Source organism: Herbidospora sp. RD11066 (genome assembly GCF_054661255.1).
This window is the reverse complement of sequence record NZ_BAAGDO010000008.1, coordinates 284,962-340,944: the sequence shown is the minus strand read 5'-3', so window position 1 is coordinate 340,944 and position 55,983 is coordinate 284,962. Positions and strand designations below refer to the sequence as shown.

Annotated in this window: 55 protein-coding genes (2 of these 55 cut by a window edge); 24 read left to right on the top strand and 31 right to left on the bottom strand. The window is 68.8% G+C overall.

The annotated features are described in order from the left end of the window. Window positions 1-876 carry the 3' end of an FAD-dependent oxidoreductase gene (locus ACYQ78_RS28920; RefSeq protein WP_459804098.1) on the top strand. 1,305 nt of this gene lie to the left of the window's left edge, so 876 of the gene's 2,181 nt are visible here — the last part of the coding sequence; its start codon lies off the left edge, out of view; its stop codon occupies window positions 874-876. A gap of 22 nt (window positions 877-898) precedes the next feature. Here the strand turns inward: ACYQ78_RS28920 and ligD are convergent, their stop codons facing one another. Next, window positions 899-2,095 (bottom strand): non-homologous end-joining DNA ligase, encoded by a 1,197-nt coding sequence (gene ligD / locus ACYQ78_RS28915; protein ID WP_459804097.1) that lies wholly within the window; start codon window positions 2,093-2,095, stop codon window positions 899-901. A gap of 4 nt (window positions 2,096-2,099) precedes the next feature. Beyond that, on the bottom strand, window positions 2,100-2,963 hold the full coding sequence (locus ACYQ78_RS28910) for a ribokinase (RefSeq protein ID WP_459804096.1): 864 nt from the start codon (window positions 2,961-2,963) through the stop codon (window positions 2,100-2,102). A gap of 79 nt (window positions 2,964-3,042) precedes the next feature. On the opposite strand from ACYQ78_RS28910, the gene ACYQ78_RS28905 reads away from it, so the two are divergent. After that, window positions 3,043-3,912 (top strand): sirohydrochlorin chelatase, encoded by an 870-nt coding sequence (locus tag ACYQ78_RS28905; RefSeq protein ID WP_459804095.1) that lies wholly within the window; start codon window positions 3,043-3,045, stop codon window positions 3,910-3,912. 42 nt (window positions 3,913-3,954) lie between these two features. Continuing rightward, entirely contained in the window at window positions 3,955-4,362 is a 408-nt protein-coding gene (locus ACYQ78_RS28900; RefSeq protein WP_459804094.1) for a hypothetical protein, read from the top strand. Here the strand turns inward: ACYQ78_RS28900 and ACYQ78_RS28895 are convergent. Both ACYQ78_RS28895 and ACYQ78_RS28890 read right to left on the bottom strand, forming a co-directional pair. Next, window positions 4,359-4,721 carry a DUF2203 family protein gene (locus ACYQ78_RS28895; protein WP_459804093.1) on the bottom strand — a complete coding sequence of 121 codons (363 nt, stop codon included), beginning with the start codon at window positions 4,719-4,721 and terminating at the stop codon, window positions 4,359-4,361. The two genes, ACYQ78_RS28900 and ACYQ78_RS28895, sit on opposite strands and share 4 nt — an antisense overlap. A gap of 1 nt (window position 4,722) precedes the next feature. After that, complete coding sequence (locus ACYQ78_RS28890) at window positions 4,723-5,511, bottom strand: phosphotransferase (protein ID WP_459804092.1); 789 nt, start codon at window positions 5,509-5,511, stop codon at window positions 4,723-4,725. Between the two features lie 107 nt (window positions 5,512-5,618). On the opposite strand from ACYQ78_RS28890, the gene ACYQ78_RS28885 reads away from it, so the two are divergent. Next, entirely contained in the window at window positions 5,619-7,718 is a 2,100-nt protein-coding gene (locus ACYQ78_RS28885; RefSeq protein WP_459804091.1) for a M6 family metalloprotease domain-containing protein, read from the top strand. A 194-nt stretch (window positions 7,719-7,912) separates the two neighbouring features. Next, the gene (locus ACYQ78_RS28880; RefSeq protein ID WP_459804090.1) at window positions 7,913-8,941 is read left to right on the top strand and encodes a hypothetical protein; all 1,029 of its coding nucleotides are present in this window, start codon (window positions 7,913-7,915) and stop codon (window positions 8,939-8,941) included. Here ACYQ78_RS28880 and ACYQ78_RS28875 read toward each other — a convergent pair. Then, complete coding sequence (locus ACYQ78_RS28875; protein ID WP_459804089.1) at window positions 8,925-9,935, bottom strand: hypothetical protein; 1,011 nt, start codon at window positions 9,933-9,935, stop codon at window positions 8,925-8,927. The two genes, ACYQ78_RS28880 and ACYQ78_RS28875, sit on opposite strands and share 17 nt — an antisense overlap. A 116-nt stretch (window positions 9,936-10,051) precedes the next feature. Beyond that, window positions 10,052-10,891, bottom strand: a complete 840-nt coding sequence (locus tag ACYQ78_RS28870; protein ID WP_459804088.1) for a helix-turn-helix transcriptional regulator — start codon at window positions 10,889-10,891, stop codon at window positions 10,052-10,054. A 71-nt stretch (window positions 10,892-10,962) separates the two neighbouring features. On the opposite strand from ACYQ78_RS28870, the gene ACYQ78_RS28865 reads away from it, so the two are divergent. Continuing rightward, window positions 10,963-12,285 carry an MFS transporter gene (locus tag ACYQ78_RS28865; protein WP_459804087.1) on the top strand — a complete coding sequence of 441 codons (1,323 nt, stop codon included), beginning with the start codon at window positions 10,963-10,965 and terminating at the stop codon, window positions 12,283-12,285. Here ACYQ78_RS28865 and ACYQ78_RS28860 read toward each other — a convergent pair. Together ACYQ78_RS28860 and ACYQ78_RS28855 are read right to left on the bottom strand one after the other, a co-directional pair. Beyond that, entirely contained in the window at window positions 12,279-12,845 is a 567-nt protein-coding gene (locus ACYQ78_RS28860; RefSeq protein ID WP_459804086.1) for a hypothetical protein, read from the bottom strand. The two genes, ACYQ78_RS28865 and ACYQ78_RS28860, sit on opposite strands and share 7 nt — an antisense overlap. A gap of 65 nt (window positions 12,846-12,910) precedes the next feature. Beyond that, window positions 12,911-13,804 carry a GNAT family N-acetyltransferase gene (locus ACYQ78_RS28855; RefSeq protein ID WP_459804085.1) on the bottom strand — a complete coding sequence of 298 codons (894 nt, stop codon included), beginning with the start codon at window positions 13,802-13,804 and terminating at the stop codon, window positions 12,911-12,913. A 56-nt stretch (window positions 13,805-13,860) separates the two neighbouring features. Here ACYQ78_RS28855 and ACYQ78_RS28850 point away from each other — a divergent pair, with 56 nt between their 5' ends. Next, window positions 13,861-14,901 carry a LacI family DNA-binding transcriptional regulator gene (locus ACYQ78_RS28850; RefSeq protein WP_459804084.1) on the top strand — a complete coding sequence of 347 codons (1,041 nt, stop codon included), beginning with the start codon at window positions 13,861-13,863 and terminating at the stop codon, window positions 14,899-14,901. Between the two features lie 114 nt (window positions 14,902-15,015). Then, on the top strand, window positions 15,016-16,890 hold the full coding sequence (locus ACYQ78_RS28845) for a ricin-type beta-trefoil lectin domain protein (protein WP_459804083.1): 1,875 nt from the start codon (window positions 15,016-15,018) through the stop codon (window positions 16,888-16,890). Between the two features lie 198 nt (window positions 16,891-17,088). Here ACYQ78_RS28845 and ACYQ78_RS28840 read toward each other — a convergent pair whose 3' ends face one another. Beyond that, a complete protein-coding gene (locus tag ACYQ78_RS28840) occupies window positions 17,089-18,045 on the bottom strand; it encodes a hypothetical protein (RefSeq protein WP_459804082.1) in 957 nt (318 codons plus the stop codon). Between the two features lie 124 nt (window positions 18,046-18,169). Further along, a complete protein-coding gene (locus ACYQ78_RS28835) occupies window positions 18,170-18,682 on the bottom strand; it encodes an RICIN domain-containing protein (protein WP_459804081.1) in 513 nt (170 codons plus the stop codon). A 264-nt stretch (window positions 18,683-18,946) separates the two neighbouring features. Between ACYQ78_RS28835 and ACYQ78_RS28830 the strand changes: the two genes are divergently transcribed. The 3 genes from ACYQ78_RS28830 to ACYQ78_RS28820 all read left to right on the top strand — a co-directional run bounded on the left by ACYQ78_RS28830 (window position 18,947) and on the right by ACYQ78_RS28820 (window position 20,374). Continuing rightward, window positions 18,947-19,354 (top strand): hypothetical protein, encoded by a 408-nt coding sequence (locus ACYQ78_RS28830; RefSeq protein WP_066363907.1) that lies wholly within the window; start codon window positions 18,947-18,949, stop codon window positions 19,352-19,354. A gap of 70 nt (window positions 19,355-19,424) precedes the next feature. After that, window positions 19,425-19,664, top strand: a complete 240-nt coding sequence (locus ACYQ78_RS28825) for a hypothetical protein (RefSeq protein ID WP_459804080.1) — start codon at window positions 19,425-19,427, stop codon at window positions 19,662-19,664. Between the two features lie 239 nt (window positions 19,665-19,903). Continuing rightward, window positions 19,904-20,374 (top strand): hypothetical protein, encoded by a 471-nt coding sequence (locus tag ACYQ78_RS28820; RefSeq protein ID WP_459804079.1) that lies wholly within the window; start codon window positions 19,904-19,906, stop codon window positions 20,372-20,374. A 128-nt stretch (window positions 20,375-20,502) separates the two neighbouring features. Here ACYQ78_RS28820 and ACYQ78_RS28815 read toward each other — a convergent pair whose 3' ends face one another. Next, window positions 20,503-22,377 (bottom strand): hypothetical protein, encoded by a 1,875-nt coding sequence (locus ACYQ78_RS28815; protein WP_459804078.1) that lies wholly within the window; start codon window positions 22,375-22,377, stop codon window positions 20,503-20,505. 532 nt (window positions 22,378-22,909) lie between these two features. Here ACYQ78_RS28815 and ACYQ78_RS28810 point away from each other — a divergent pair. Further along, window positions 22,910-23,884, top strand: coding sequence for an aldo/keto reductase (locus ACYQ78_RS28810; RefSeq protein WP_459804077.1), 975 nt, complete (start codon window positions 22,910-22,912; stop codon window positions 23,882-23,884). On the opposite strand, the gene ACYQ78_RS28805 is transcribed toward ACYQ78_RS28810, so the two are convergent. Further along, complete coding sequence (locus ACYQ78_RS28805) at window positions 23,875-24,078, bottom strand: S1 domain-containing protein (RefSeq protein WP_459804076.1); 204 nt, start codon at window positions 24,076-24,078, stop codon at window positions 23,875-23,877. The two genes, ACYQ78_RS28810 and ACYQ78_RS28805, sit on opposite strands and share 10 nt — an antisense overlap. Window positions 24,079-24,117: 39 nt before the next feature. Between ACYQ78_RS28805 and ACYQ78_RS28800 the strand changes: the two genes are divergently transcribed. From ACYQ78_RS28800 to ACYQ78_RS28785, 4 genes are all read left to right on the top strand, one after another. After that, window positions 24,118-25,452: a phenylacetate--CoA ligase family protein gene (locus ACYQ78_RS28800; RefSeq protein WP_459804075.1), complete on the top strand. Its 1,335-nt coding sequence runs from the start codon at window positions 24,118-24,120 to the stop codon at window positions 25,450-25,452. A 5-nt stretch (window positions 25,453-25,457) separates the two neighbouring features. After that, entirely contained in the window at window positions 25,458-27,137 is a 1,680-nt protein-coding gene (gene polX / locus ACYQ78_RS28795) for a DNA polymerase/3'-5' exonuclease PolX (protein WP_459804074.1), read from the top strand. Window positions 27,138-27,194: 57 nt separating this feature from the next. Further along, window positions 27,195-28,214, top strand: a complete 1,020-nt coding sequence (locus ACYQ78_RS28790) for a molybdopterin-dependent oxidoreductase (protein ID WP_459804073.1) — start codon at window positions 27,195-27,197, stop codon at window positions 28,212-28,214. Between the two features lie 206 nt (window positions 28,215-28,420). Next, window positions 28,421-29,851: a WS/DGAT/MGAT family O-acyltransferase gene (locus ACYQ78_RS28785; protein WP_459804072.1), complete on the top strand. Its 1,431-nt coding sequence runs from the start codon at window positions 28,421-28,423 to the stop codon at window positions 29,849-29,851. 5 nt (window positions 29,852-29,856) lie between these two features. Here ACYQ78_RS28785 and ACYQ78_RS28780 read toward each other — a convergent pair whose 3' ends face one another. The 4 genes from ACYQ78_RS28780 to ACYQ78_RS28765 form a co-directional block, all read right to left on the bottom strand. Next, window positions 29,857-30,855: a LacI family DNA-binding transcriptional regulator gene (locus tag ACYQ78_RS28780; RefSeq protein WP_459804071.1), complete on the bottom strand. Its 999-nt coding sequence runs from the start codon at window positions 30,853-30,855 to the stop codon at window positions 29,857-29,859. A 14-nt stretch (window positions 30,856-30,869) separates the two neighbouring features. Further along, window positions 30,870-31,694, bottom strand: coding sequence for a carbohydrate ABC transporter permease (locus ACYQ78_RS28775; protein WP_459804070.1), 825 nt, complete (start codon window positions 31,692-31,694; stop codon window positions 30,870-30,872). Continuing rightward, window positions 31,694-32,491 (bottom strand): carbohydrate ABC transporter permease, encoded by a 798-nt coding sequence (locus ACYQ78_RS28770; protein WP_459804069.1) that lies wholly within the window; start codon window positions 32,489-32,491, stop codon window positions 31,694-31,696. Before ACYQ78_RS28770 ends, ACYQ78_RS28775 begins: the two co-directional genes overlap by 1 nt. Window positions 32,492-32,728: 237 nt before the next feature. Beyond that, window positions 32,729-34,024 (bottom strand): ABC transporter substrate-binding protein, encoded by a 1,296-nt coding sequence (locus ACYQ78_RS28765; protein WP_459804068.1) that lies wholly within the window; start codon window positions 34,022-34,024, stop codon window positions 32,729-32,731. A 147-nt stretch (window positions 34,025-34,171) separates the two neighbouring features. Here ACYQ78_RS28765 and ACYQ78_RS28760 point away from each other — a divergent pair, with 147 nt between their 5' ends. Further along, a complete protein-coding gene (locus ACYQ78_RS28760; protein WP_459804067.1) occupies window positions 34,172-36,115 on the top strand; it encodes a beta-galactosidase in 1,944 nt (647 codons plus the stop codon). A 21-nt stretch (window positions 36,116-36,136) separates the two neighbouring features. Further along, window positions 36,137-37,240 carry a glycoside hydrolase family 53 protein gene (locus tag ACYQ78_RS28755; RefSeq protein WP_459804066.1) on the top strand — a complete coding sequence of 368 codons (1,104 nt, stop codon included), beginning with the start codon at window positions 36,137-36,139 and terminating at the stop codon, window positions 37,238-37,240. Here ACYQ78_RS28755 and ACYQ78_RS28750 read toward each other — a convergent pair. The 11 genes from ACYQ78_RS28750 to ACYQ78_RS28700 form a co-directional block, all read right to left on the bottom strand. Further along, complete coding sequence (locus ACYQ78_RS28750) at window positions 37,205-37,795, bottom strand: DUF998 domain-containing protein (RefSeq protein ID WP_459804065.1); 591 nt, start codon at window positions 37,793-37,795, stop codon at window positions 37,205-37,207. The genes ACYQ78_RS28755 and ACYQ78_RS28750 overlap by 36 nt on opposite strands. Before the next feature lie 52 nt (window positions 37,796-37,847). Next, window positions 37,848-38,363 (bottom strand): hypothetical protein, encoded by a 516-nt coding sequence (locus tag ACYQ78_RS28745; protein ID WP_459804064.1) that lies wholly within the window; start codon window positions 38,361-38,363, stop codon window positions 37,848-37,850. 43 nt (window positions 38,364-38,406) lie between these two features. After that, window positions 38,407-38,799, bottom strand: a complete 393-nt coding sequence (locus ACYQ78_RS28740) for a hypothetical protein (protein ID WP_459804063.1) — start codon at window positions 38,797-38,799, stop codon at window positions 38,407-38,409. Between the two features lie 62 nt (window positions 38,800-38,861). Further along, entirely contained in the window at window positions 38,862-39,404 is a 543-nt protein-coding gene (locus ACYQ78_RS28735) for a TetR/AcrR family transcriptional regulator (RefSeq protein ID WP_459804062.1), read from the bottom strand. Between the two features lie 120 nt (window positions 39,405-39,524). Further along, the gene (locus ACYQ78_RS28730; RefSeq protein WP_459804061.1) at window positions 39,525-41,135 is read right to left on the bottom strand and encodes a solute symporter family protein; all 1,611 of its coding nucleotides are present in this window, start codon (window positions 41,133-41,135) and stop codon (window positions 39,525-39,527) included. After that, a complete protein-coding gene (locus ACYQ78_RS28725) occupies window positions 41,136-41,465 on the bottom strand; it encodes a DUF485 domain-containing protein (RefSeq protein ID WP_459804060.1) in 330 nt (109 codons plus the stop codon). A gap of 184 nt (window positions 41,466-41,649) precedes the next feature. Then, on the bottom strand, window positions 41,650-43,137 hold the full coding sequence (locus ACYQ78_RS28720) for a sodium/solute symporter (RefSeq protein WP_459804059.1): 1,488 nt from the start codon (window positions 43,135-43,137) through the stop codon (window positions 41,650-41,652). Beyond that, a complete protein-coding gene (locus tag ACYQ78_RS28715; RefSeq protein ID WP_459804058.1) occupies window positions 43,134-43,502 on the bottom strand; it encodes a hypothetical protein in 369 nt (122 codons plus the stop codon). Before ACYQ78_RS28715 ends, ACYQ78_RS28720 begins: the two co-directional genes overlap by 4 nt. Further along, window positions 43,499-44,251 carry a LytR/AlgR family response regulator transcription factor gene (locus tag ACYQ78_RS28710; RefSeq protein WP_459804057.1) on the bottom strand — a complete coding sequence of 251 codons (753 nt, stop codon included), beginning with the start codon at window positions 44,249-44,251 and terminating at the stop codon, window positions 43,499-43,501. Before ACYQ78_RS28710 ends, ACYQ78_RS28715 begins: the two co-directional genes overlap by 4 nt. A 214-nt stretch (window positions 44,252-44,465) precedes the next feature. Further along, window positions 44,466-45,641, bottom strand: a complete 1,176-nt coding sequence (locus tag ACYQ78_RS28705) for a sensor histidine kinase (RefSeq protein ID WP_459804056.1) — start codon at window positions 45,639-45,641, stop codon at window positions 44,466-44,468. Between the two features lie 10 nt (window positions 45,642-45,651). Next, a complete protein-coding gene (locus ACYQ78_RS28700; RefSeq protein ID WP_459804055.1) occupies window positions 45,652-47,016 on the bottom strand; it encodes a cation:dicarboxylate symporter family transporter in 1,365 nt (454 codons plus the stop codon). A 113-nt stretch (window positions 47,017-47,129) separates the two neighbouring features. On the opposite strand from ACYQ78_RS28700, the gene ACYQ78_RS28695 reads away from it, so the two are divergent. Beyond that, window positions 47,130-48,689, top strand: coding sequence for a sensor histidine kinase (locus ACYQ78_RS28695; protein ID WP_459804054.1), 1,560 nt, complete (start codon window positions 47,130-47,132; stop codon window positions 48,687-48,689). Next, entirely contained in the window at window positions 48,686-49,357 is a 672-nt protein-coding gene (locus tag ACYQ78_RS28690) for a response regulator (protein WP_459804053.1), read from the top strand. The genes ACYQ78_RS28695 and ACYQ78_RS28690 overlap by 4 nt, the downstream gene beginning before the upstream one ends. On the opposite strand, the gene ACYQ78_RS28685 is transcribed toward ACYQ78_RS28690, so the two are convergent. Genes ACYQ78_RS28685 through ACYQ78_RS28675 form a run of 3 tightly spaced genes read right to left on the bottom strand, consistent with a single transcriptional unit; the run spans window position 49,345 to window position 51,310 of the window. Beyond that, window positions 49,345-49,770 carry an HIT family protein gene (locus ACYQ78_RS28685; RefSeq protein ID WP_459804052.1) on the bottom strand — a complete coding sequence of 142 codons (426 nt, stop codon included), beginning with the start codon at window positions 49,768-49,770 and terminating at the stop codon, window positions 49,345-49,347. The genes ACYQ78_RS28690 and ACYQ78_RS28685 overlap by 13 nt on opposite strands. After that, on the bottom strand, window positions 49,767-50,921 hold the full coding sequence (locus tag ACYQ78_RS28680) for an acyl-CoA dehydrogenase family protein (protein WP_459804051.1): 1,155 nt from the start codon (window positions 50,919-50,921) through the stop codon (window positions 49,767-49,769). Before ACYQ78_RS28680 ends, ACYQ78_RS28685 begins: the two co-directional genes overlap by 4 nt. Beyond that, window positions 50,918-51,310, bottom strand: coding sequence for a MaoC family dehydratase (locus tag ACYQ78_RS28675; RefSeq protein WP_459804050.1), 393 nt, complete (start codon window positions 51,308-51,310; stop codon window positions 50,918-50,920). Before ACYQ78_RS28675 ends, ACYQ78_RS28680 begins: the two co-directional genes overlap by 4 nt. A 218-nt stretch (window positions 51,311-51,528) precedes the next feature. Between ACYQ78_RS28675 and ACYQ78_RS28670 the strand changes: the two genes are divergently transcribed. From ACYQ78_RS28670 to ACYQ78_RS28660, 3 genes are read left to right on the top strand one after another with little or no spacing between them, the layout of a single operon-like run. Then, on the top strand, window positions 51,529-52,464 hold the full coding sequence (locus ACYQ78_RS28670) for an inorganic phosphate transporter (RefSeq protein WP_459804049.1): 936 nt from the start codon (window positions 51,529-51,531) through the stop codon (window positions 52,462-52,464). After that, window positions 52,461-53,093 (top strand): DUF47 domain-containing protein, encoded by a 633-nt coding sequence (locus tag ACYQ78_RS28665; RefSeq protein WP_459804048.1) that lies wholly within the window; start codon window positions 52,461-52,463, stop codon window positions 53,091-53,093. The genes ACYQ78_RS28670 and ACYQ78_RS28665 overlap by 4 nt, the downstream gene beginning before the upstream one ends. A gap of 14 nt (window positions 53,094-53,107) precedes the next feature. Then, window positions 53,108-54,820: a hypothetical protein gene (locus tag ACYQ78_RS28660; protein ID WP_459804047.1), complete on the top strand. Its 1,713-nt coding sequence runs from the start codon at window positions 53,108-53,110 to the stop codon at window positions 54,818-54,820. Window positions 54,821-54,890: 70 nt separating this feature from the next. Here the strand turns inward: ACYQ78_RS28660 and ACYQ78_RS28655 are convergent, their stop codons facing one another. Continuing rightward, window positions 54,891-55,256, bottom strand: a complete 366-nt coding sequence (locus ACYQ78_RS28655; protein ID WP_459804046.1) for a hypothetical protein — start codon at window positions 55,254-55,256, stop codon at window positions 54,891-54,893. Window positions 55,257-55,435: 179 nt separating this feature from the next. On the opposite strand from ACYQ78_RS28655, the gene ACYQ78_RS28650 reads away from it, so the two are divergent. Then, window positions 55,436-55,983, top strand: the 5' end (the start) of a protein-coding gene (locus ACYQ78_RS28650; protein ID WP_459804045.1) for a glycoside hydrolase family 48 protein. The gene runs 2,224 nt beyond the window's last position; the window shows 548 of its 2,772 coding nt (coding positions 1-548); the start codon lies at window positions 55,436-55,438; its stop codon lies off the right edge, out of view.

Below are 55,983 nucleotides of genomic sequence, written 5' to 3'. Positions count from 1 at the left end.
GCATATTTCGACCAGGTGCGCGGCGCGATCCGCCGGATAGGCGACGTGCTGGGCGCCGACTACTCCGACGCGCCGCTGAAGCGGGTGGTCACGGTCCACCCGCTCGGCGGCGCCCCGATGGGCCGCCACATCGGCGAGGGCGTCATCGACGCCGACGGCCAGGTCTTCGGCCACGAGGGCCTGTACGTCGCGGACGGCGCCGCCATGCCCGGCCCGGTGGGGGCCAACCCGGCCCTGACCATCGCGGCCATGGCCGACCGGCTGGCGACCAGACTGGCAGACCGAATGATCACGACGAAGAAGGCACGTCTGATGGGAATCCGCACGGTCACCTCGCTCTCCTTCACCGAGGAGATGCGCGGGTCGCTCGACGGCAGCGACCCGATCAGCTTCCGGATCACCATCACGGCCGACGATGTCGACCGCTTCCTCACCGAACCGGACCACACGGCCACGGTCGAGGGATGGATAGACGCCGTTGTCTGCGGGGGCCGGCGTCCCATCGAGCGGGGCTGGTTCAACCTCTTCGCACCCGGAGAGGCCACCGATCGCCGGGAGATGCGCTATCTGCTGCACTTCCACGACGGAGAGGGCCAGCCCCGCACACTGGCGGGCGTCAAGAACGTCGAGCACGGGCCGCCGACCCGGCTGTGGCTCGACACGTCGACCCTCCACACGCGGCTCCTCGAGGGCCACGTCCAGGAGGACGACCCGGCCAAGCCACTCGGCTCGGGCACCATGCACATCTCGCCGTCCGACCTGGCGAGGATGCTGACCACCTTCAAGACCACGGGGCCGAACGGCCTGGCCGCGCTGGCCAGGTTCGGGAGTTTCTTCCTCGGTGAGCTCTGGGACATCTACGGCCCCGGGCGCTGATCCGCGGTCCGGGGCGCGGGCGCTAAAGGGGACCGCGCCCCGGCCCGCCTCGGAACGACGCCCACGGGTCGAAGTCGACTTCGAGCGGCTCCTGCGGGGGCCGCTGCTCCTCCGGCACGTGCTGGAGATTGACCCTGATCCGGGTCCACGTGGACGAGCGGCCGCGCATGGAGTCGACGAGGACGTCGGCCGGCTGGAGCAGCGCGGCCGCTTCCGGATGCCTGGCCTTCCAGTTCTCCAGGGCCTGGAGCGCCGGCTCCTTCTTCTCCGACCGCGCGATCTCGATGACCGGGAACTTCCGCGGGTTCTTGGGGCGCGGTCCCTGCGCCTTCGCCAGCGCCAGGAGCGAGTCGAGCGAACCGGTGGCGCGGTCCATTTCGGCCCACGGGTCGCCGCGCTCCTCGAAGCGGGCCGTGACCGTGTCGATCGTGAACTCCGTCGGATCGCATGACGGCACTTCGTCCCAGGTCAGTGGGGTCGACACCCAGCCGGTCGGGCGGACGGAGTAGGCGCTGACCGTGGTGCGGTCGCGGGCGTTCTGGTTGAAGTCGACGAAGACGCCCTGGCGCTCCTCCTTCCACCAGTGGGAGGTGGCGATCTCCGGCGCCCGGCTCTCGACCTCGCGGGCCACCGCCTCGGCGGCCTTGCGCACCTGCGGGTAGGTCCAGCCGGGCTCGATCGGCGCGTAGACGTGGAACCCGCGCGAACCCGAGGTCTTCGGGAAGGGCGTCAGGCCGTGTTCGGTCAGCACGTCGCGGGCCTTCAGGGCGACCTCGATGATCTCCTCCCACGGCACGCCCGGGACCGGGTCGAGATCCACGCGGAGCTCGTCGGGGTGGTCGATGTCGGGGAAACGTACCGAATGCGGGTTGAGGTCGACGCAGCCCAGGTTGACGCACCAGGCGATGGTCGCCAGGTCGCGCCCGATCACCTCTTCGGCGCTGCGCCCGCTGGGATAGCGGAACTCGGCCACCTCGACCCATTCGGGCCGTTTCGAGGGCGCCCGCTTCTGGAAGAAGGGCTCCTCGTCGACGCCGTGCACGAACCGCTTCAGCACGGTCGGGCGGTCGGCGACCCCGCGAAGGGCTCCCCCGCCGACCGCGAGGTAGTAGCGGACCAGGTCGAGCTTGGTGTGGCCGGTGCGCGGGAAGACCACCCGATCGGGATTGGTGATCGTCACCTCGCGCCCGCCGGCCTCCACGATCTCCGCGCCGGGCATGGTCTCACCCTACTTCGGCATCGATCTCGGCCCGCGTCGGCATCGAGGTCGACGCGCCGGGCCGCCGCACCGACAGCGCGGCGGCCGCGGTGGCGAACTCCAGACACTCCCGGGGTGTACGGCCCTCCGTCCGCGCGACCACGAACGCCCCCGCGAAGGTGTCCCCCGCCGCGGTCGTGTCGATCGCCTCGACCGGCCGGCCCGGCACGCGGAGGCGTGAGCCGTCCCGTGAGCCGTAGATCGCCCCGTCGGCACCAATTGTGACCACAACCTCCAAAACCAGCTCCAGGAGGGCTTCCAGCGCCTCCTCGGGCGTTGTGAGACCGGTGATGGCGGCCGCTTCGTGCTCATTGGGCAGAAGAAGCCCCACGGCGTCCAGAAGCTCCGGCGGCAGCGGGACCGCCGGGGCGGGCGTCAGCACCACGAGGCCGGGGAAGCTCCGGGCCGCCGCGACGACGGCGGGCATGGGCAGTTCGAGCTGAAGCAGGAGCGCGTCACCCGACAGCCCGACCGCGTCCCGTTCGGTCACCGTGCCGTTGGCGCCCGGGACGACGATGATCGAGTTGGCGCCGCCGTCCTCGACGACGATGTGGGCGATTCCCGAGGGGCCGTCGGCGGTCCGGAGTCCGCCGGTGTCCACACCTGACCGGTCGAGCGCCTCGCGGAGTTCGCGGCCGAAGCCGTCGTCGCCCACCGCGCCGACGAATCGGACCTCACCCCCGGCACGTGCGGCGGCAATCGCCTGGTTGGCTCCCTTACCCCCGCAGATCGTGCGGAATTCCCGGCCTGATACCGTCTCTCCCAGCTCAGGGGCCTTTTTCACGTACGCAACAAGATCCATATTGGCGCTGCCGAAGACAGTGATCATGGGATCAATGGTCCTCTCTGTGAACGACTCGGCCCGTCGACTCCACGAAATCGCCCGCTTGGTCCTAGAATCCGCCGGTGTGAACGAAGGTCATGACGTTCCGGCGAAGCTCCCCACACGGGAGCGCTCGTCCCGCCCGGGTGGAGGCGGCCGCCATCGGCGCCCGCTGCCCGTCTCGCTGCCTCCCGACGCGCCCGTATTGGTGCTCGCGGTCCCGGGCGCGATCGACGACGTCGTGACCGAACTGGCGAGCACGATTCGCGTGGACAACCCGACACTGGACCTGCGCCTCATCTCGCTCAGCGACGGCGGCGCCGACGCGGCCAAGGAGTTCGCCGCCATCGGCAACGCCCGCACCGCCGAGGGCCACGCGGCCATCGTGGTGCCGCTGGTCACCGGTCCGCACCCCCGCGTGGTCCGCGCCGTGCGCGAGGCCGCCCGCGAGAGTGAGGCCAACGTCGTGGTCACCGACCCGCTCGGCCCCCACCCGCTGCTCGCCGAGGCCCTGCACGTGCGCCTCGCGGAGCGCGGCCTGGCCCGCGCCGACCGCATCCGCCTGTTCAACGTCACCTCTCCCGTCGACGGCATCATCGTCGCCACCGTGGGCGGCGACGAGTCGGCCCGGGGCGCCGACGCGACCGCGGTCCTCCTGGCCGCGCGGCTGGCCCTCCCGGTCGTTCCCGCGGCCTTCGACGGCCGCCCCACGGTCGCCGACGCCGCAGAGCGCCTGCGCAACATCGGCGCCTCCCGCATCGCCCTGGCCCCGTTCATCATCGGTCCGGAGGCCGACGCCGACCGGGTGAGCGCCCTCACCGAGAACTACAACTGCTCGGCCCCGCTGGGCGCCCACGAGGCCGTCGGCCGCCTGGTCACCCTGCGCTACGGCACCGTCTGGGGCAGCCTCGACCCCGACTACGACGAGGAATACACCGGCGACGACCCCCACTAGCCCACAAGCCGGTCACAAGTCGGCCGGGCTATCCATGACGGTGTGAAACTTCGCATCCTCACGGCCGTCGCGGCCGCCGCGCTGACCCTGACCGCCGCCACCCCCGCCCACGCCGCACCCGGCGTCTGGAAATGGGGCGGCATCCACTCGACCGACGGGTGGGCGACCGCCTGGGGCAGGATCACCGCCGGCCAGTCGGGCTACTTCGTCTCCGGCAACCTCGACGACTCGCGCGGCAAAGGCTGTTCGTGGGTCCTCATCAAGGCCATGAGCCCGGTCAACGGCAAGTGGAAGACGCACGGGATCTACAACTGCGTCGCCGGAACCGGGACCTTCAGGAAGAACGTCGGTGGAGCGCTCCAGATCCGCGCGCAGGTCTGCCGGGGCACGTCGAAGAAGCCCGTGAACAAGTGCTCCAAGTGGAAGACGATCTGGACGCAGGGAGGCTAGGGCAGGCGGCGGCGTCCGGGGAAGCCCAGCGTCGTCAGGTGATACCAGGCCAGCGACGACTCGCCCTCCAGCCAGCACAACCGGACCGACTCCCCTTCGAGCACCGAGGGGAAGTCGATGAGGAACGGCGCGATGCCCTTCACCTCGATGCCGGTCTCGGTGAACCAGCCGAACGACTCGGACAGCCGCGCCTCCAGCCCCTTCGCCTCGGCCACCCCGCCCAGCCGGGAGTGGCCGCCGGTGCGCAGGTCGTGGGTGAGCTCGGCCAGGTCGGCGCGCAGGTCGACGAGGACGGCGGCGCGGGCCAGCACCTCGGGCATCAGGGCGTCGGCCTCGTCGAGGTCGAAGGTTCGGTCCATCTCAGAGATCATCCAGGTTGTCGCGGAGGATCGTCCAGCCGAAAGAGTCGTCTTCACCGTCCCCGTGCGGCTTCGTGAACCTGGTCGCCTCGATCGCGACGTCGTTGAGCCGCCAGCGCAGCCGGTAGAGGTCGAGCAGCCACGGCAGCGCACCCTCGGTCTCATCGAGCAGCCACAGGTCGCGCTCGGGGTGGCTGATCAGCGCGGTGTCCCAGTCGATGAGCCGCCATCCGTCGGCGGTGCGCATCGTGTTCCCCGGATGGGGCTCGCCGTGCGTGAGCACCATCCGGTCACGCAGGTTCAGAGCGTCGTGGACGAGGTGGTCGTACCGGCCCCAGAGGCTTGCGATCTTGTCTTTGTGCTTCGCGAGCAGATCACCCGCACGGACTCCGAACGGCCCGGGCCCCGGGGCGAAGGCCAGTGTCGCGTCGCGGCCGGGTACTTGGAACGTGTCAAACCGGGCCTGACAGAACGGCGATCGGTGCACCTCACGGACCATGCGCAGGGTCTCCGCGCGATGCTCGGGCGAGCTGAACTCACCCCACGAGAAGGACTCTCCGGTGATGTACGGATAGAGCTGGAGCGTCCACCTCCCCACCGCCACCAGAGGCCCGATCGGAGCGACCCCGACCGAGGGGGGAACGGCACTCAGCGCCGACGCCAGCGCCTCATACGGCTTCTCGTCGGCCGTCAGGAACCACGCCTCGCCGATCTTCCAGTGGTGGCTGCCGAAGCCCAGAGGGACGTAGTCAAGGCCCGCCGGGTCCAGATTCCATGACTCCGCGATCACGGTACGGAGAAGATCGTCTGGTAGTTCCCTGGGAGGACTGAACATGACACCAGTCATAACAGAGTGACTGTTGATCCCCCAAACAAGCATGTATAACGTGACATTTTATGAAACGCCCTTTCAGGCTGCTGGTCGCGGCAGCACTGCTTGCACCCCTCGCCTTAACGAACGCCACCCAAGCGTTCGCCGCAGAACCCCTCCCCGACCCGGAGACCCCGTGGCGGTACAACCACTGGCCCCAGACGCAGCCCTGGCAGCAGGACGAGCCGGCCGCCATGATGCGGACGCTCGGGGGTCACTCGGACATGCCGAAGCCGATCGACCCGCAGAACTGGGAAAACCCCGACAACATGACGTGGTCGGACTACAAGAAGCCCCCGGGCACCAAGTGGAACGACCCCACTGTCAAGGGCAGCGACCGCACCTTCAAGGGCGCCCTGGTCCTGTTGGACTACCCGAACCAGCCGTTCGTGGTGACGCAGCCGCAGGGCTCGACGGTGTTCAAGAACCCGTCGGCGCAGGCCCACGACGTCCCGCGTGAGCAGGTCGCGAAGTTCTACCAGGACTTCCTGAACACCCCGAACGACCTGAACAAGGGCCACACCATCCACGAGTACTGGATGGAGGACTCGGGCGGCCGCATCGGCGTCGAGCTCACCGGCTTCGGCCCGTACCAGATGCCGGGCAAGGACCACGAGTACGCGATGGAGTATCAGCGCAACTCGTGCCCGGCCGGCGACACGTGCAACAAGAACCTGCGCAACGACGGCAACTCCGCGTGGCTGACCGCCGTGGGCCCGGAGGTCGTCGACGACTACGACTTCGTCTTCTACCTGAGCGCGGGCCAGGACGAGTCGGCCACCTGGCAGGAATTCGGGATGATGAAGTTCCCGACCAAGGAGGACGTGACCGACGAGTTCGGTCCCGACGACCCCGCCCTGCCCAACTGGTCGCCCACCCGCTACGTCGACTGGACCTCGTGGCAGGCCGGCTCCACCTTCTGGCCGAACGCCCGCTTCGGCGTCGACTCGGTCCAGGCCGAGAGCTCGGGCATGGGCGTGTACGCCCATGAGCTGTCGCACATCTTCGGCATCGCCGACAACTACAACAACCCCTACGGGGTTCCGGTACGCCGGGCGTACACCGGCATCTGGGAAATGCTCAGCCGGGGCAGCTTCAACGGTCCGGGCGGCCCGCACAGCCGCTGGCTGATCCCGCCGACCGGCGGCGGCTCGATGGGCGCCCAGCACATGCTGCGCAACAAGATCAAGCTGAACATGGTCGACGAGCAGAACGTGCTGCGCCTCAACCGTGACCAGCTCGACGAGTCGGGCCTCGTGGTCGCCGACGTGACCGCACGCGCGATCCAGGCGGGCGAGAAGGGCCTGTCGGGCGTCAACGTCGCCTTCCAGACCGGCGACAAGTCGCCCGCCTGCCAGTGGCAGACCGACCCGCTGTGCGACGGCGGCAACTACAACAACTACACCGTCGAGGTCGTCGACCGCGTCGGCGCCGACTCGTTCACGCCGGACTCGGGCGTCCTGCTGGCCAAGACCAAGGACCAGGACTCCGCCCCGTTCGAGTGGGTCGTCGACGCCAACCCGCAGGACATCGGCATGACCGACTACGTCCTCCCCGACGGGACGGCCGTTCCCATCACGATCGGCGACTACCGGCAGCTGTCGGACGCCCTGTTCAAGGCCGGCGCCGATTCCGGGTCTGAATACGAGTTCGAGGACACTGCCAACCGGCTGCACTTCTACGTGCTCGACCTTCGTCGCGCGAAGGACGGGACCCTTTCCTACAAGGTGGCCATCCGCTCCCTTGACGGGTCCGGGCCGCAGAAGCGTGGCGTTCGCGTTCTTCCTGCCGCTGGGATCACGCTGGGCGATGGGATGGCGACCTGCAAGTTCCCGCTGACCAACACGGGCAAGACCGCTACCTCTACTGCCGCGCATCCTGAGGATGTGTCGGCGTACACGAAGAGCGACGTGTACCGGCTGTCGACGACGGTGAACGGGAAGGGCTGGTCGGTCAACGTGCCGAACTTCCTGACGAGCGCCGAGTTCGGCAAGACGGTGACGGTGCCCGTGCACGCGATCAGGGCCAAGGGCGGCAGCCTGCTGGCCACGATCAAGCTGACGGCGACGTCGGAGAGCGACCCGACCAAGAAGGCCACGGCGACGTGCCTGGCCATCGGCCGGTAGTCGTCCACTGAAGAACCAGGGCGGCCCCTCTCCCCAGGGGCCGCCCTTTTTCGCGAGATTAAATGGAGCTCCAGGCGCGATTGGCGGCCAACTTCACCCCAGCCCCACGCGTCATTCCCTTCGTTCGAAGCGAAAGGGAAAACCGGATGCCCCCCAGAAGGACCCGACCTCCAAAGAAACCGAACACCAGAAGAATGATCGGTGCCGGTTTTCTGGTATTTGCCGGAATAGCCGGATTCGTCTGTTCTGGCATTCTGGATTGGTCGCCGGTCATACGCATGATCTTCGCCGTGGTCGCCTTGACGGGGATTCTGGTGGGCATCTACGCCCAGCAGGACCGACGTCGGATCGAGTCCCGAATCGCGATCGCTGTATCGGTCATCGCGGCGGCGGCGAGCCTCGCGGCCGTCTCGTTCGACTCCGACGAGAAGCCCGCTCCGGACTCGGGCGGCAAACCCACGCCTCCCCCCGCGCCCCCCTCAAGCGGCAGCGAGCAACCGATCACGGTTGACCTCGTTCGCATCGAGCCCAGTGACGACTCGAGCATCTGGGCCACCAGAGAGCCACTCGGGCTCACGCCGACGCAGTTGAAGGAACTGGACGAGACCGACGACCAGCACGCCTGGATACTGGCGAAAGGCGGCGTCTACGTCGGCCAGATCGAGACCCGGATCGTGATCAAAGGCAATCACGCCACACCCGTGACGTTGGTGGGCATGAGGGCGATGTCCTCGTGCGAGGATCCACTCGACGGCTCGATTCTGAGCAACCCCAACCAGGGTCTCTCAGAGATCGCCAAGGTCGGATTCGACCTCGATCAGCCCAACCCTGAAGCGGCTTCCGTGCTGGTGGACGAAGCCGGCAGTCCGGTTAAAGACGAAAACGGCCGGATCCAGATGCGGGGCGTCTATCTCAAGGACGCCAAAGACGTTCGGTTGGAGAAGGACGAGCCCATCACCTTCCGGGTATACGCGCAGGTCACCCGGTACTACTGCGAATATGTCATCCGGATCGAGACCCTGTCGAACGGGAAGATCATTCCGACGACCATCGACGACAACGGCAAGCCGTTCCGGCTGACCGCCTACGCCGACGGCAACGATTTCTCGGGGTACCGCGACGTCTACTACGGCGGGATCTGGAACAAGCCCGTCGGATGGGCGCGAGGGAAACGGATCGCATCGGGCGGCTGGCAACCCACGAACCCTAGTTGGGTGCCGTAGGCGACCAGGCGACCGCGGTGACCCCACCGACGCCACCGGGTTCGAGGGTGAACGGCCCCACGTCAGTGATGCCCACCGTGTCCACTCTGACCAGGCCGGAAAGGGTGAGGTGACGCCCATCGGGCCCGTAGTCCCGCCAGATCGCCCGGTCGCCCGTGGGGATCCACTGATCGCCGTGGAGCCGGTAGATCTCCGGCTCGACGACATGCGCACGCGTGTCGGCGCAGTCGGGCCCCGGGATCAGTGACGCGTACACATCTCCCGGCAGATCGAACCAGATGGCCCGGGTGTGCCATCTACGGATCCCCTTCAGAGGAGGGGGTTCCGGCATGACCTGCCGGCCTGAAGCCAGGTCGAGGATCACTGGAGTGCCGTTGTTGTTGCAAATGCCACCATGGCCGTGCGCCACATAGGCCATTCGTCCACCTTCGCGGTCGAAGGTCACGTCGATCGGCGGCCGGGAGCCCCGGCTGATCGCGAGCGGGAAGAACCGCCCGTCGGCCCCTAAGCGGTACATCCGCTGAGGGCCGCCCGACACCTTCTCGTCTTCGCGGAGCACGATTCCGTCGGTCTGCCCTGTAGCACCGACGATCGACAGGGGCGGCCAATTTCCCTCGGTGAGGCTCAGCCGTCCTACATCGCCGGTTTCCGGATAGGTGAGCAATTCGGCTTTCTCCGCGGCTTGGTCGTCGGACACCAGAGCACCGCCCCGGAATGCGATCCGCTCGCACACGCACGCCCAGGTCTGAGTGGCACCGTCGTCGCGTGTGGAGGCGAGCACGATCTGGCCGGCGTTACTGGTGCCGCTACTCATCAGCCAGGCGAGCCGATTTCCATCGGGCGACCATTCCAGCTGCCGGACCGACCATTCCGGCGGGATCGTCGCGAGAATACGGCCGGGCGTGATGATCACATTCTTCGACGTCGCATAGGCGTATCGCGCGACCCGTTCCGGACCGCTTCCCGGCACAGCCGAAATAATCGTTGCAGCCATGGTAAGAATGGCGACCGGCCGCCTCCAGATGCACATCTCGACCCTCCCGAAAATGCCGCATGTGATTTCCGGGATCACGGTATCGGCAAGGCATCCAGAGAATGGGGAGATTCGTATCAGTGCTCGTGGTCGAGGCCGGGCTTGTGTTCGTACAGCCATTCCATGTTCGCCCGGCTCGCCTCGTCCGCCGCCGTGTACACCACGATCCGCGATTCCGCCGGCGCTCCCAGCGTCAGGCTCGTGCTGATCAGGTTCAGCAGTCCCACCGCCGGATGCTTCATGATCTTGTTCCGCGTCCACGACCGCGCCACGTCATGCGCCGCCCACATCCGCGCGAACTCGGCACTCTCGACAGTGAGCCGGTCGATGAACGTCGTCCACGCCGGCTCCCCCAGATGTCTCCCATACGCAGCCCGGAACGTAGCCACCATCTGCGGCAACTCCTCCTCCCGGTTCACCATCACCGCGCAACACCGGGGCCCGGTCAGCGTCTGCCACAGCGCGTTCCGCTCACACCGAGGCACAGAAACCAACCGGCAGAACAGAGCCGCATAAGCCTCGTTCCACGCCAGCAGGTCATACCGCGCGTTGTAAACAGCAGCGGGAAGCGGAGACAGCCCGTCGAGGATGTCCCGCACCGCCGGATCCAGTTGCTCCCCGTCCGGATCCCCCGCCACCCCACCAGGCACGTCGGCCAACCGGTAAAGATGCTCCCGCTCGGTAGCGTCGAGCTTCAAAGTGCGGGCCACAGCGTCGAGCACCTGCGAAGACACGTTGATCGGCCGCCCCTGCTCCAGCCACGTGTACCAGGTCACCCCCACCCCGGCCAGTTGCGCGAGCTCCTCGCGCCGCAATCCGGGCGTCCGCCGCCGCGTCCCCGGCGGCAGGCCCACGTCCTCGGGCGAGATCCGTGAACGCCGGTTCTTCAGGAAGGCCGCAAGTTCGGCACGCACCATGAGTGGTAGCCCCAATACCAGGATAAGCAGGCTCTTAGTAACTGGATAAGCGTAACGTCACCCTACAAGGCATGACCATCGTCGAAACCCGGTCGCGCCCCCTCCTGGGCCTCATCCTGACCGGTCAGTTCATGGCGATCCTCGACGTGTCGATCGTCAACGTCGCCGCCCCCACCATCCAGGCCGATCTCGCGACATCGGGAGCGGAGCTTCAACTCGTCGTCGCCGGGTACACGATCGCCTACGCCATGCTGCTCATCACCGGCGCGCGGCTCGGCGGGCGGTCGGGATATCGCCGGTGGTTCCTCGCCGGGCTCGCGGTGTTCACGGCCGCGTCGCTGCTCTGCGGGATCGCCCCCACCGCCGCCACGCTGATCGTCTTCCGGCTGCTTCAGGGCGCGGGAGCCGCTCTGATGGTGCCGCAGGTGCTCAGTCTCATCCAGGTCAGCGTCCCTCAGGCCGGTCGGGCCAGGGCGCTCGGCATCTACGCCGCCGTCATCTCCCTCGCGGCGGTCGGGGGGCAGATCCTCGGTGGGCTGCTCGTCACGCTCGACCTGTTCGGCTCCTCGTGGCGGCCGATCTTCCTCGTCAACGTTCCCATCGGGCTCGTGCTGCTCTGGCTCGGGGCCAGGAATCTTCCCGCCGACGAGCCGAAACCCGGGCGGGGGCTCGATCTGCCGGGACTCATCACGTTGTCGCTGGCCACGAGCCTCGTCGTGGTTCCGCTCGTGCTGGAGCGCGGGTGGCTCTTCATGGTCGCGGGGGCGCTGGTCTTCGCCGGGTTCGTGGTGATTCAGCGCAGGGTCGCGCATCCGCTCATCCCCGGGCATCTGCTCAGGGTTCCCGGGCTCGTGGCCGCCGGGGTCGCGATCTTCGGGGTCATGGCCGTGTACGGCGGATTCCTGTTCTCCAACGCACTGCACCTCCAGAACGACCTGCACGACTCCCCTCTCCGAGCGGGCCTGACCTTCGTGCCGATGGCCGCCGCGTTCGCGCTGGTGAGTCTCAACTGGAAGCGGGTGCCCGCCCGGCTGCACCGGCGGCTGATCGTCTCAGCCTCCGTCGTGGTGGCCGCGGGGCTGGTGGCGCTGGCGGCGGTGTTCGAAGGCGGCGGCCACGGGATGCCCTACCTGCTCATCGTGCTGGCCGTGACCGGGGCGGGGATGGCGGGGGCGTTCAGTCCGCTCATGACGGTCGCGCTCGCCAAGGTGGCGCCGGCCGACGCTCCCGACGCCAGTGGTCTGCTGGCGATGATGTTGCAGCTCGGGCAGGTCGTGGGGGTCGCCGCGTTCGGGACGCTGTTCCTGTCGAGCGGATCGATCGCCGTCACCATGGTCTGCCTGGCCGCGGCCGCGCTGGCGTCGGCCGTGGCGGCCGGGTGGCTTCGTCAGTAGAAGCACTGCACCAGGACGTCGTCGAGCTCGGTCCGCGCCATTACCCCGGGCCCCGCACCGCCCACGTGCACGGTGGCGAATCTCAGCACGACGTCGGCCTGCCACGCGTTCCAGGTGACCGTCACCTGCCGATAGCCCGACGTGCCGTCGGAGGTGACCGTGGCCAGCGCGAGATACGTCCACGTGGCCGGATCGATCACTTCCACGTTCAGCTGGGTGGCGGGGTTGTTGGACACCCTGGCCCAGACTCCCATGCCGCACCGCGACCCCGGGTGGGCGGCCACCGGTGAGAGCCGGATCGTCCGCCCGATCGCGCACCATCCGGCGGAGGGGCCGGAATAGACGACGGCGGACCTGGTTCCCGTGCGTGGCTGCCCTCCGATGTTGCCGTAGAGGGGCACGCCACACTCGCCCTGATCGGTGAAGGACCACCTCAGGTTCGGGTTGTCCCCCTCGAAACCGTCGGTGAACTGCCAGAGCCCGGCCGACGCCGGGCCCGCCGGGAGCAGCACCCCCGCCATCACGACGATCACTGCGATGAGCGCACGCAACGAGTTCATGCTCGCATTGTCAGCGCCGCACCCGGCCTTGTTGACCCTGGACTTTCGCGCATGCGTCCCTAGGGTCAGAGGCGGGTCTTCCAGATGTCCAGCGTCAGGTAGGGGCGCATCCCCATCGACGTGTACAGGCCCAGGGCCGGGGTGACGTTGTTCGAGTCGACGTCCAGGATCGTGCCGACGCGGCCGCGCCGGAAGTCGGCGGCGAAGGCGCGGCTGAGCAGGAGTCTGCCCAGGCCACGGCCGCGCTGTTCGGGGAGGACCGCCAGGCGGAGCACGTAGCCGCAGTTCTCGTCGGGGACGAAGTTGTCGGTGCCGATCAGGGCGGCGGCGGGCTTGCCGTGGACGCGGGCCAGCAGCATCTGGCCCCAGTCGTTGGAGCTGGAGGCCTCGCGCGACTCGTACCACTCGTCGTAGGTGCGCTCATAGGCGCCGAAGTGCTCGGCGAAGCCGATTTCCAGGACGCGGTGGACCTCTCGGAGCATCGGCTCCTTCTCGGCGGCGCCCGCTTCGACGGTCACGCCGGGGAGGAACTCCACCTCGGGCTGTTCGGCGTGGTCGATGCGCATGCGGTGGAAGCTGGTCGCGTGGGTGAAGCCGCGGGATTCGACGGCCTCCCGTTGCGCCGTGTCCTGGGCGTACACCCCGATTTCCGCCGTGACGCCGGTGAAGCGGGCGAGAACCTGTTCCCACAGGGCGTCGGCGGCGGTGGTCGTGCGGGCTCGGACATCGACCATGATCTCGTCTGTGCGACCTTTGCGCAGCGCCTGGCCGAAGCCCGTCAGGCGGCCGTCCTCGAAGGCGAGCCAGCCGTCGGTGGCGGGGTCGAAGTCGGGGTCGGCCAGCAGGTCGGTGATGTCGTCGCGGGTGCAGTCGGGGTGACCGACCACGCTCGTGTCGAGGTCGGCGATCAGGTCGTAGATCGCCTGGGCGTCCGCCGGTTTGGGGCGCGTCAGTTCCATGCCCCTTTTGTATGATGACCGGCTTGGTGGCCGCTTGAGGATTTGTTGGAGGTGCGTTGGCCAGGGACAGGTCGAACAGCAGGGCGACGGTCCGCGACGTCGCGGCGGCGACCGGGCTGTCGATCGCGACCGTCTCCCGGGTGCTCAACGGGCAGGCCAACGTCGCGCCCCACACGCGCGAGCTGGTGCTCGCCGCCGTCGGCCGCCTCGGCGACCAGGCGCCCCGGCCGCGCGCCGAGCAGGCGGCGGGGGCCGTCTACGTCCGCTGTCCCTATCTGCTGACCGACTATTTCGGGCTGATCGTGTCCTCGGTGGCCGAGACCATCGACCTGCACGGGCGCCAGATGATCCTCAACGCGGGCGAGGCGGCCCAGTCGGCCGAGATCCTGAAGACCCTGCCGGGCCGCTCGGGGATCGCGGGCGCGATCCTGATCCTGCCTCCGGAAGAGCCCACTGATCTTGTACGCCTCCGCGACCAGGGCTTCCCCTTCGTCGTCGTCGACCCCCGCACTCCCCCGGCCAGAGACATGGCGGCGGTGTCGGCCGCCCACTTCGCCGGGGGGCGGGCCGTGATGGCCCACCTGGTCGGGCTGGGGCACCGCCGGGTCGGGATCATCGGCGGGCCGGTCGACTGGCTGGCCGCCGAGGCGCGGCTGGCCGGCTACACCTCGGCGCTGGCGGGGGCCGGGGTGCTGCCCGCGCCCGAGCTGACCAGAGCGGTCGACGAACCCAACACCGGCAACGGCTACCGCGCCGCCGCCGAACTGCTCGACCTGCCCGAGCGGCCGACGGCGCTGGTGGCGTTCAACGACAAGATGGCTGTCGGGGCCATGTGGGCCGCCGCCGAGCGGGGGCTGTCGATCCCGCGCGACCTGTCGATCGCCGGTTTCGACGACATCGACGTGAGCCGCGCGACCAGCCCGGCCCTGACCACGGTGCGTCAACCGCTGCAGGAGATGGGGCGCACGGCGGTCACCCTGCTGATGCGGATCCTGGGCAAGGAGGCCGTCGAGGCGCTGCACGTCTCCCTGGGCAGTCAGCTCGTCGTGCGGGAATCCACTGGACCGGTCCCGACTGTTCCACTTGTTTCACACTGACCTTGACAGGTTTTGTCGGGCGTGTTGTGCTGTGGCGCACAGCAAGGTTTCTTTCCTGTTTCATTTGTTTCAGGTCCGCCAGCCGGCGTCCCGCGGACCGCGAAAGGAAGCACGGTGTTACGTCACCATCGCCGCCGGGCCGTCGCGTTCGGCGCCGCCCTGATCACGACCGCGGCACTGCTGAGCGCCCCCGCGTACGCCGCCAACGAGACCGTCAACGTCTGGCTCACCACGACCTCCGACGGCGGCGGCCGCAACGTCACGCGCGGCCTCCAGCAGCAGTCTCCCGTCACCTTCAGCACGACCGCCGGTGGGGCCACCCACAACATCACCGTCAATGAGAACACGACGTACCAGACCTTCGAGGGCGGCGGCGCATCGATCACCGACACCACCGCCTACCTGTTCCGGGGTGGCGCCATCAGCGCCGCGACGCGCGACGCGGTCATGCGCCGCCTGTTCCACCCGGTCGACGGCATCGGCCTGTCGTTCGTGCGCAACCCGATCGGGGCCTCTGACCTGTCCCGGCCGGGCAACGTCTCGCTCGACGACACCTGCTGCAACCTCAACGACTTCGGCGCCAACGGCTACGACACCAACGTGCGGCTGCTCACCCAGCAGGCCAAGCAGCTCAACCCGCAGCTGCGGGTGAAGGGTGTGCCGTGGAGCGCCCCCGGCTGGATGAAGGACAACGGCCGGATGGACCAGATGGGCTGGCTCCAGTCGCAGTACTACCCGATGTACGCCCAGTACCTGGTCAAATACATCCAGAGCTACCAGGCGATCGGCGTGCCGGTCGACTACATCTCGGTGCAGAACGAGCCCAACTGCTGCCAGGCGGGCAACCCGACCGCGATGAACTACCCCGGCATGAGCTGGAACGCCTCCGGCCTGACCGAGCTCACCAAGAACCACCTCTATCCGGCGCTGCGGGCGGCGGGCCTGTCGACCAAGGTCCTCGTCCACGACTGGAACTACGGCGACTACGGCCAGATCGGGTCGGGCATCCTCGCCGACGCGGCGGTCCGCAACGACCCGCTGTTCGGCGGCATCGCCTGGCACGGCTACTTCGGCGACCCGGCCGTCGGCACCCAGGTGCGCAACCAGTATCCGAACGTGCCACAGTTCTCCACGGAGCACTCGGGCGGCACGTGGGTCGGCAACCAGCACAACGAAGACATGTCGGACATCGTGAACTACACCCGTAACTGGTCGAAGAGCGTCGTCAAGTGGTCGCTCGCGCTCAACCAGTTCATGGGCCCGCACAACGGCGGCTGCGACGTCTGCACCGGGCTCGTGACCGTCCAGGAGGGCGGCGCGCGGGCGGGTCAAGTGGACAACACCATCGAGTACTACACGACGGGTCATTTGACCAAGTTCGTCAAGCCGGGTGCGGCCCGCATCGAGTCAACCGCCAACGGTACCGTCCAGAACGTCGCCTGGAAGAACACCGACGGTACCAAGGCCCTGATCGCCCACAACGGCACCGCGTCGTCCCAGTCGGTGCGGGTGAACTGGGGCAACCAGGCCTTCACCTACACTCTGCCCGCGCGCACGACCGCGACCTTCACGTGGACGGGCACGCAGAGTGGCGGCGGCACCGGCAACCCCGGCGCCGGGGCGATCACCGGCCTGGGCGGCAAGTGCATCGACGTCGCCGGGGCCTCCACCGCCAACGGCGCCGCCGTGCAGCTCTACACCTGCAACGGGACCGCCGCGCAGCAGTGGACCCGGCCGGGTGACGGCACCATCCGCGCCTTCGGAAAGTGCCTCGACGTCACCGGTCAGAGCACCGCCAACGGAGCGCAGCTCCAGCTGTGGGACTGCGGCGGCACCGCCAACCAGCAGTGGACGTACACGGCGGGCCGTGACCTGGTCAATCCCGCCGCCAACAAGTGTCTCGACGTGACCGGCAACTCCAGCGCCGACGGAACCAGGCTCCAGATCTGGACCTGCACCGGCGCGGCCAACCAGAAGTGGAACGCCTAGCCACCTGAATGGGGAGTGAAGGGGTGGCCGGGCCCTCCGGGGCCCGGCCATCTTCGCGTGCCGGGCGCTTTTTCGCGGCCAGAGATGTCTCGTCGCGGGCCCGCACCGGCGCGGCCGAGGAGCGTCAGGATACGGCGCGGACCCCGGTCGGCGGGCGGTGCCGGGGTGGGCGGAGCCGTAACGGAAGAAGAAGAGCTTCTAGCCTGTGATCTGGGGTTTGCCCTTGCCCTTGAAGAAGATGCCGGGGAAGCCGGCGGTCTCGAAGCCGAGGCTCGGGTTGTTGCGGAGCTTCGAGCGGGTGATGCGCAGGGTGCCCGAGTTGTCGTTGCTGACGAAGAAGATGGCGCCGCCGCCCTCGTTGGCGCGGTTGTTCTGGATCGTCGAGCCGGTGATCGCGACGGTGAAGTAGTTGCCGTCGAGGTAGATGGCGCCGCCGCTGCCGCCGCCGGGCTTGCCGCTGCGGGCCGGGTTCGCGCCCGAGCCGGTCGCGCGGTTGCCGGTGAAGACGCTGTTCTGGATCACCCACGAGACGCCGATGCTGCTCAGCGCGCCGCCGTTGGCGCAGGTCCCGTTGGTGAAGCGGCTCTTCACGACGGTGACGGGCAGGTCTCTGTACTGGTCGAGCACGCGGATGGCCGCGCCACCCAGGTCGGGCCCGCTCGCCTCGCACCGGTTGCGGGTGAAGGTGGCGTTGGCGACGCTGAGCCGCCCGCCCCGGACGAAGATCGCGCCACCCCCGCCGCCCTCGGCGACCTGGCCGATCGAGTTGCCGTCGGCGAAGCCGATGTTCTTCACGGTGAGGCGGGGCGTGGCCTGGTCCTGGCAGTGCGAGGTGGTCCACACCTGGGCGCGGTCGCAGGTGTTCATGTAGAGGATGCGGCGCTTGCCCATGCCGCTCAGGGTGACCTTGCCGCCGCCGTCGATGACGACGTCACGGCTGGTGTTGCGGACCTTCGCGGTGGCGGTCATCTTGATCGTGACCGGCTTCGGCCCGCAGTTGAACCGGATGGTCCCGCCCCTGGCGACCGCGCGCACGACGGCCTGCGAGGTGCAGCTAGCGGGCGTTCCTTTTCCGACGGTCTGTACGGCCGCCGCCTGGGCCGGAGCCGCCGGGAGCACGGAGACGAGCAGGAAGGCGGGGAGCAGGAGACGCATCTGGCGGATGTTACCCCTGGGACGGGACAGGGCGAAACAGCACGTTCCATGTCACGGAACCAGGGCCGTCCCGCCTCAGGGGGTAACCGGCCGCGGCCTGCCCCCGCACCGCGGCCGGTTCCCGCTACCACCAGGTGTTGGTCCCCCTGGCCAGGCGCCAGAGGCGGTCGGTCGAGTTCTGGTCGGCGTCGAGGTGGAGCGAACCGCGCTCCCCGACGGCGATCGCCAGCCCCGGGTCGAGCCGGGGCCGGAACGTCCCCCACCCGGTGGGCGAGTCGGCGAGGGTCTCCTCGGCCCGCCGCGACCAATCTTGCAGCGGGGAACCGTCGCAGGCGCGGATGACCAGGGGATCGCCCGGGGCGGGGGCGGCGGTGCCCGGCTGAAGGCACTTGTCCGCCTGTTCGTTCCTGAAGACGGTGTGGCCGTCGGCCCGCTCGTCGACCGACCAGCGCGCGGTGGAGTCGTGCAAGGTCGGCGACCTCAGGCCGAAGGCGGTGCCGTTCTCCAGAACCGCCAGACGGCTGCCGTCCATGCGGTTGTAGACGCGGATGCCGGGCGTGACGTCGGCGGACGCGGGCCCCGCGATCATGGGCAGACCGACCGCGACGATCAATGTGACCCGCACGATGCTACGCACAGTGAGCTTCCCCTTCTCCAGGCGGACGCCCTTCCGGATCCACTTATACACACCCCCCGCCGGATGCCGTCGGACCTGCGATTTTCCGCCTTCCCGGACGTCGCCGGATGCCTTCGGACGGACGCGGATTCCCTCGGAATTTTCTCGCCATATCCGCACATCGGCCGCCTGATTGAAAATCAACAATCAATGGTGCATGCCATCACGTCAGGCATTACTCTCACAATTGTCACGGTTATCACCGCGTCCAGAAACGGAACCCCCATGCGTGATGAGCTCGCCGGAAAGGCCTCCAGAGACCTGCTCCGCGACACGGCCGTCGGCCTGCGCGTCGACGCCGGCAACCCGTCACTCAAAGAGGTCGAGAAGGCTGCGGCCGCCCTGTGCGTCGAGGAAGAGAACGCCGGATGGGTCCGGTTACCCGACTCGACCCTGTCCGACTACCTGTCGGGACGCCGGGACGTGCTGCCCGACTGGCGCTTCATCCACACGTTCGTGGTGGTCTGTCACCGTCTGGCGATCGCCAACGGCCTGGAGCCCGAGCCGCTGAGAGACCTGAAGGCGACGTTCGGGGCGTTATGGAAAGCCGCGAAGCACAAGGAGAAGGGATCCCTCACCGTGATCACACCCTTGCCCTACCGTCAGTACGACATCCTTGAGCCGACGATCTGAGGCCTACGCGGCCGTCTCCCACCTCTGGGGAGAACACCTGGCCGCGCCTCTACCCATTGGGCTGCGCTTCATGGAAACCGCGGCCGGCGAGCCGGTACCGCACCTCGACGCGGTCATCGCCGGATGCGTGTCGACGTACGTCCAGAACGACGGGGACCTTGATGGGGGAAGGGTCGCGATCCTGGGCGGATCTGCCGATGATCTCCGGACGCTGCTGCCGGGGCTGCGCGGGGAGAACGCCGACTATGTGCAACGGCTGATCCAGACGGCCGACGTGATCCTGGGGACCTTGGACACCGCCGGAGCCTAGGCGCCTGAACCTTTCAACGCGGCCCACGCCGACGACCCGGGGGCTCGAACCGAGCCGGATCCCGCCTACTCACTGGTCGCGCGGGCCGCTCCCCTCACCACGGGTGAATCCGGCCCCCGCTTCGGTTCCCCCCGCCGGGGCGGTAACGGACTTGTCGAAAATGTCCGGTTGTTGACCGTGGTGAACGAGTGATGCTGAATCGCGGTGCCCGCTGTCAGCAACACTCGGGAAGGACGGCGATGTTCGCCGTAACACAGATCCGCCGGTCACTGGCGCTCGCGTTCGCACTCGTCACCACCGGCGCGCTCGGCGTCGTGGGCATGGCGCAACCCGCCTCCGCGACCGTCGCCGTGCTGAACGCCACGGTCGACTGTCTCAATGTCAACTACTCCGGCGACACCCGCGACTGGTACCCCTCCAGCGTCGGGGTCACCACCTCGCCCGCCTCGTCGCCCCCCAGCTATGTCGCCGTTCCCGCCAACCACGCGTTCTCGTTCTCCAAGACGCTGCCCGACAACGCCACGTCCGTGGGGTTCTCGGCCCTGTGCAGCGGCGGCCACTATCCGCCCGGTGACTTCAGCGGATCGACCGGCTTCTCCATCCCCGCCGGGACGACCGCCATCACCGCCAGCGTGACCTGCACCACCGGACCGGTCTATCCCGGCCCGTGGCTCACCGTGTGCGGCGTCGCATCGGTGTCGTTCAGCTAGACCCGCCTCACCCGGACATCCGCGTTCAGCCCGCCACCCCTGAACAGGATGTCCGCCAACGTGAAAAGGCCGCGCCCCCGGGCTCGGTCTGAGGTCCCGGGGGCGCGGCCGCGGCGGTACTTCCGTGCCTAGTCCTTCGGCACGTACAGGCGGATGTTGTCGATGCGGGCCTGGCCCTCGCCCACGTTCGTGTACGGCTCACCGATCACGAAGTAGTCGGGGTAGGCCGAGCCGGCCGGCCACTGGTTGTCCCACGTCTTGGAGCCGAAGGCGCCCGACGCGCGGTGCGAGGTGTTGAACTGGCCGTTGTACTCCGAGGCGTCCGTGTTGTAGTGGAAGATCGGGACGTTGGCCCCGATCACGCCGGCGTCGTCGTCGATGAAGCCACGGCTGAAGCGGTAGGTCTGCTTGCCGACGTTCTTGAAGACGCCGCTGACCTCCATCGTGTAACCCTCGGGGGTGCGCTCGATGGCGAACGCGTAGTCCTTGTGGGGCATCAGCTCGGGCTGGAGCTCCACGGCCGACTTCTGCACGCCGGAGACGGGGCGGCGGTCACAGCTCGTCACGAACGTCTGCGACTGGCCGAGCGAACCGGTGAAGTAGAGCATGTTCACCGTGGTCTTGTTGCTCGTGTCCCAGGGGTACTTCTGGCCGGTCAGGGAGTTGCAGACGTCGTAGCCGTTGGTGTTACGCGACGGGGCCGGGCTGAACTGGTCCATGAGCACCTTGCGGTGCCAGTGGTACATCGCCAGGTTCCGGGGCATCGCCGGGAAGTCGAGGATCGACATGAAGTGGAAGGCGTTGTACGCCTCGTTGCTGTCCTGAACCACCGAGCGGGTGGCGCAGGGGTCGTTCGGGTCGATGTCGTTCGGGTTGCTGACCCAGGGGTAGAAGGTCTTGCACTCGCCGAGCTTGTACCCGTTGTACTTGCCGTCGTAGAACAGCGAGCCGTTGCGCAGGCCACCGAAGTCGAGCGTCTTGAGCTCGTACTCGATGCGGTAGTACTGCGGCAGCGGCTCGGTGTTGCGGATGATCGCGCCACCCGTGTAGTGAGGCACCGTGATGTTGGCGACGGCACCGACGGTGTCCAGCTTCTCCGTCGAGATCGACGGACGCTCGGCCGTGTCGGTGTAGCTGTCGTCGACCCGTCCGCCGGTCTCACGCGTGGAGAGCGACGCCGTGAGCCAGCCGTCCTTGCCGAACTCGGTCTCCTGCCGGTAGGTCCGCATGGTCGCCATCGAGGCGTCGAACTCGGGGCCGAGCTGGAGGCGGTAGAGGTCGCCGTTGTCGTCGTTGAAGTCGTCGACCGGGTTGCTGTAGTCGTCGAGCACCCAGGGGCTTTCCTCGGTGCGGATCTTCTTGTTGAACGGCTCGTCGTACTTGAGCCGCCAGCGGATGGGGGTGGGCTCCGGGTCGGGATCGGCGGCCGCGCACGGCGGGGTCACGCCGTCGTCCTCGACGATCGTCAGCTTGACGTTGCTGAAGGTCACGCCGGTCGTGCCGGCCTCGACGCGGAAGTCGGCGCCGCCGTTCTCGCGGTTGGCGAACCGGGCGTCCATCAGCTCGAAGCCCGCGGTCTTCCAGGTGTTCGACCCGGTGCGGTTCACCGAACCGGTGCCGGCGTAGGCGCTGGTGGTCGAGTCGTACTGGACGCGGAAGGTGGCACCGCCCTCGTCGAAGTACTCGACCATCAGGCACGCGACGTAGGCGCCGTTGAAGGCGATGGCGTCGTCGACCTGGAAGTACATGTGCTGCGCCGGGGCCGAGGTCTGCACGGTCTTGCGTGCGTTCCTCCCGCCGACCGTCACGGGTGCGGTCGTGCCGTCACCCTGCTCGATCTGGCGGAGACCGGTCTCCTGGTTGACGTCGCCTAAGACGATCGAGGCGACGGACCCGTCGGCGGCGGCCGGTGTCACGCCGAGGAGCAGGGACGCCCCCAGGGTGACCACGCTCAGGGCCGCCACGGCCGAGCGACGTCCACGATTCCGAGTTGGTGCTTTCATTCGCTTCCTTCTCCGTTGAGCAAGGCGTCCGTCCGGGCCGCTCAGTGGCTCGGGGGACGCACGTGAGGCGCGGCCCCGTCACGGGTGCCGATGTGCGTTGGCCGGGTGGCGGTGGATAGGGGACGGGCCGCCGTCTCCGGCAGCTCGAACGCCATTCCCGTCATCGCCATTTCGAATAACTCGAATCCTCTTCGATTTTCGTACCTGATCACAGCTTTGATAAATGCGTCACACCTTGTCAAGGGTTTCGATTCGCGGACTTCCCCGGCCGGCGGCGGATTCCTCACCGGCATTCGAGAATGTCGAATCGACGGGCGCCGCGGCGCCGCACGTCGGGCACGAGCCTGGTCGGTGCTCGGGAGACGTCGGGCGCACGCCTGCCCACGCCGGCCCAGTGAATGACGCGGCAATTTCTTCAATTTCTTTTGGGCGGCATTTTCCAGGCTCGCCGCCCTCGAATTCCGGAAGGGCAGCGGGCGCCGCACGGCGGGTGGACGCAGCATGATCAGGCGCAGGACTTAGTGTGAAGGTCATGGATTATGTACGTTTGGGCACCACCGGCCTGAAGGTCAGCCGTATCTGTCTCGGCATGATGAGCTACGGCCGCCCCAGCGAGGGCGCCGAGTGGATGCTCCCCGAAGACCAGGCCGAACCACTCGTCCGCCAGGCCGTCGAAGGCGGCATCACCTTCTTCGACACCGCCGACGTCTACTCCGCCGGCCACTCCGAAATCGTCACCGGCAACCTGCTCAAGAAGTTCTTCCCACGCAGAGACGACTACGTCCTGGCCACCAAGGTCTTCTTCCCCGTCCACCAGGGCCACAACGACAAGGGCCTGTCCCGCAAGCACATCATGGCCGCCATCGACGACTCACTCACCCGCCTGAACACCGACTTCGTCGACCTCTACCAGATCCACCGCTGGGACGACGAAACCCCCATCGAAGAAACGATGGAGGCCCTCCACGACGTCGTGAAGGCCGGCAAGGCGCGCTACATCGGCGCATCGTCCATGCGCGCCTGGCAGTTCGCCAAGGCCCAGCACATCGCGGAGAAGAACGGCTGGACCAAGTTCGTCGCCATGCAGAACCACTACAACCTCCTCTACCGCGAGGAGGAGCGCGAGATGATCCCGCTCTGCGCCGACCAGGGCGTGGGCCTCATCCCGTGGTCGCCGCTGGCCAGGGGCCTGCTGGCCCGTGCCGGTCAGGCCCAGCACACGACCCGCCAGGACGGCGACGGCCACCGCCAGCGCTTCCTCTACGGCGGCCCCGGTGACGAGGACGTCCTGGCCAAGGTCGCCGAGCTGGCGGGCGAAAGGAACGTCGCCCCGGCCACGCTCGCCCTGGCCTGGCTGCTGCACCAGCCCGGCATGGTCGCCCCGATCATCGGCGCGACCAAGGAGGGCCACATCCCCGACGCCCTGGCCGCCGTCGGCCTCGACCTGTCGGACAAGGAACTGGCCACCCTCCAGGACCCCTATCAGTCCAGGTCGGCTCACTTCTGACGGGTGACTCCCCGGGCCCGGAACGGGTAACCGTCCTGGCCCGGGGACTCCCACTCCAGGTCCACCGCCTCGCCGGCCTTCAGCTCGCGATAGCCGTCGGCCCGGATGTGGCTGAAATGAGTCCAGCAGCCGCCGGGTGTCTCCGGGGAGTCGATGACGCCCCAGCCCTCTTCCGCGTGCCATTCCCGGACCACGCCTCGAATGCTCACAAAGCCCCCCGCTACAGTCGCCCCATGGCGCCCATCGAGTTGTTCCACCGTGTCGCGGCCACCGTTCCGGCTTATGCCGCCTTTCTGCGGGAGCACGCCATCGATCCCGCCGCCATCACGACGGAAGCCGACTGGGAAACGCTCCCTTTCACGACCAAAGACAACTACACGCGGCGCCATCCGCTCAACGACCTCTGCCGCGGCGGCGCCCTCCAGGGGATGATCGCGGTCAGTTCGGGTTCCACCGGTCAGCCGTCGTTCTGGGCCAGGACCACGGAAGACGAGAAGGTGATCGCCGACCGGTTCGCGCAGGTGCTCGACGGGTTCGGGAGAAGGCCCACGCTGGCCGTCGTCTGTTTCTCGCTCGGCACCTGGGTGGGCGGCCTGTTCACCCTCGCCTGCGTCCGGCATCTGGCCGATCGCGGCTATCCGATCACCGTCGTGGCGCCGGGCAACAACCCGGCCGAGATCCTCCGGGTGGTGCCCGAGCTGGCGCCGCTGGCCGAGCAGACGGTCCTGTTCGGCTATCCGCCCTTCGTCAAGGATGTCATCGACACCCCGGGCGTCCCCTGGGAGCGCTACAACATCAAGATCGTCACGGCGGGCGAGGTCTTCTCCGAGGAGTGGCGCACGCTGGTCGCCGACCGGGCCGGGATCGCCGACCCGGTCACCTCCACCGCTTCTCTGTACGGCACCGCCGACGCCGGTGTCCTGGGGAACGAGACGCCGCTGTCCATCGAGATCAGAAGGCATCTGGCCGAGCACCCCGAGAAGGCCAGAGAGCTCTTCGGTGCCGACCGGCTGCCCACGCTGGTCCAATATGACCCGGCGGTCCGCTATTTCGAGGAATCGGACGGCACCCTGCTCTTCTCCGGCGACAACGGCATTCCGCTGATCCGTTATCACATCGCCGACGAAGGCGGCCTGATCCCTTACGGCGAAATGCTGGCGAGAATCGGCTTCCAGCCGGAGAACAAAGGCGAAGAACTGCCTTTCGTGTACGTCTTCGGCCGCAGCCGATTCGCCGTCTCCTATTACGGCGCCAATGTCTACGCCGAAAACGTGTCGGTGGGCCTCGAACAGCCCGAGGTCAACCAGGCCGTCACGGGCAAGTTCGTGCTGTCGGCCCCCGAGGGCGCCGAGGGGCTCCACATCACCGTCGAGCTCGCCAGGAACGAGCCCGGTTCGGAGGACCTGGCCAAGGAGATCGCCGCCCAGATCCTCACCCATCTCAGGCGGCTGAACAGCGAGTTCGCCCATTACGTCCCCGAGCGCCGGCAGCTCCCGCTGATCACCTTGCGCCCATACGCCGACCCGGAGCACTTCCCGCCCGGCGTCAAGCACCGCTATGTACGCTGATCGACATGGCACGGGCGAATGACGAGGCCGCTGCGGCCCTGGAAGAGTACGCCGAACTGTTCGCGCTGAACGGCGGCGACGCCTTCCGTGTGCGCAGCTACCAGAAGGCGGCCAAGTCGATCGCCGGCTACCCCGGCGACCTGCGCGAGACCCCGGTCCGGCAGATCCCGGGCGTGGGCGAGGCCATCGCCAAGAAGATGGAGGAGTTCCTCGAACGGGGCAGCTTCCGCCAGCTCGACGACCTGCGGTCGAAGGTGCCCGACGGCGTACGGAAACTGACGAAGATCCCGACCCTCGGGCCGAAGAAGGCGCTGTTCCTCTTCCAGGAGCTCGGCATCGACTCCCCCGGCGCGCTGGCCGAGGCCATCGGCGAGGGGCGGCTCAAGGGGCTGAAGGGGTTCGGCGCGAAGACCGAGGAGAACATCCTCAAGGGCATCGCGCAGATGGCCGAGACCCGGGTCCACCTGGGCATCGCGGCCGAGCTGGCCGACAAGGTGATGGCCTCGATCGCCGCCGACAAGATCGCCTTCGCGGGGTCATTGCGGCGGATGCGCGACACCGTCGGCGACATCGACATCCTGGCGGTCGGGTCGCCGGAGCTGATGGAGACCTTCGCCCACCAGCCCTTCGTCACCGAGGTGATCGCCCGGGGCGAGAAGAAGACCTCGGTCCGCACCGACAAGAACATCCAGGTCGACCTGCGGCTGGTGCCCGAGGAGTCGTGGGGCGCCGCGCTCATCTACTTCACCGGGTCGAAGGAGCACAACGTCCACCTGCGCGAGATGTGCGTGAAGAAGGGGTGGAAGCTCTCCGAATACGGCCTGTTCGACGCCGACGACAAGGTCATCGCCGCCGCGACGGAAGAGGACATCTACGCCGCCCTCGGCATGGAGTGGATCCCGCCGACGCTGCGGGAGGACGGCGGCGAGATCCAGGCCGCGCTCCGGCACGAGCTCCCCCGGCTGGTCACCCTGGAGGATCTGAAGGGCGACCTGCACACCCACACCGACCTGACCGACGGCATCGCCACGCTGGAGGACATGCTGGCCGCCGCCGCCAAGCGCGGTTACGCCTACTACGCCGTCACCGATCACGCCCCCGACCTGGTCATGCAGCGGATGACGCTGGAGAAGGCCCTGGCGCAGCGGGCCCGCCTGGGCGAGCTCCAGAAGGGCTACCCCGGTATGCGGCTGCTGCACGGCAGCGAGCTCAACATCGCGCCCGACGGGAGCGTCGACTGGCCGGAGGACATCCTGGCCGGGTTCGACGTGTGCGTGGCCAGCGTCCACTCGCATTTCAACCAGTCGCGCGACGAGATGACCCGCCGGTTCATCGCGGCCTGTGAGAATCCCGGGGTCGACATCATCGGCCACCCGACCACCCGCAAGATCGGCAGGCGGCCGGGCGTCGACGCCGATTGGGACGCCGTCTTCCGCGCCGCCGCCCGCACCGGCACCGCGCTGGAGATCGACGCCTACCCCGACCGCGCCGACCTGCCCTCCGACCTCGTCCGTCTCGCGCGCCACCACGGCGTCAAGTTCTCCATCGACAGCGACTCCCATGCCATCCCCCATCTCGACAACCAGAAGTTCGGCGTCGGCATCGCCCAGCGCGGCTGGCTGACCCCCGACGACGTGATCAACACCTGGCCCCTCGATCGTCTCCTGCACTTCCTGGGCCGCTGAGCTTGGCGCATTTGCGACTTTCCTGGTAGGAAATACCAATAAGGGAAGGGGCTCCCCGTGAACCGGACCGCTCTGTGCACTCTGGGCGACATCGCCCCCCTCGCCGCGCACCGCCACCCGATCGTCAAGCCGCTGCCCCACGACCTCTTCACCGTCCGCGGCGCCCATGCCGCGACCCGCTGGGAGTCCATGGCGGGGCAGGGCTACCACACGCCGAACGACCGGTTCTTCGTCGGCAACCACACCGCGACCCCGCTGATCGACTCCCACTCCTGGCGGCTGCGGCTGCACGGCGACGGCCTTGAGGGGCCTCGCTCGCTCACGTACACGGACCTGCGAAGACTTCCCGCACGCACGCTCGACGTGGCGATCGAGTGCGCGGACAACGGCCGGGCGGGGCTGGGCTCCATCGGGGTGGCGCGCTGGCGCGGGGTGCCGCTGAAGTCGGTGCTCGGCCTGGCGGGGGTGCGGCCCGACGCCGTCGACGTGCTGGCCACCGGGCTCGACGAGCCGGTCGAGGGGCTCGGCCATGTCCGGCACGCCCTCCCGTTGAAGAAGGCGCTGGACGACGCGCTGATCGCGTACGAGATGAACGGGGTTCCGCTTCCCCCGGATCACGGCTATCCGGCGCGGCTCGTGGTGCCCGGGTGGGTGGGGATCGCGTCGATCAAGTGGCTGGGCGACATCGAGGTCGCGGCGCGGCCCCTCGCGAGCCCGTTCGCCACCGGGGTCACCACGCCGTCGGTCAAGAGCGCCTTCGAGCTGCCCTGGCCGGCGTCGGTACCCTTCGGGAAGAGGCACGTCCTACGCGGCCGATCCTGGTCGGGGAACGGCGGGATCGCGAAGATCGAGGTCAGCACCGACGGCGGTCACACCTGGCGGAAGGCCTTCCACCGGCGGGGCACCCGGGCCTGGACGCCCTGGCACGTCGAGTGGTGTCCCCGCGAGAAGGGCCCCGGCGTGCTGCTCGCCAGGGCGGTAGATCACAATGGGTACAGGCAGCCGGAAAGCACGCCGGACCACCAGATGGGGTATCTGTTCGACGCTATCGTGGCGCACCCGGTGATCGTCGAATAGCGAAGTGTTACCTTTACGGAAGGTTCGCCGCTTTTCACGCAGCTCGGGGGGGTTCGCGGGGGGCTGGCCGCCTATGGGGGAAGTACGGGGAGACGATTCCGCGCTGTCAGAATCGCTCCTTGGAGACGTCTTGGTAACGCCCCGGTAACCGCTCCTGAGGAAGATGGGGCCGGAAACCGGCGGAGAACGACAGGGGGAGGTTGCCCATGGGCCAGCTCACGGCACTCGACGCGCAGTTCCTCAGCACGGAGTCCGACACTACGGTCACCCACGTCGCCGGCGTCGCCGTCCTGGACGGCAGCGTCACCCGGGAACGCCTGGTCGCGCTGCTGCGCGAACGGGTGCACCTCGCACCGCCGCTGCGGATGCGGCTCGCCGACGTGCCCTTCGGGCTCGATCGGCCTTATTGGACCGAAGACGACGACTTCGACGTCGACGACCACGTCCACGAATCGACCGTCCGGCATGAAGACGAGCTCGCCGTCCATGTCGCCCGGCTCCACGCACGCAAACTCGACCGGCGCAAACCGCTCTGGGAGATGCACCTGATCCACGGCCTCGGCGAAGACCGCGTGGCCGTCTACACCAAGGTCCACCACGCGGCCATCGACGGAGTGTCGGGGTCGGAGATCCTCGGTGCGTTCCTCGATCTCGGTCCCGAGCAGCGGAAGGTCGACCCGCCCGCCGCCGACGCGCCGCGCGAGAAGGCGCCCAACCCGGCCGAGATGCTCGCCGGGGCGTTCGGCCGTCTGCTGTCCCAGCCGGGTGACGCGGTCAAGTCACTGGCCCGCGCCGTCTCCGACCTCGACGCGATGCCCGTGTCGGGCGGGCTGCCGGGTGCCCATCGGCTGGCCAGCGCCGCCCGGCGGCTGTTCGGCGAGAAGCCGCTGCCGCCGCTGCCCTCGCTGGCGGCGCCGCGCACCCCGTTCAACGGGCCGATCTCCCGGATGCGGACCTTCGCCTACGGCTCGGTCGCGCTCAGCGACGTGAAGCACGTCGGGCGGACCTATGGCATGAGCGTCAACGACGTCGTGATGACGGTCGTGTCGGGCGCGCTGCGGTCGTGGCTGGAAGAGCACGCCGCCCTGCCCGACCGGCCGCTGGTCGCGGCGGTTCCGGTGGCCGTGCGCACCACCAAGGGCAGCGAGGCGATCGGCAACCAGATCTCGGCGATGATCACCCCGCTGGCCACCGACGTCGGCGACGCCGAGAAGCGCCTGTCGGCGGTCCGCGGCCTCATGTCCACCGCCAAGCGGCGCTTCGCGCAGTCGCGGTCGAGCTGGCTGAACGACCTCTGCTCGATCCTGCCCGCGCCGATCGCCGACCTGGCCACGCCCCACCTCTTCCGGCTGGCCGGACGGGTGACGCCGGGCGTGAACCTCATCGTGTCCAACGTGCCGGGGCCGCAGCTGCCGCTCTACATGTGCGGTGCGCGGCTGATGGCCTACTACCCGATGTCGGTGCTCACCGACATGACCGGCGGCCTGTCCATCACGTGCCTCTCCTACGACGGCAGCCTCGACTTCGGCGTCGTCGCCTGTCCGGCCCGGGTGCCGGACGTCTGGCGCATCATGGACCACCTCCGCGAGGCGATGGCCGAACTGGTCAAGCTGGCCGACGCCGTCGACCCCGACTAGATCTTCTAGGCCGACTCGCGCACCACCAGGCGGGTCGGCACGGTCACCGACTCCACGCGTTCGGCGCCGTCGATCAGGTCGAGGAGGAGACGCACCGTCTCCTCGGCGATCTCGGCCAGCGGCTGCCGGACCGTGGTCAGCCGCGGGTGGGTCGACATGGCGACGTCGGAGTCGTCGAAGCCGCCGACCGCCACGTCGTCGGGCACCCGGCGACCGGCCGCGCGCAGGGTGGCGAGCGCTCCCCCGGCCATGACGTCGGAGGCGCAGAACACGGCGTCGAGATCCGGGGAGCGCTCCAACAGGCGGGCCATCGCCTGCTCGCCCGACTGGCGGGTCCAGTCGCCGTGTTCGATCAGTTTCTTGGACGCCTTGCGCCCCAGCACGTCGGTGAAGCCCTCCAGCCGCTGGATGCCGCCGGGGGTGTCCATCGGGCCGGTGATGATGGCGATCTTCCTGCGGCCCTGGGCGGCCAGGTATTCGGTCATCTGGCGGGCGCCGCCGCGTTCGTCGCAGGCGGCGAAGGGGATGACGTTCTCCATGCCGATCACCGCGCCGCACGACACGGCCGGGATGTGCAGCGCTCCGAGCGCCTCGACCAGCGGATCTCCGGCGTGGGTCGACTGGAGCAGCACTCCGTCGGCGTGGCCGCCCTTGACGTAGCGGAGCACCCGGTCGCGGTCGCCGGCGTCGCCCGCGATCATCATCACGAGGGAGAGGTCGCGGGCGGCCAGGCGGCGGATCGCGGTGCGGATGGTGGTGCTGTAGTTGGGGTCTTCGAAGATCTTCTCGTTGGGCTCCGACAGGACCATGACCACCGAACCGGCGCGCTGGGTGACGAGGCTGCGCGCGTTGCGGTTCACGACGTAGCCCGTCTCGGCGATGGCGCGTTCGATGGCGATCCGGGAGGCGGTGCTGACGTAGCGGTCGCCGTTGAGCACCCGGGAGACGGTCCCGCGCGATACGCCCGCCGCCGCCGCGACGTCGTGGATGGTGGGCCGTTTCACCCCGTTATTCTCCACTAGCCCTTGACGGCTCCGCCCGACAGGTCGGTCCGCCAGTAGCGCTGCATCGTGAGGAACAGCGCGATCAGCGGGATGATCGACAGCAGCGCGCCGGTGATGATCAGGTTGTAGAGCGAGGGCTGGTTGGCCCCGGCGGCCAGCAGCGTGTAGAGGCCGACGGTCAGCGGGAACTTGCCGTCGTCGCCGAGCATGATGAACGGCAGCAGGAAGTTGTTCCAGATGGCCACGAACTGGAACAGGAAGATCGTCACCATCCCCGGCACCATCAGCGGGAACCCCACCTTCCCGAGCAGCCGCCACTCGCTACCACCATCGATGCGCCCCGCTTCGAGCAGCGAGTCGGGCACGGCGGCGTTGGCGTAGATGCGGGCGAGGTAGATGCCGTACGGATGCAGGATCTGCGGCAGCAGCACGGCCCAGTAGGTGTCGGCGAGCCCGACCTTGGCGAACAGCAGGTACTGCGGCACGGCCAGCACCACCGACGGCACCAGCACCCCGCCGATCAGCACGTTGAAGATCAGGTTCCGCCCCCGGAACCGATATTTGGCGAGCGCGAACCCGGCCACCGCCGACACGACCGTCGACAGCAGCGCCCCGCCGCCCGCATAGAACGCGGTGTTGCCCATCCACTTCCAGAAAACCCCGTTCCTGTACGCATTGAGCTCGGCCAGGTTGTCGAGGAGCCCCGTGCCGGGGGCGAAGGTGCCGAGGGTGAACAGCTCCCCGGGCGACTTGGTCGCCGAGACCAGCACCCAGCTCACCGGCAGCAGGCAGTAGAGCGCCCCGAGCAGCAGGATCCCGGTGGGCAGCAGCCGCGTCATCAGGCCTCCCCGAAGGCGCGTCCGCGCACCACGCGCAGGAACCCGAACGACACGACCATCGACACGGCCGCGATGACCAGCGACGTCGCCGCGGCCGAGTAGAGGTCGCCGGTCACGAAGGCGTCCCGGTAGACCTTCATCAGGGGGCTCCAGGTCGAGCTGATGGTGTTGGTGAGTGGCCGCAGGGTCGTCGGCTCGGTGAAGACCTGGATGGTGGCGATCAGCGAGAAGACCGTGGTGAGCACGATCGCCGGAACTAGCAGCGGCAGCTTCACCCGCAACGCGATGGCGAGCTCGGAGGCGCCGTCGATCCTGGCCGCCTCGTAGTAGCTGCGCGGGATGGCCCGCAGGTTCGTGTAGAGGACGAGCATGTTGAACCCGGTCCCGCCCCAGACGGCGATGTTGGCCATCGAGTAGGTCACCGCCGTCGCGCCCAGGAAGTCGACGCCGCCGAGCGGGGTGAGGCTCGGCAGGTAGAGGAACCCCCACAGCAGCGAGGCCACCACCCCGGGCACGGCGTAGGGCAGGAAGATCGCGATCCGGCTCAACCGCGCCAGCCGCACGTGCGCCGAGTCGAGGAACAGCGCGAACACCAGCGCCAGCCCCAGCATCACGACCAGCACCAGCGCCCCATACCCGAGCACCCGGAGCCACCCGGCCCACAGCTCCCCGTCGGTCGCGGCGGCCTGAAGATTCTCCGCCCCCGCCCACACCTCCTGCCGCGACCCCCGCCCCAGCCCGAGGCCGGAGACCTGGGTGCGCCGAAGGCTCAGAAAGACGGTGTAAGCGATGGGCAAGGCGAAGAACAGGACGAAGAGGACGATCGCGGGCGCCAGAAACAAGTAGGGCGCTGCGATTCGGGAACCGGGCTGACCACGGTGAGCACGAATGCCTTCGCCGCCGGAGCGGTTCCGGAAGTCACTGCGGGCGTGGCCTGGCGCACTTTGATCGCCACCCATGTGGACAGACGCACGAGCAGAATCGCGGCCACGGTTGGGCTCGCCCTGCGGAACGCCCTCAGGTTGGTTGGACATCTAGCCCGCCAAGGTGAAGCCGGACTTCTGCATGTCCGCCACCGTCGCGTCCTGCATGAAGGTCACGGCGCCGCCGAAGGGTGACTTGTCCTGGAGGGCCTTGTCGAAGCCGTCCTTGTAAGCGTTGTAGGTCACGCCGACATTCGGGCCGAAGGTGAAGCCACGTGCCGTTGCGCCGATGGTGGCGGCCTGGGTCCAGAAGCCGGGCTGGCTCTCGGCGAAGTAGGCCGGGGGCTCGCCGAGCGCGGCCTGGCCCTTGTTCGCGGCCGGGTAGATGAAGGCCTCTTTCACCAGGAGGTCCAGAGCCGCCGGGTCGGTGTTCAGCCAGGTCGCGAACTTGAGGGCGGCGGCCTTGTTCTTCGTACCGGAGGAGATCGCGGTGGACGAGCCGCCCCAGTAGCCACTCGTGTTCTCCCCGGCCGACCACTGCGGGAGCGGGGCGACGCCCCATTTGCCCTTGCCGTCGGGGGCGTTGCTCTCCAGGACGCCGGGGCCCCAGACCGCCGAGGGCCAGCTGAGCTGGGTGCCCTCGTTGAGGGCCTTGTTCCATTCGGGGGTGAAGTAGGGCTGGTCGTCGATGACGCCCTCGGCCACCAGGCCGCCCCAGAACTCGGCGACCTTGGTGGTCGCGGCGTCGTTGATGCCGACCTTCCAGGCGTCGCCGGAGATCGTCCACCACTGGGCGCCCGCCTGCTGGGCCAGGCCCGCGAACCAGCCCGGGTCCTTGCTGGAGAAGCTGCCCATGTAGACCTTGGGATCGGCCTTGTGGACGGTGCGGGCGGCTTCGGCGTAGTCGTCCCAGGTCTTCGGGACGTCGATCTTGTACTTCTCGAAGAGGTCCTTGCGGTAGTAGAGCATCATCGGGCCGCTGTCCTGCGGGATCGCGTAGACGCCGTCGGTGCCGAGGGTCACCAGGCCCCAGAGGCCCTGGCTGTATTCGGCCTTGATGGCGGCGGTGTCGGCGGCCAGGTCGGCGACCGCGTCGGCGGCGACGAACGAGGGCAGGTGCTGATATTCGGCCTGGACCAGGTCGGGGGCGTTGCCCGCCTTGGCGGCGGTGAGGAACTTGGCGGCCGCGTCGTCGCCACCGGCCTGCTTGCTGACCGTGACCTTGATGTCGGGGTTGGCCTTGTTCCAGACCTCGGCGATCTTGTCCATGTTCGGGGCCCAGGTCCAGTAGGTCAGCGCGACCGGTCCCGACGACGAGGGTTCCTCTTCCACAGGGGTGCCGCCGCTGCTGCACCCGGCGGCCAGGGTGACGGCGAGCGCGGCGATGGCCAGTCGTGTCGTACGCATCCGAACCTCCGGGGAGTCTCTGTGAACGTTCACAGACTGAAATCACGGCGGTTCGCTGTCAATGCCCCGTTACATGCTCGTTAACTGGACGGCCCTCCCGCCGTGAATTACTGTGCACGTTCACAGAACCAAAGCAATGGGGGGCCCGTGGCAGGCATCGCGTTCGGCGGCGACTACAACCCGGAACAGTGGCCGCGCGAGGTGCAGGAGGAGGACGTCCGGCTCATGCGGGAGGCCGGGGTCACCATGGTCAGCCTGGGCATCTTCGCCTGGGCCCTGCTCGAACCGGCCGAGGGCCGCTACGAGTTCGGCTGGCTCGACGAGGTCGTCGACCGCCTCCACGCCGCCGGGATCGCCGTCAACATGGGCACCCCGACCGCCGCGCCGCCGCCCTGGTTCTCGCTGAAACATCCAGACTCGCTCCCGGTGACCCGGGAGGGCCGGCGGGTCGGCACTGGCGGCCGGGAACACGCCTGCTCCAGCCACCCGGCCTTCCGCCACGCCACTGCCGAACTGGTCGGCAGGATGGCCGAGCGCTACGGCGACCACCCGGCCGTGGTGATGTGGCACGTCCACAACGAATACGGCGCCCCGCTCGGCGAGTGCTACTGCGACGCCAGCGTGGCCGCGTTCCGCGACTGGCTCCAGGTCCGCTACGCCACCCTCGACGCCCTCAACGACGCCTGGGGCACCACCTTCTGGGGTCAGCACTACGGCGACTGGGCCGAGATCGACGCCCCCCGCTGGAGCCACACCGTGGTCAACCCGGCCCAGCGCCTCGACTACGCCCGCTTCGCCAACGACGAGCACCGCGGCCACTACCTGCTCCAGAAGGAACTGCTGACCGGCAAGCCGGTGACCACCAACTTCGCCGGGACGGTCAACTGCAAGTCGATGGACCTCTGGACGTGGGCCGGCGACGTCGACGTCATCGCCAACGACCACTACCTCGACGCCGAACGCCCCGACAACCACATCCACCTGGCCATGTCGGCCGACCTCAGCCGCTCGCTGGCCGGGGGCGGCCCGTGGCTGCTGATGGAGCACTCCACCGGGGCGGTCAACTGGCAGCGGTGGGGGGTCGCCAAACGTCCGGGAGAGATGCGCCGCAACAGCCTCGCTCACGTGGCGCGGGGGTCCGACTCGGTGATGTTCTTCCAGTGGCGGGCCTCCCGGTTCGGCGCCGAGAAGTTCCACTCGGCGATGGTCCCGCACGCCGGCACCGACTCCGCGCTCTGGCGCGACGTGGTGCGACTGGGCGCCGAGGTCGGGGCGCTGGCCGAGGTGGCCGGGAGCCGGGTGAGCGCCGAGGTCGCGATCGTGTGGGACTGGGAGTCCTACTGGGCCCTCGAACTGGAGTGGCGTCCCTCCTCTGAGCTGCGGTTCCTGGAGCGGGTGGGGGCGTACTACGAGGCGCTGTGGCGGGAGCACGTGACGGTGGACTTCGTCCATCCGTCCGCCGACATTTCGGGATACCGGCTGGTGGTGGTGCCGAGCGCCTACCTGCTCACCGAGGGCGCGGCGAAGAACCTCCAGCGCTACGTCGAGGACGGCGGGACCCTCGTGGTCTCCTACTTCTCGGGGATCGTCAACGAGAACGACACCGTCCACCCGGGCGCCTATCCGGGCGTGCTGCGCGAGGTGCTCGGGCTGAGCGTGGAGGAGTTCCATCCGCTCAGGGAGCACGAGACCGTCGCCCTCGCCCGGCCCGACGGCGTCGGGCGGATCTGGTCGGAGCGGGTGCGGCCCGCCGGGGCGCGGACCGTCCAGAGTTTCGCCACCGGGCCCGACGCCGGACATCCGGCCGTGACCCGGCACAGCCTCGGTGCCGGGACCGCCTGGTACGTCGCCACCGCCACCGACGACCTGCGGGAACTGCTCGCCGAGATCGTCGTCCGGGCCGGGGTCACCCCGGCGGGCGAGCTTCCCGACGCGCTCGAAATGGTGCGGCGCGGGTCGTATGTCTTCCTCATCAACCACGCCGACGTCCCGGCCTCGGTGCCGGGCGTGACCGGTGCGGAGCTGATCTCGGGTGCCCCCTTCACCGGGGAGGTGCCCGCCGGTGGGGTGTGCGTCGTGCGCACCCCCTGACACCCCGACCGGAGGAACCAGGTGAAACGCACTCTCGTGGCCCTCGTGGCCACTCTCGGTCTGCTCGCGTTACCCACGCCCGCGCAGGCCCAGCCACCCTTACCGATCCGCGGCGCCGACGTCTCCAGCCTCGCCAAGTCGGAGGCGTACGGCGGCGTCTACCGTGACGCGAACGGCAGACGCGGCGACGCGCTGCGGATCATGCAGCAGGCCGGCGTGAGCCACATCAGGCTGAAGGTCTGGGTGAACCCGGCCGACGGCTACAACGACAAGGCCCATGTGGTCGCCGTCGCGAAGCGGGCGAAGGCGCTCGGCCTGAAGGTCCTGGTCGACTTCCACTACTCCGACTCCTGGGCCGACCCGGGCAAGCAGAACAAGCCCGCCGCCTGGGCCGCCCTCCCCTACGACCAGCTCAAACAGGCCGTGTACGACCACACCTTCGACGTCCTCAACACGATGAAACGGCAGGGCGCGACCGCCGACCTGGTCCAGGTGGGCAACGAGCTCAACGGCGGCCTGCTCTGGCCCGACGGGCAGTACACCGACTGGCCCGGCATGGCCGGGCTGCTCAACGCGGGATACGACGCCGTCAAGGCCGTCTCGCGGAACACGAAGGTGATCCTCCACCTGGCCAACGGCGGCGACAACGGCCTCTACCGCTGGTGGTTCGACAACGCCGCCACGCACGGCATCCGCTACGACGTGATCGGCCTGTCCTACTACCCGTACTGGCACGGCACCCTCGACGCCTTCCAGGCCAACCTCAACGACGTCGCCACCCGTTACGGCAAACCCGTCGTGGTCGCCGAGACCGCCTACCCGTTCACCACGGCCGACAAGGACGGCTGGGAGAACATCATCCTGTCGGCCGAGCCCTACCCGGGCTACCCGGCGACCCCGCAGGGGCAGGTCGCCTTCGTCAAGAAGATGTACGACATCATCAGGGCCGTCCCCAACGGTCTCGGCCTGGGCCTCTTCTACTGGGAGGCGACCTGGACGGGTGTGCGCGGCAACGGCTGGGATCCGGCCGACCCGAGCTCGGGCAACGGCTGGGAGAACCAGGCCCTGTTCGACTACACCGACCGCGCCCTACCGGGCCTGCGCACTCTGGGCACGGGCCGCTGACCTGAGGAGCCGCAGGCAGATCGCGGTGTACCAGCCCGAGATCACGATGACCCCGGCGGTGAACAGGAGCAGGCTCCAGCCCGCTCCACCCGCCGAGGCCATCGCGGCGAAGCTCCCGAAGAAGAAGATCCCGGCGAAGGCCGAACCGAGCGCCGCACCCGGCTCGCCCTCGGCCCGCAGCCGCCGGGCCAGGACGAGCGCCGCGACCGTGATGGCGGTGAAGCCGATGCCACCGCAGACGAAGTGGAGGGTGCCGGAGAGGCTCACGTCACTGCCGACGGGGTCGATCGTGAAGATTCCGGCGCCCATGAGGCTCAGGCCGTACAGGGAGAAGAGGACCCTGAGGAGCCCGGTGAAGGCGAGCGCGCCCGCGACGACGGCCAGGCCGGAGAGTTCTAGGTTGGTGACGTGGATCCAGCCGAGGTCGCCCAGGGACAGGGCGCTCCACGGGTCGCGCAGGGGGTCGAAGCCGTCACGAGTGACGATTTCGAGGAGCGAGACGACGACATAGAAGGGGCCGGCGAGGGCGCCGAGGATCGGCAGGTTGCGGTTCATGCCCTCTCCTCGAACGGGCCCGGCGTTTTTCTACACCGCCGCCGAAGATTTCTCAGACGTTGAGGGTGAACGTCATCGAGCGGCCCGAGGTCTGGCCGGTGGCGGTGAACTCGTGGGGTCCGTCGGGGAGGGAGCGGTGGTAGATGAAGCCGCGGAACCGGTAGGAGCCTCCCTCGTCCACCTCCATCTGGGCGGCCTCCCTGCCCTCATTGGTCACCATCACGACCTCGCCGGGCTGGAACCCGCCGAACAGGAGATCGATGGAGCGCAACGCCGGGTCACCCCAGACCTCGACGGTGGGCCGCGCGTTGGGGTCCACCGTCGGTTTCGCCGTCTCCAGCGGGGGCCGGACAGGCACCCTCGACGGCCCCACCGACTCTGTCGGCCCCAGCGGGTCGATCACCTCACGCCGGGGCGTGTCCGGCGGAGCGGTGACGTCGGAGTAGGAGAGCGGAGTCTCCTCCGGGAGTCCCTCATCAGGTGCGTCTATCAGGATCGCGCCCACCGCGAGCACGGTCAGCGACACGGAGACGATGGCCGCCGCCGCGGCCAGTCTGGCGGTGTTCATCCGACCTCCAGGCGCTCTGCACTTTTGATCTAGATTAATCGCTTTACCGCTCGAATACAGAAGGCGGATCCGTTTCGGAATTCGCGAAATACATGAACCGCGCCTCCCATCCGGTCTCCTGCCCGGTGACGACGAGGTCGTGGCGTTCGGCGTCGCGGGGAATGTGCCGGTGGAAGCGGGTGACGCGACCCTGGCCGAGGTCGTCGGCCGTGAACCGGAGCACCTCGCGGGCCCCGTCGGTCACGACGACGGTCTCACCGGGCTCGAACCCCCGGAACGCGACGTCCCGACCCTCGACCAACGCGACGGGGGCGACGATCTCCGGAACGGTGACGGTCGGGCCCGGCACGCTGGTCACCAGGACCACACCCACGACACCACTGGTCACCGCCACGGCGGCGACGGCGACGGCGGCCACCGCTTTGGCCGAATTCATCAATGCCCCCAGAAAAGCGTGCGGCTTCGCATTTTCACCGCATATCACCGGAAAGACCAGTATCAGCCGAACAGCGCGGTCGCGATGAGGTCGGCCACCACGTCGGCGTCGATCGTGAGCCCGGTCAGGTGGGCGATGCTCTCCTGGTAGAGGAGCACCGCCGCGAAGGTCGCCGCCGCCGCCTCCAGCCGGGCCGCGTCGCCCCGCCCCCCGGGCCGGGCGAGTTCGAGCGTGAACCGCGCCCGCCGGACGATCTCGCTGTTCAGCCCGTGGATCCGGTCTTTCACCGATCGGTGGGTGTCGGCCTCGCGGAACAGGATGCGCCGCATCGACGGCGACGCCGTAAGCGGCAGCCGCCGGGCGAGCTTGGACAGCGCCCGCGCGGGATCGCCGGGCTCGGGGTCCTCCTCGGTCACGAGGGTGCGTTCGTCGACCAGGGACACCAGGACGTCGATCTTGCGGGGGAAGTAGTGGAAGACGAGCCCTTTTGGCACCCCGGCGACCTGGGCGATGCGGGCGGTCGGAGTGGCGTCGTAGCCGCCGCCGGCGAACAGTTCCTCGGCGGCGTCGAGGATCCGGCTGCGCGCATCCGATGGGCTGTCCACGACGCCGACCATAGCCGTTGCCTCCCTACGACCGACATGCCGGAAAAGGCATAGCCGCCTATCAAAAGGCGAGAAGCCCCCGGGGGCGGGTCCCGAGGGCTTCTCTCTCCTGGAGGAGCGTTAGTGCGTGGACGCCTTCTCGGCACCGACACCCGTGAGGGAGCGGACCTCCATCTCGGCGTACTTCGACTCGTTGTACTCCTTGCTCAGCCGCGTGGCGATGTAGCCGCACAGGAAGCCGATCGGGATCGAGAACAGGCCCGGGTTCTCCATCGGGAACCAGTGGAAGTCCATGTCCTTGATCAGCGAGGTCGGACGGCCCGACACGACCGGCGAGAAGATCACCAGGATCAGGGCGGAACCGAGACCGCCGTAGATCGAGGCGACCGCGCCGGCGGTGTTGAACCTCTTCCAGAACAGGCTGTAGAGGATCGCGGGCAGGTTGCCCGAGGCCGCGATGGCGAAGGCCAGGGCGACCAGGAACGCCACGTTCTGCGCCTGGGCCAGGATGCCCAGGCCGATCGCGACCGCGCCGATGACGAAGGCCGAGATCCGGGCGACCAGGATCTCCTGCTTCTCGGTGACGTTCCCGCGCTTGAAGACGTGCGCGTAGAGGTCGTGGGCGAAGCTGGAGGAGCTGGCGAGCGTCAGGCCGGCGACGACCGCGAGGATCGTGGCGAAGGCGACCGCCGCGATGATCGACAGCAGGATCGTGCCGCCGATGTCGCCGAAGATGGCCTCTCCGATCGCCAGGGCGAGCTGGGGTGCCGCCGTGTTGCCGGCCGCGTTCTCCGCCCGGATCGCCTCACTGCCGACCATGGCCGCGGCGCCGAAGCCGAGGACGAGGGTGAGCAGGTAGAAGGTGCCGATGATGCCGATGCCCCAGAGGACCGACTTACGGGCGTCCTTGGCGGTGGGCACGGTGTAGAAGCGGATGAGGATGTGCGGCAGACCGGCCGTACCGAGGACCAGGGCAAGGCCCAAGCTGATCAGGTCGAACTTGCCCCAGATGCCCTGGGCCTCGGTGCCGTAGCGCAGACCCGGCTCGAGGAAGGCCGCGGCCTTGCCGCTCTTGTCGGCGGCCTCGCCCATGAGGCCCGACAGGTTGAAGCCGTACTTGCCGAGGACCAGCAGCGTGACCAGGGTCGCGCCGCCCATGAGCAGCACGGCCTTGACGATCTGGACCCAGGTCGTGCCCTTCATGCCGCCGACGACGACGTACACGATCATCAGGATGCCGACGCCGACGATGGTCAGCGCCTTGCCCGAGTCGGAGGTGATGCCGAGCAGCAGGCCGACCAGCGCGCCCGCGCCGACCATCTGCGCGAGCAGGTAGAAGATCGAGACCACGATGGTGGAGACGCCGGCGGCGGTGCGGACCGGGCGCGGGCTCATCCGGAAGGCGAGCACGTCGGCCATCGTGTACTTGCCGGAGTTCCGCATCAGCTCGGCGACCAGGAGCAGCGCGACCAGCCACGCCACCAGGAAGCCGATGGAGTAGAGGAAGCCGTCGTAGCCGTAGAGGGCGATGAGGCCCGCGATGCCGAGGAACGAGGCGGCCGACATGTAGTCGCCGCCGATGGCCAGGCCGTTCTGCGCGGCGCTGAACGAGCGCCCGCCCGCGTAGTAGTCGGCGGCGGTCTTGTTCTGGCGGCTGGCCCAGAAGGTGATCGCCAGGGTGCCGACGACGAAGAGCAGGAACAGGACGGTCGCGAGTGTCGTGTGGCTCATTTACTTCTCCGCCTTCTCGATCTCACCGCGGAGCTCGTCGGCCAGGGGGTCGAGCTTGGCCGTCGAGTGGCGCGAGTAGGCCCATGAAATGGCGAAGGTCGACACGAACTGGAGCAGTCCGAAGATCAACGCGACGTTGATGTTGCCCAGCACCTTGATGGCCATGAAGTCGCGCGCGAAGGCGGACAGCACGACGTACAGCAGGTACCAGACCAAGAAGGCGACGGTCATCGGGAACGCCCATGAGCGGTAGCGGCGACGCAGCTCCTGGAACCGTTCCGTCGCTCTTATCTGCTCATATACCGACGAGTCATGATGCTGAGTCGTCACGAGACCTCCCACGCTGTGATCTGAATCACCCACAAGGTAGAAGTGGACGCTACCCGCGGAGGAGATACGGAGAGCCGCGCTTCGCCGAGCCGACGGGCAAAGGCGCTCAGTGTTGTACGGCTTGCGCCGAATGGTCCGCTATCCACGACGAACGGCAGCCTTTTCGGCCGACCTCAACTGTCCGTTATGACGACCGTGGACGCCAATCGCCCCGGTCCACGTCAAGTGTCTCGGGTGTGTGGAGACGTACCATCGTGCGGGTCACGTTCGGCGGCACCCTGGCGGGGGTGAGCAGCGACACGACGACCATGACGGAGAACGAGATCGGCACCGTCCAGGCGGCCGGCTGGGCCAGCAGCGCCCCCGCCCAGCCACCGTGCGGACCGCCGACGATCGTGATGAGCCCGGCCACCGCCGCGAGCCCGCCACCGGCGAGCAGCCCGGCGATCGCGCCCGACGTGGTGAGCCGCCGCCACCAGATGCCGAGCACGAGCAGCGGGCAGAACGACGAGGCCGCCACCGCGAACGCCAGCCCCACGACGTCGGCGACCGGCAGCGCCCGCGCGACGATCGCCAGCGCGAACGGCACCGCGACCCCGATGACCGTGGCCACCCGGAACGACCGCACGCCGTCGGTGAACCGCAGGATGTCCTGCCCGAGCACCCCGGCGACCGACACGGCCAGCCCCGACGAGGTGGACAGGAACGCCGCGAACGCCCCGCCGGTGACCAGCGCGGTCAGCAGCTCCCCCGCGACCCCGCCGACCAGGTGCCCCGGCAGCGCCAGCACGACCGAGTCGGGCCCGTCGAGCGGCGGCATGTAGACCCGGCCGAGATAGCCGTAAATCGACGGCAACAGATAGAAGGCGCCCAGCAGCGACAGCACGACCAGCGTGGTCCGCCGGGCGGCCCGGCCGTCGGGGTTGGTGTAGAACCGCACGAGCACGTGCGGCAGCCCCATCGTGCCCAGGAACGTGGCCAGGATCAGCGAATACGTCGCGTAGACGGGGTGTTCGCGCCCGTGCAGCGGCAGCGCCCACGGGTCGCCCGGCTGGAGCCCCGGCGCGCCGTCGGCCCGCCAGGCCAGCAGCATGAAGACGAGCGGCACGGCCAGCGCGGTCAATTTAAGCCAGTACTGGAACGCCTGCACGAACGTGATCGACTTCATCCCGCCCGACAGCACGTTCACCGCGACGACCCCCGCGACCAGCAACCCCCCGGCCCACGCGGGCGCCCCGGTGATCGCCCGGAACACCATCCCGGCGCTCTGGAACTGCGGCATCAGGTAGAGCCACCCGATGAGCACGACGAGCACGCTCGACACCCGCCGCACGACCATCGACTCCAGGCGCGCCTCGGCGAAGTCGGGCAGCGTGTAGGCCCCCGACCGCCGCAGCGGCGCCGACACCAGCACGAGCAGCACGAGATAGCCGCCGGTCCAGCCGACCGGGAGCCACAGCATGTCGGCGCCGTAGGTGAGGATGAGCCCGGCGATGCCCAGGAACGAGGCCGCCGACAGGTACTCTCCGCCGATCGCCGAGGCGTTCCAGAGCGGGGTGACCGTGCGCGAGGCGACGTAGAAGTCGGAGGTGGTGCGCGAGACCCGTACACCGAACGCCCCGATCAGCACCGCCGCGAGCACCACCAGCACGATCGCGACGAGGGAGCTCAATCGCCCTCCACCAGCTCGGCGAACCGCCGTTCGTTGCGCTCGGCCGCCCGCACGTAGAGCCAGGCCCCGACGACGAACGCCGGATAGATGAGCCCGGCCAGCACCAGCCACGGCAGCGGCAGCCCCAGCACCACGACCTCACGCAGCGACGGGACCAGCATGAACAGTAAAGGGAGCCCGCCTATGACACAGGCCAGCAGCGTGCAGACGAACAGCGCCAGCCGGAACTGGGTGCGGATCAGCGAGGTCATGTAGACCTCGCCGAGCTGCGTCTGCTCGTCGATCTCCCGGGTGACGGGATAGCGCGGGCGCCGCGCGGCGGCGGTGCGTGGGCTGGTGACCGTCTCCCGGCGGGCCTTCGTCATTGCTCGGGCTTCGCGCGGCGGGCCCGGCGCACCAGCAGGTCGCGCAGTTCGCGGGTGTGGCGGCGGCTGACGGGGATCTCGGTCTCGCCGATGCGGACCACGCAGCGGCCCGAGTCGATGTGCAGCTCGTCAATGTGCTTGACCGCGACGAGATGGCTGCGGTGCACCCGCAGGAACCCCGCCGAGGCCCATCTCTCTTCGAGGGCGGCGAGCGGGATGCGGACCAGATGACTGCCGGTCGCGGTGTGCAGGCGGGCGTAGTCGCCGCGCGCCTCCACGTAGCGCACCTCGGTCGAGGCGACGAACCGGGTCACACCCCCCAGTTCGACCGGGATGGTGTCGCTGGTCTCGGGCTCGGTGTAGGCCTCGCTGCCCGCGCAGACCCGCCGGATCGCCTCGGCGAGACGGTCGGGCCGTACCGGCTTGAGCAGGTAGTCCTCAGCCTTGAGTTCGAAGGCGTCGACGGCGTGGTCTTCGTAGGCCGTCACGAAGACGACCTTCGGGGGCCGCGAGAACTGGGTGAGCAGGCGGCCGAGCACCACCCCGTCGAGCCCGCGCATGCGGATGTCGAGGAAGACGGCGTCGATGGGGCGCCCGTCGGCCATGGCCCGGTCGAGCAGCTTGAGCGCGGCGGCACCGTCGCGCGCGGTCTGCACCTCACCGATGCGGGGATCGGCGCGCAGGAGATAGGCCAGATCTTCAAGGGCGGGCTGTTCGTCATCCACAGCCAGCACCCGCAAGCCGCTCACGTCATACCCCTTCACTGGATGAGTCCCTAGAGCGTGATAAATCGGCTTTTATAAGTCAACGCGAAAGCCGGATCGTTAACTACAAAGCTCTCTTCTCCGTTACGGCTCCGCCCGCCCGGCCCCGACCACCGCCTCCGGTGCGCCCCGTTTCCGGCGCCCCTCACCCGCTCCCGGCTCGCAAGGCGACGGACCGATCTCGGGCCATCCGACGCCGCTAGCGAACCGCCACCCCCGGCCGGTACTTCGGCATCCGCATGGCCACCTTCGTCCCGGCCCCCTGCCCGGTCTCGACGACCAGGCCGAACTCGTCGCCGTAGACCTGGCGGAGGCGCTCGTCCACGTTGGCCAGGCCGACCCCCGTCGCGCGTTCCTCCCCCGCGAGCACCTTCCTCAGGTGTTCGGGGTCCATGCCGAGCCCGTCGTCCTCGACGGTGATCGAGCACTCGGCCCCGGCGTCCTCGGCGATGATCGTGATCCGCCCGACCCCCGGCTTGCTCTCCAGGCCATGCCTGACCGCGTTCTCCACCAGCGGCTGGATGCAGAGGAACGGCACCGCCACGGCCAGCACCTCGGGGGCGATCCGCAGCGTCACCTGCAACTGGTCGCCGAAGCGGGCCCGCTCCAGGGTCAGGTAGCGGTCGATCGAGCGCAGCTCCTCGGCGAGGGTGGTGTAGTCGCCGTGCCGCCGGAAGGAGTAACGCGTGAAGTCGGCGAAGTCGATCAGGAGCTCCCGGGCGCGTTCCGGGTCGGTCCGCACGAACGAGGCGATCGTCGTGAGGGAGTTGTAGATGAAGTGAGGGGAGATCTGCGCCCGGAGGGCTCGTACCTCCGCCTCCATGAGCAGCGTGCGCGACCGGTCGAGCTCGGCGAGTTCGAGCTGCGAGTCGACCCACCGCGCGACCTCCTGCACCGCACGTACAAGACCGGCGGAAGTGTGGTCGCCGTAGGCGGCCAGTGAACCGACCACCCGGTCGTCGGTGGTGAGCGGCACGACGACCGCGTGCCGGATCGGGCATTCGGGCTGGGTGCACGAGAGCTGGAGGACCTGGATGCGGCCGTCCTTGAGCGTGCTCGTGGCGTGGTCGAACGCCTCGCGGGCGTGGTGGTCGCCGGTCCCGTCGTAGACCAGCAACTCCTCGGCGTTGGTGATCGCTATCGCCGGTGAGCCGAGGAGTTGCCGCAGATGACGCGAGGCTTTCAGCACGCCCGCCTGGGTGAGCCCGGCCCGGAGGGGCGGCGCCGCGAGGCTGGCGGTGTGGAGGGTCTCGAACGTGGCCCGTTCGGCCGGCCCGCTGCCCAGCTCCCGGCGGCCACGAAGCACCCGCCAGAGCACGACCGCAGGGACACCGACCAGGGCTACGACCACCAGGACGGCGACCAGGGGCTCCACGTCGCGGAGCCTACCGGACCGATTCGGGAACCTTGTCTTCAGAGACCGTTTCGTGCTCCTCCTCGTCCAGGAGCGTGGTCTCGTCGAAGGGATCACGTCCGGAGAGGACCTCCTCGGCCCGCTCCCGGTCGAACTCCCCGGTCCAGCTCCCGATGAGCACGGTCGCCACCGCGTTCCCGGCGAAGTTGGTCAGCGCGCGGGCCTCGGACATGAACCGGTCGATGCCGACGATGAGCCCGACCCCGTCGACCAGCTCGGGCCGGTGCGACTGGAGCCCGGAGGCGAGCGTGGCGAGACCGGCGCCGGTGACCCCCGCCGCGCCCTTGGACGCGATCATCATGAAGACCAGCAGCGACACCTGCTCGCCGAACGACAGCGGGGCCCCGGTCGCGCTGGCCACGAACAGGGTGGCCATCGTCAGGTAGATCGCGGTCCCGTCGAGGTTGAACGAGTAGCCGGTCGGCACGGTGATCCCGACGACCGGACGGCTGACCCCGAGGTGCTCCATCTTCGCGATCAGCCGCGGCAGCGCCGACTCGGACGACGACGTGGACAGGATCAGCAGGAACTCCCGCCGCAGATAGCCGAACAGCGACAGCACGTTGACGCGGGCGACGATCCGCAGCATCGGCCCGAGCACGAGGAACACGAACAGCAGGCAGGTCGCGTAGAAGCTGAGCATGATGACGCCGAGGCTCCTCAGCGCGTCGATGCCGGTCGCGCCGACCACCGCCGCCATCGCCCCGAACGCGCCGACGGGCGCCGCCCACATGATCATGGCGAGGATGCGGAACACGAGCCGCTGGATGTGCTCGATCCCGTTGAGCACCGGCTTCGCCCGCGACCCCATGGCCTGGAGCGCGAACCCGGCCAGCAGCGCGACCAGCAGCGTCTGCAGCACCGACCCTTCGGTGAACGCCGACACGAGGGTCGCCGGGATGATGCCGAGCAGGAACGCGACCGTGTCACTCTCCCCGCCCTTGGCCGCCTCGGCGGCGGCGGCCTCCCGCGCCGAGTCGGTAAGCTGCAGGCCCTGTCCGGGGTCGACGAGGTTGCCGACGATGAGCCCGATGGCCAGCGCGACCGTCGACATCACCAGGAAGTAGCCGAGGGCGAGCCCGCCGACCCGTCCGACCTTGGCGGCCTTGGCGACCGAGCCGATGCCCAGCACGATCGTGCAGAAGATGATCGGGCTGATCATCATCTTGATCAGCGCCACGAAGGCGGTGCCCAGCGGCTTCAGCGCGACCCCGAGGTCCGGCGCGATGAAGCCGACGGCGATCCCGGCGACGGCCGCGACGATGACGGCGAGATAGAGATACTTCGTCTTGTCGCGCCGGACCTGAGGGGTCAGGGGGTCCTGGGGTTCGGACATGGCATTCACTCTCCCTGGGGGGTGGTCGTGGGGCGACTATCTGCCCGGGGAGTGACCTGGGTCACCATTGCGTACATTTCGTTCACTGGACCGGATCGGAAGGGGTGAGCCGCATGCGGCGATGGAGCCTGGCGCGGCAGATGTTCGCGCTCCAGATCGTCGTCGTGCTGGCGACCGTGGCCGCCGGGACCGTGATGGGCGTTCTGCAGACCCGTGACCTGGTCGCGGAGGACGCGACGGCGGTCACCCGCGCGGTGGCGGTGAGCGTGGCGTCGGCCCCCTCGGTGCTGGGCGCCCTGGACTCGGGTGACCCGACCGCCCTGTTGCAGCCGTATGCCGAGAAGGTGCGTCTGGAGACGGGGGTGGGCTTCATCACGATCATGAGCCCCGAGGGGATCAGGTACACCCATCCGACCGTCACGGAGATAGGGCGCCCCTACCTGGGCACTCTGGCGGACAAGACGTTCAGCGAGACCTACACGGGCACGCTCGGCCCCTCGATCCGCACGATCACCCCCGTCCACGACGCGTCGGGCCGGGTCCGGGGCCTGGTCAGCGCCGGGATAACGGTCGAGAACATCGGCGGCCGCCTCCGCGAGCAGCTGGAAGCGGGCGTCCTCGCCGGCCTCCTCGGCCTGGCCGCCGGCACGGCCGGCACCTACCTGGCCGGCCGCCGCCTGCGCCGCCACACCCACGACCTGGGCACGCAGGAACTGACCCTGATGTACGACTACCACGAGGCGATCCTGCACGCCGTCCGCGAAGGCCTGCTGCTGGTCGACGGGCGTGGGATCCTCACGCTGTGCAACGACGGCGCCCGCGACCTCCTCGCCCTGCCCCCTGACGCGGAAGGCCGCCCGGTGACCGCGCTGGGTCTCCCGCCCTCCCTCACCGACCTGCTCTCCTCCGGCGGCGACCGCACCGACGAGATCCACCTGACCGGCGACCGCGTGCTGTTGGTGAGCGTGGCCGCCGTCCGTTCGGGCGCCCGTTCCCTCGGCACGGTCGTCACCCTGCGCGACCATACGGAACTCCAGGACGTGACGGGCCAGCTCGACGCCGAACGCGGCTTCGCCGACGCGCTCCGGTCAGCGGCCCACGAGTCTGCGAACCGCCTCCATACGGTGATCACCCTGGTGGAGCTGGGGCGGCCGGAAGAGGCCGTGACCTTCGCGACCGAGGAACTCCGCGCGGCCCAGGAGTTGACGGACCGGGTGGTGGCGGCGGTCCGGGAACCGGTGTTGGCGGCGTTGCTGCTGGGCAAGTCGGCCCAGGCGGCGGAGCGTGGCGTGGAGTTGTCGATCAGCTCGGAGAGCGAACTCGACGATGTGGGGCTCGACCCGCACGACCTGGTCGCGATCCTGGGCAACCTGATCGACAACGCGGTCGACGCGGCCATGTCCGGCGCTCCGCCTGCCCGGGTGGAGGTACACGTGGCGGCGACCGGCTCGGAATGCGAGATCAGAGTCACCGACAGCGGCCCGGGCCTGGATCCTGCTCGGATCGAAGAGGCCTACCAGCGAGGATGGACGACCAAGGGCGACGGCCGCGGCCTCGGCCTGCCGCTGGTCGCCCAGGCGGTCAGGCGTTTGGGCGGCACGATCGACGTCTCGGCGGACCAGGGGGCGGTTTTCACGGTCCGCCTGCCGCTCCCGGAGAGGACCGCCTCATGATCTCGGTGCTGGTGGTCGAAGACGAGGAGATCACCGCTGAGGCCAACCGGGTCTATGTCGAGCGGGTGCCCGGGTTCGAGGTGGCCGGGGTGGTCAGGTCGGGCGGGGAGGCGCTGCGCTTCCTGCGGCGGCAGTCTGTCGATCTGGTGCTGCTCGACCTCTACCTGCCCGACATGCACGGGCTTGAGGTGTGCCGGGCGATCCGAGGTGCCGGGATTCTGTGCGACGTCATCGTCATCACCTCGGCCCGGGACCTGTCGATGGTGCGCTCGGCGGTGTCGGTGGGGGTGGCGCAGTATGTGCTGAAGCCGTTCACGTTCGCCGCGTTGAACGACAAGCTGCGGCAGTACGCCAAGTTCCGCTCCACGGTCGACGCCTCCGGTGAGGCCAGCGGGCAGGGCGAGGTCGACGACATGCTCGCCACCCTGCGCGGCCCCGGCCGTTCCCACCTGCCGAAGGGCTTGACCCAACCGACCCTTGAGGCCGTGGTGACCGAACTCCGGCGCGCCTCCGACGGCCTCTCGGCGACGGCGGTCGCGGGGTCGGTCGGAGTCTCGCGGGTAACGGCCCGGCGTTATCTGGAGCATCTGACGGAGAGCGGGGTGACCCGGCGGCTGCCGCAGTACGGCGGGGTCGGGCGGCCTGAGCTGGTCTATCAGCTCATCTGATCGCGGATCTTCGTGGCGTACTCGCGGGCCTCGTCGTCGGAGGCGTATTTGGTGCGCGGCCAGAAGAAACCCTTGAGGCCGTCCTTCGGGTTCCTCGGGACGACATGGGTGTGCAGGTGCGCGACCGACTGCGACACGATGTTGTTGAGCGCGACGAAGCTGCCCTTGGCGTCGAGGCCAGTCATGACCGCCCGGGTGATGGCCTGGACGCGTTCGAAGTAGGGGCCGACCTCTTCGAGATCGAGCAGCGTCACGACGTGGGTTTTCGGCACGACCAGGACATGGCCCTTGAAGACCGGCCGGTAATCGAGGAAGGCGAAGACGACGTCATCGTCGTACACCCCGATCGTGTCTTTGGTCCCGGCCACCATCTCGCAGAACAGGCAGTCACTCACCTTGGTGACCCTACTCACCAGCCGACCTTGAGAGTCCCCTTCAGCAGGGCACGAGCGATAACCATCCGTTGGATGTCGTTCGTGCCCTCGCCGATGGCCATCAGCGGTGCGTCGCGGTAGAGCCGTTCGAGCACGAACTCCTGCGAATACCCATAGCCGCCGTGAATGCGCATGGCCTCCATCGTCGTGGTCAGCGCCATTTCCGAGGCGAAATACTTCGCCATGGCCGCCTCCCCGGTCACCGCCCCCTGTTCCGACCGGACCGCCGCCCAATACGTCATCAGTCGCGCGGCCTGGATCTCGGTCGCCATGTCGGCCAGCTTCAACTGAATCGCCTGAAATTCGGAGATCGGCTGCCCGAAAGCATTCCGCTGCCGCGAATAGGCGAGCGCCGCGTCGTAAGCGCATTGCGCCACCCCGACCGCACGGGCCGCGATGTTGATCCGCCCGAGTTCCAGCGCGGCCAGCACCTGCTGCATCCCCCGCCCCTCGGCCCCGCCCAGCAGTCGCTCGACCGGAACAAGCGCCCCATCGATGACGACCTCACACGTCTCCGTCCCCTTGTAACCAAGTTTCGGCAGGTCACGACTGACCTGAAGGTCGCTCTGGTCGATCAGGAGAACGGACATCCCCCGATGCGCCGGAGTCTCGGCAGACGTCTTCACCAGCACGGGCAGCGGGTCGGCGTGCCGGGCGTTGGTGATCCACGTCTTGGTGCCGGTGACGACATAGTGATCCCCGTCGCGAACGGCGCGGGTGGTGATTCCCTGCAGGTCCGTGCCGGCCCCGGGTTCGGTCAACGCGATTCCGGTACGCCTTTCGCCCGACGCCCACCCCGGCAGAAACTCCTCCTTCTGCCGCGAGGTCCCATACTGGGCCACCATCCACGTCGCCAGAGAATGTGACCCGAGAATCCCCGCCACCCCCATCCACCCCCGCGCGATCTCCTCGAAGACGAGCGCGAAGGAAACCCGGTCGAGCGAGAGCCCCCCGTACGCCTCAGGAATCGTCATCCCGAAGAGGCCCAGCTCCCTGAACGATTCAACGATCTCCGCCGGATAGCGCCCCGAGCGTTCCCATTCGGCCGCGACCGGTACGATCTCGGCCTCGACGAACTCGCGCAGCGTCCGCTGGAAAAGACGCTGTTCCTCGGTCAGGTCGAAGTTCATGCCAGCGGTCCGTTCTTCGCGACGGGGAAGAAACCCTTGTCGTGGGGCGCGTCCCGTTTGTAGACCATGACCGAACGGCGCCACGACATGACCTCGTCGCCGTCCTGGTTCAGGCCCCGGGTCCGGCAGGTGACGATCCCGGCGTAGGGCCGCGACGCGGATTCCCGCACCGCCTCCACCAGCGACTCTGCATACAGGGTGTCGCCGATGAAGACGGGGTGGGTGAGGCGGATCTCGTCCCAGCCGAGGTTCATGGAGGCGTTCTGGCTGACGTCGATGACCGACAGGCCGAGCACGATCGCGACCGACAGGCCCGAGTTGACGATGATCTTCCCAACCGGGGCGTTCGCGGCGAAGTGGGCGTTGAAGTGGTTCTGGTTGGTGTTCATCGTCAGCAGGGTGAACCACGTGTTGTCCGCCGGAGATCGTGCGGCCCAGCGGGTGCTGGTAGACGTCTCCGACGACGAAATCCTCGTAGTAACGCCCGAGCTGGGCTGGATGCACGGTCATTTCCCTATCGTCCCCAGATCTCCGGCGGAGTGATCACCCCTCGGACAGGGAATCCCTTGGTAAACAAATGGTGAACAAACGGCAAACGGGGAGCTTATTGTCCACCTCACTGGCTGTTCTCGCCTGCGTGTTCGCGGTCGTCTCGGGCGTCAACGACGGCGGCGCCCTGCTCGGGGCCGGGCTCAGAGTTCCGGGTGTACGCCCGCTCATCGCCCTGCTCGTCCTGGTCACCGCGGTCGCGGCGGTGCCGATGCTGACGTCGCGGGTGGCCGCGACCTTCACCACCCGCCTGGCGTCGCTGCCGGGGGCCGCCGGGCAGGTCGCGATGACCGTGGCGGTGGTCTGCGCGCTGGTGGTGGTCCTCGGGCTGAGCAGCCGGGGCTGGCCGACCAGTCTCACGCTGGCCATCGTCGGCGGGCTGACGGGTGCGGCCGTCGGGCTCGGACTGCCCGTCTCGGCGGGCGCGGTCGGCCTGGTGCTCGGGGCCGGGGTCGCCGCGCCCTTCGTCGGCGCCGCGATGGCGGTGCTCGCCAGCCGCATGGTCTCCGGGCTGGGCCGGGCGCGGTCTCTACCGAGGCTCCACTGGGGCGGGTTCGCGATGCAGTGTCTCGCCTACGCCGCCAACGACGGCCAGAAGATGCTGGCCGTCTTCCTCGTCGGGCTCGGCGTCGGCGGCGCCCCTCCCCTGGTCTGCCTGCTGGTCGCGGCCCTGTTCGCGATCGGTGCCGTGTACGGCCTGCCGCGCGCCGGGCGGACTCTCGGCAGGCAGTTGCTGCCCGCCCGTCCACTGCACGCCGTCGCCGCCGGGCTCGGCAGCGGACTGTCGGTGATCGGCTGCGCGGCGGCCGGGGCGCCGGTGAGCATGACGCAGGCCATCGCGGGCGGCCTGGTCGGAGCGGGGGTGGCCGACAGCGTCCGCCGGGTGCGGTGGGCGGCCACGATGAAGATCGTCTTCGCCTGGACGTTGACCCTCCCGGTCAGCGGCCTGCTCGGGCTGGCGGCCGGGCTGATGATCAAGGGGGTGGCCGGATGAGACGGGTCAGGCGGATGTTCGGCATGCTGCGCGGGCGCATGGACACCAGCCTGTCGGAGGCGCTCATCGGCCAGCTCGAGGCGACCAGGGAGGGGGCGATGCTGGCCATCGCGATGAGCGGCGGCGAGATCGGCCGCACCAAGGCCCACCAGGCCATGCGCGACATCGAACACCGGGGCGACACCTGCCGCGCCCGCCTGGTCGCCGAGCTGTCCGGCGCGCTGATCACCCCGATCGACCGCGAAGACCTGTTCCGGCTGTCCCGCTCGATCGACGACATCCTCGACTCGCTGCGCGACTTCGTCCGGGAATCCCACCTCTACCGGATCCGCGGCCGCCGCCGCTTCGCCCCCATGCTCGACCAGGTCGTCGTCGGCGTCGACGCCCTGGAGAAGTCGGTGCGCGACCTGGCCGCCCGCTCGTCCGCGGTCGGCCACGACGCGCTGGAGGCCAAGAAGGCCGGCGGCACGATCAAGCGCATGTACCAGTACGAGATCGCCCGCATCCTCGCCGACGAGGTCACCGCCGAGGCGCTGCGCGAACGCGAGCTGGTGCGGCGACTGGAGATCGTCGGCACCGCGATCGGCGAAGCCGCCGACGCCATCGCCGACGGAGCGATGAAACGGTGAATAAAGTCTGATCCATGCGAAGATCACTCCCCTTCCGGCGGCTCACCCGGGCCGAGAAGAGTCTGGTGGCGGCCTACCCGGCCGGGGAGTGGGTCGACGTCCAATCAGAACAGGAAAGAACCACCCGAACCGCCCGAAACCGGACCACCCCAGCCGAACAAGACCGACCACCCCAGCCCGAACCCGCTCAGATCAACCCGGGCGAACTTGGCCAGGTTCACCAGGCCGGACAGAACGGAACCGAGCGGCCCAAGCGAGATTGGTTCACCTGGGCCGCTCGTGACCGGGACACCCAGCACGATCGGGATCGGATCGTCCGGGCCGAGGTGATCCGGTGGCTGTTACTCGGTGCGCGGCCGGTCGCGCCCGGGGAGGTCGCGGCGATCCGGTTGATCGGGGCCAGGATCGTCGGGGATCTCGATCTGGCCGGGGCCGAGGTGACCGCGACCCTGCACCTGATCGAGTGCCATGTCTCCGGGGTCATCGATCTGGTCGAGGCGCAGACGAGGGCGCTGCGGTTCCGTGACTGCGACATCCGCAGGCTGCGGGCCGGGCGGGCGCGGGTCGACGGGGTGCTCGACGTCGGGGGCAGCGTGATCCGCGAGGGGATCCGGCTCGACAACGCCAATGTCAGCGGGCAGTTACGGATGTCGGGGTGCACGCTCGGCAGCCCGGCCGACTGGACGCCCGGCAAGGCCGGATGGTCGAGCGCCCAGTACACCGGCGACCCCCGCGAGCAGGCCCAGCGGCACACCGCGCTGTGGGGTGGCGGTCTCGTGGTGGAGGGCGGCGCGTTCCTGCGCGGCATGACGGTGACCGGCGGGCTGCGGCTGCACGGCGCACGCTTCAACGGCGGGCTCTGGCTCCAGAGCACCACGATCACCGCCACCGGCACCCACGCCGTCCACTGCGACTATCTGCAGGCCACCGTCGTCAACATGGGTGAGGGGTTCTGCGCCGAGGGCGAGATCAGCCTGCGCGGTGCCCGGATCAGCGGCACCCTGTCGTTCGACGGCGCCCGGCTCAAAGCGAAAGAGGGCCTGGCCATCCAGACCCGGCACCTCGACGTCGGCGAGCTCCTCCTCACCCCCGAGTCGATCGAGGGCGGCGTCGACCTCGGCTACACCTGCGTCGGGTTGCTCGCCGACCGCCCGGAGAGCTATCCGGGCGCGGCCCGGCTCGACGGGCTCGTGTACGAATCCCTGCGCAGCCCCGCCACGCTCCGCGACCGGCTGTCGTGGCTGACCAGGCACCCCGGCGGCTACCGCCCCCAGCCCTACGAACAGCTGGCCGCCTACTACCGCCGCATCGGCCACGAGGCCGACTCGCGGCGGGTCCTGCTGGCCAAGCAGCGCGCCCGCCGGCGCACGTTACGCGTGCCGGGCCGGGCCTGGGGCTTCGTGCTCGACGCCGTCGTCGGCTACGGTTTCCGCCCCTGGCTGGCGGCGGCGTGGCTGGGGGCGCTGCTCACGGCGGGGACGGTCGTCTTCTCGCTGGTCAACCCCGTACAGATCAGCCTGGACGAACGTCCCCGCCACTTCAACGCCTTCGTCTACACCCTCGACCACCTGGTGCCGGTGAGCCTGTTCGAGCAACGGGCCGCCTGGGAGCCCACCGGCTGGACGATCTGGGTGGCCAACGCCCTCATCGCGGCGGGCTGGATCCTGGCCACCGCCCTCATCGCGGGCGGCACCCGGGTCCTCCGCCCGACGAACACCGGACCATGACCAAAAGCCCTGCGAGCACAGGGCCGTGACCAAGCGAGCCCCGACCACGACCCCGCACCCGAAGCCCCGGTCACTTCTTCCTGCGCATGACCTTCCGCAGCACGAACAGCGCCGCGAGGCCGATCGCGATCGCCACGCCCGGTCGCTTCTTCGCCTCGGCCGTCAGCCGGTCGGCCGCGTCCTTGAACTGGTCGGGCGTCACTTCGGCGGCCTTGGCCGAGACGGTCTCGCCGGCCTCGCGCATCTTGTCCTTGACGGTGTCGGGGATGTGCTCCTCGACGGTGGCGACCGCCTTCTGGGCGGCCTCCTTGACCTCGGGCATCTTGTCTTCGACGGTCGCGGCGACCTTGGCCGCGGTCTCGTGGAAGGCGCCCTCGATTTTGGCCGCGGTCACTTTGGCGGCGTCGGTCATCTCGTTCAGTCTGTCGTTGGCCATGGGCCCGCGACTACCCGCAGGTGACGGCCGCACACATAGGTGAAAGTTTCACCTGCGGACAGGGCAAAGGGCGGCGAATCCGGACGTCGATTGACAGGGATTCGGGCGATCCGGGCATGCTGTCTGGTGGGAGCGCTCCCATCCCCTGTGCCCCCTGAGAGCTTGGAGAATCCCCGACAATGGCGATACGTGCCTATCGCAAACGTGCCCTGTGGGCGGCCGTGCTGGCCCTCTGCACGGGTGCCGTGACCCTGGTCGCGCAACCGGCGTCCGCCGCCGTGACGTGCGACGTGACGTACACGACCAATGACTGGACCACCAGCCCCGGCCAGGGCGGGTTCACCGCCAACGTCACGGTCAGGAACACCGGCGACGCTCTGAGCAGCTGGAACCTGGGCTTCACGTTCCCCAACTCCGGCCAGCGGGTCACCCAGGGCTGGTCGGCGAACTGGACGCAGTCGGGCGCCAACGTCACGGCGACCAACATGCCGTGGAACGGCTCCCTCGCGAGCGGCGCCACCCTCTCACTGGGCTTCAACGGAACCTGGACGGGGAGCAACCCCAAGCCGGCCAGCTTCCGGGTGAACAACGTCGTCTGCGGCGGCACCCCCTCGCCGTCGCCCTCGCCGTCGCCGAGCCCGAGCCCCTCCCCGAGCCCGAGTCCTTCCCCGAGCCCGAGTCCTTCCCCGAGCCCGAGCCCGAGTCCCAGCCCGAGCCCGCAGCCGGA

Bases quoted from the DNA above. Each gene is read 5' to 3' on its own strand.
- ligD (WP_459804097.1), bottom strand. From the start codon at position 2,095: ATGCCCGGCGCGGAGATCGTGGAGGCCGGCGGGCGCGAGGTGACGATC.
- ACYQ78_RS28910 (WP_459804096.1), bottom strand. From the start codon at position 2,963: ATGATCACTGTCTTCGGCAGCGCCAATATGGATCTTGTTGCGTACGTG.
- ACYQ78_RS28895 (WP_459804093.1), bottom strand. From the start codon at position 4,721: ATGGACCGAACCTTCGACCTCGACGAGGCCGACGCCCTGATGCCCGAG.
- ACYQ78_RS28885 (WP_459804091.1), top strand. From the start codon at position 5,619: ATGAAACGCCCTTTCAGGCTGCTGGTCGCGGCAGCACTGCTTGCACCC.
- ACYQ78_RS28880 (WP_459804090.1), top strand. From the start codon at position 7,913: ATGATCGGTGCCGGTTTTCTGGTATTTGCCGGAATAGCCGGATTCGTC.
- ACYQ78_RS28875 (WP_459804089.1), bottom strand. From the start codon at position 9,935: ATGGCTGCAACGATTATTTCGGCTGTGCCGGGAAGCGGTCCGGAACGG.
- ACYQ78_RS28870 (WP_459804088.1), bottom strand. From the start codon at position 10,891: ATGGTGCGTGCCGAACTTGCGGCCTTCCTGAAGAACCGGCGTTCACGG.
- ACYQ78_RS28865 (WP_459804087.1), top strand. From the start codon at position 10,963: ATGACCATCGTCGAAACCCGGTCGCGCCCCCTCCTGGGCCTCATCCTG.
- ACYQ78_RS28860 (WP_459804086.1), bottom strand. From the start codon at position 12,845: ATGAACTCGTTGCGTGCGCTCATCGCAGTGATCGTCGTGATGGCGGGG.
- ACYQ78_RS28855 (WP_459804085.1), bottom strand. From the start codon at position 13,804: ATGGAACTGACGCGCCCCAAACCGGCGGACGCCCAGGCGATCTACGAC.
- ACYQ78_RS28840 (WP_459804082.1), bottom strand. From the start codon at position 18,045: ATGCGTCTCCTGCTCCCCGCCTTCCTGCTCGTCTCCGTGCTCCCGGCG.
- ACYQ78_RS28830 (WP_066363907.1), top strand. From the start codon at position 18,947: ATGCGTGATGAGCTCGCCGGAAAGGCCTCCAGAGACCTGCTCCGCGAC.
- ACYQ78_RS28825 (WP_459804080.1), top strand. From the start codon at position 19,425: ATGGAAACCGCGGCCGGCGAGCCGGTACCGCACCTCGACGCGGTCATC.
- ACYQ78_RS28820 (WP_459804079.1), top strand. From the start codon at position 19,904: ATGTTCGCCGTAACACAGATCCGCCGGTCACTGGCGCTCGCGTTCGCA.
- ACYQ78_RS28815 (WP_459804078.1), bottom strand. From the start codon at position 22,377: ATGAAAGCACCAACTCGGAATCGTGGACGTCGCTCGGCCGTGGCGGCC.
- ACYQ78_RS28810 (WP_459804077.1), top strand. From the start codon at position 22,910: ATGGATTATGTACGTTTGGGCACCACCGGCCTGAAGGTCAGCCGTATC.
- ACYQ78_RS28800 (WP_459804075.1), top strand. From the start codon at position 24,118: ATGGCGCCCATCGAGTTGTTCCACCGTGTCGCGGCCACCGTTCCGGCT.
- polX (WP_459804074.1), top strand. From the start codon at position 25,458: ATGGCACGGGCGAATGACGAGGCCGCTGCGGCCCTGGAAGAGTACGCC.
- ACYQ78_RS28785 (WP_459804072.1), top strand. From the start codon at position 28,421: ATGGGCCAGCTCACGGCACTCGACGCGCAGTTCCTCAGCACGGAGTCC.
- ACYQ78_RS28775 (WP_459804070.1), bottom strand. From the start codon at position 31,694: ATGACGCGGCTGCTGCCCACCGGGATCCTGCTGCTCGGGGCGCTCTAC.
- ACYQ78_RS28765 (WP_459804068.1), bottom strand. From the start codon at position 34,024: ATGCGTACGACACGACTGGCCATCGCCGCGCTCGCCGTCACCCTGGCC.
- ACYQ78_RS28750 (WP_459804065.1), bottom strand. From the start codon at position 37,795: ATGAACCGCAACCTGCCGATCCTCGGCGCCCTCGCCGGCCCCTTCTAT.
- ACYQ78_RS28745 (WP_459804064.1), bottom strand. From the start codon at position 38,363: ATGAACACCGCCAGACTGGCCGCGGCGGCGGCCATCGTCTCCGTGTCG.
- ACYQ78_RS28740 (WP_459804063.1), bottom strand. From the start codon at position 38,799: ATGAATTCGGCCAAAGCGGTGGCCGCCGTCGCCGTCGCCGCCGTGGCG.
- ACYQ78_RS28730 (WP_459804061.1), bottom strand. From the start codon at position 41,135: ATGAGCCACACGACACTCGCGACCGTCCTGTTCCTGCTCTTCGTCGTC.
- ACYQ78_RS28715 (WP_459804058.1), bottom strand. From the start codon at position 43,502: ATGACGAAGGCCCGCCGGGAGACGGTCACCAGCCCACGCACCGCCGCC.
- ACYQ78_RS28700 (WP_459804055.1), bottom strand. From the start codon at position 47,016: ATGTCCGAACCCCAGGACCCCCTGACCCCTCAGGTCCGGCGCGACAAG.
- ACYQ78_RS28695 (WP_459804054.1), top strand. From the start codon at position 47,130: ATGCGGCGATGGAGCCTGGCGCGGCAGATGTTCGCGCTCCAGATCGTC.
- ACYQ78_RS28690 (WP_459804053.1), top strand. From the start codon at position 48,686: ATGATCTCGGTGCTGGTGGTCGAAGACGAGGAGATCACCGCTGAGGCC.
- ACYQ78_RS28680 (WP_459804051.1), bottom strand. From the start codon at position 50,921: ATGAACTTCGACCTGACCGAGGAACAGCGTCTTTTCCAGCGGACGCTG.
- ACYQ78_RS28675 (WP_459804050.1), bottom strand. From the start codon at position 51,310: ATGAACACCAACCAGAACCACTTCAACGCCCACTTCGCCGCGAACGCC.
- ACYQ78_RS28665 (WP_459804048.1), top strand. From the start codon at position 52,461: ATGAGACGGGTCAGGCGGATGTTCGGCATGCTGCGCGGGCGCATGGAC.
- ACYQ78_RS28660 (WP_459804047.1), top strand. From the start codon at position 53,108: ATGCGAAGATCACTCCCCTTCCGGCGGCTCACCCGGGCCGAGAAGAGT.
- ACYQ78_RS28655 (WP_459804046.1), bottom strand. From the start codon at position 55,256: ATGGCCAACGACAGACTGAACGAGATGACCGACGCCGCCAAAGTGACC.